The sequence below is a fragment of the Bacillus sp. MM09(2025) genome, assembly GCF_050496725.1.
Classification (GTDB): Bacteria; Bacillota; Bacilli; order Bacillales; family Bacillaceae; genus Bacillus; species Bacillus pumilus.
On sequence record NZ_JBNWEN010000001.1, the window covers coordinates 576,716 to 634,386 of the forward strand.

The 57,671-nt window shown below is 42.5% G+C and carries 51 protein-coding genes and 1 pseudogene (2 of these 52 running past the window's edge); 16 read left to right on the top strand and 36 right to left on the bottom strand.

Annotated features, from left to right (window positions below):
* From ACQYAC_RS03015 to ACQYAC_RS03080, 14 genes are all read right to left on the bottom strand, one after another.
* Positions 1-1,218: the 5' portion of a glycoside hydrolase family 43 protein gene (locus ACQYAC_RS03015; protein ID WP_429942684.1), read on the bottom strand. Its footprint begins 318 nt before the window's first position; the window shows 1,218 of its 1,536 coding nt (coding positions 1-1,218); its start codon is at positions 1,216-1,218; its stop codon lies beyond the left edge, outside the window.
* A 221-nt stretch (positions 1,219-1,439) separates the two neighbouring features.
* The gene (locus tag ACQYAC_RS03020; protein WP_429942685.1) at positions 1,440-2,900 is read right to left on the bottom strand and encodes a CoA-acylating methylmalonate-semialdehyde dehydrogenase; all 1,461 of its coding nucleotides are present in this window, start codon (positions 2,898-2,900) and stop codon (positions 1,440-1,442) included.
* Between the two features lie 345 nt (positions 2,901-3,245).
* Positions 3,246-4,577 carry an alpha-glucosidase/alpha-galactosidase gene (locus ACQYAC_RS03025; protein ID WP_429942686.1) on the bottom strand — a complete coding sequence of 444 codons (1,332 nt, stop codon included), beginning with the start codon at positions 4,575-4,577 and terminating at the stop codon, positions 3,246-3,248.
* A 34-nt stretch (positions 4,578-4,611) separates the two neighbouring features.
* Positions 4,612-5,442: a carbohydrate ABC transporter permease gene (locus ACQYAC_RS03030; protein WP_429942687.1), complete on the bottom strand. Its 831-nt coding sequence runs from the start codon at positions 5,440-5,442 to the stop codon at positions 4,612-4,614.
* Positions 5,442-6,374 carry a carbohydrate ABC transporter permease gene (locus ACQYAC_RS03035; RefSeq protein WP_061408030.1) on the bottom strand — a complete coding sequence of 311 codons (933 nt, stop codon included), beginning with the start codon at positions 6,372-6,374 and terminating at the stop codon, positions 5,442-5,444. The genes ACQYAC_RS03030 and ACQYAC_RS03035 overlap by 1 nt, the downstream gene beginning before the upstream one ends.
* A 30-nt stretch (positions 6,375-6,404) precedes the next feature.
* On the bottom strand, positions 6,405-7,658 hold the full coding sequence (locus tag ACQYAC_RS03040; RefSeq protein ID WP_429942688.1) for an ABC transporter substrate-binding protein: 1,254 nt from the start codon (positions 7,656-7,658) through the stop codon (positions 6,405-6,407).
* Positions 7,659-7,876: 218 nt separating this feature from the next.
* Positions 7,877-8,917: a LacI family DNA-binding transcriptional regulator gene (locus ACQYAC_RS03045; RefSeq protein ID WP_169056614.1), complete on the bottom strand. Its 1,041-nt coding sequence runs from the start codon at positions 8,915-8,917 to the stop codon at positions 7,877-7,879.
* Between the two features lie 178 nt (positions 8,918-9,095).
* On the bottom strand, positions 9,096-9,791 hold the full coding sequence (gene alsE / locus ACQYAC_RS03050; protein ID WP_429942689.1) for a D-allulose 6-phosphate 3-epimerase: 696 nt from the start codon (positions 9,789-9,791) through the stop codon (positions 9,096-9,098).
* 17 nt (positions 9,792-9,808) lie between these two features.
* A complete protein-coding gene (locus ACQYAC_RS03055; protein ID WP_180310710.1) occupies positions 9,809-11,071 on the bottom strand; it encodes a PTS ascorbate transporter subunit IIC in 1,263 nt (420 codons plus the stop codon).
* Positions 11,072-11,097: 26 nt separating this feature from the next.
* Positions 11,098-11,364, bottom strand: a complete 267-nt coding sequence (locus tag ACQYAC_RS03060) for a PTS sugar transporter subunit IIB (RefSeq protein WP_058015619.1) — start codon at positions 11,362-11,364, stop codon at positions 11,098-11,100.
* A gap of 13 nt (positions 11,365-11,377) precedes the next feature.
* Positions 11,378-13,450: a BglG family transcription antiterminator gene (locus ACQYAC_RS03065; protein WP_429942782.1), complete on the bottom strand. Its 2,073-nt coding sequence runs from the start codon at positions 13,448-13,450 to the stop codon at positions 11,378-11,380.
* Positions 13,451-14,096: 646 nt separating this feature from the next.
* Positions 14,097-14,552 carry a hypothetical protein gene (locus tag ACQYAC_RS03070; RefSeq protein WP_429942690.1) on the bottom strand — a complete coding sequence of 152 codons (456 nt, stop codon included), beginning with the start codon at positions 14,550-14,552 and terminating at the stop codon, positions 14,097-14,099.
* 15 nt (positions 14,553-14,567) lie between these two features.
* A complete protein-coding gene (locus ACQYAC_RS03075) occupies positions 14,568-16,163 on the bottom strand; it encodes a T7SS effector LXG polymorphic toxin (RefSeq protein WP_429942783.1) in 1,596 nt (531 codons plus the stop codon).
* Between the two features lie 323 nt (positions 16,164-16,486).
* Positions 16,487-16,906 (bottom strand): MarR family winged helix-turn-helix transcriptional regulator, encoded by a 420-nt coding sequence (locus tag ACQYAC_RS03080; RefSeq protein WP_058015696.1) that lies wholly within the window; start codon positions 16,904-16,906, stop codon positions 16,487-16,489.
* A 169-nt stretch (positions 16,907-17,075) separates the two neighbouring features.
* On the opposite strand from ACQYAC_RS03080, the gene ACQYAC_RS03085 reads away from it, so the two are divergent.
* Entirely contained in the window at positions 17,076-18,596 is a 1,521-nt protein-coding gene (locus ACQYAC_RS03085) for an MDR family MFS transporter (RefSeq protein ID WP_429942691.1), read from the top strand.
* A 39-nt stretch (positions 18,597-18,635) separates the two neighbouring features.
* Here ACQYAC_RS03085 and ACQYAC_RS03090 read toward each other — a convergent pair whose 3' ends face one another.
* The 5 genes from ACQYAC_RS03090 to ACQYAC_RS03110 all read right to left on the bottom strand — a co-directional run bounded on the left by ACQYAC_RS03090 (position 18,636) and on the right by ACQYAC_RS03110 (position 23,231).
* Positions 18,636-19,505, bottom strand: coding sequence for a class II fructose-bisphosphate aldolase (locus tag ACQYAC_RS03090; RefSeq protein ID WP_429942692.1), 870 nt, complete (start codon positions 19,503-19,505; stop codon positions 18,636-18,638).
* 2 nt (positions 19,506-19,507) lie between these two features.
* The gene (locus ACQYAC_RS03095) at positions 19,508-19,966 is read right to left on the bottom strand and encodes a PTS sugar transporter subunit IIA (protein ID WP_012010167.1); all 459 of its coding nucleotides are present in this window, start codon (positions 19,964-19,966) and stop codon (positions 19,508-19,510) included.
* Between the two features lie 15 nt (positions 19,967-19,981).
* Positions 19,982-21,397: a PTS fructose transporter subunit IIC gene (locus tag ACQYAC_RS03100; RefSeq protein WP_058015608.1), complete on the bottom strand. Its 1,416-nt coding sequence runs from the start codon at positions 21,395-21,397 to the stop codon at positions 19,982-19,984.
* Positions 21,398-21,409: 12 nt separating this feature from the next.
* Complete coding sequence (pfkB, locus tag ACQYAC_RS03105; RefSeq protein WP_050944847.1) at positions 21,410-22,324, bottom strand: 1-phosphofructokinase; 915 nt, start codon at positions 22,322-22,324, stop codon at positions 21,410-21,412.
* A gap of 130 nt (positions 22,325-22,454) precedes the next feature.
* Positions 22,455-23,231 carry a MurR/RpiR family transcriptional regulator gene (locus ACQYAC_RS03110; RefSeq protein ID WP_429942693.1) on the bottom strand — a complete coding sequence of 259 codons (777 nt, stop codon included), beginning with the start codon at positions 23,229-23,231 and terminating at the stop codon, positions 22,455-22,457.
* Between the two features lie 158 nt (positions 23,232-23,389).
* Between ACQYAC_RS03110 and ACQYAC_RS03115 the strand changes: the two genes are divergently transcribed.
* Complete coding sequence (locus ACQYAC_RS03115) at positions 23,390-24,796, top strand: phospholipase D-like domain-containing protein (protein WP_429942694.1); 1,407 nt, start codon at positions 23,390-23,392, stop codon at positions 24,794-24,796.
* A 10-nt stretch (positions 24,797-24,806) separates the two neighbouring features.
* Here the strand turns inward: ACQYAC_RS03115 and ACQYAC_RS03120 are convergent, their stop codons facing one another.
* From ACQYAC_RS03120 to ACQYAC_RS03130, 3 genes are read right to left on the bottom strand one after another with little or no spacing between them, the layout of a single operon-like run.
* Entirely contained in the window at positions 24,807-25,292 is a 486-nt protein-coding gene (locus ACQYAC_RS03120; RefSeq protein WP_061408069.1) for a DMT family transporter, read from the bottom strand.
* A 21-nt stretch (positions 25,293-25,313) separates the two neighbouring features.
* Positions 25,314-25,994, bottom strand: coding sequence for a Crp/Fnr family transcriptional regulator (locus ACQYAC_RS03125; protein ID WP_058015603.1), 681 nt, complete (start codon positions 25,992-25,994; stop codon positions 25,314-25,316).
* 13 nt (positions 25,995-26,007) lie between these two features.
* Entirely contained in the window at positions 26,008-26,433 is a 426-nt protein-coding gene (locus ACQYAC_RS03130) for a DMT family transporter (RefSeq protein ID WP_410583322.1), read from the bottom strand.
* A gap of 211 nt (positions 26,434-26,644) precedes the next feature.
* Between ACQYAC_RS03130 and ACQYAC_RS03135 the strand changes: the two genes are divergently transcribed.
* The 3 genes from ACQYAC_RS03135 (at position 26,645) to cysI (ending at position 31,862) form a co-directional block, all read left to right on the top strand.
* A complete protein-coding gene (locus ACQYAC_RS03135) occupies positions 26,645-28,072 on the top strand; it encodes an aldehyde dehydrogenase family protein (RefSeq protein ID WP_429942695.1) in 1,428 nt (475 codons plus the stop codon).
* Between the two features lie 213 nt (positions 28,073-28,285).
* Positions 28,286-30,106, top strand: coding sequence for an assimilatory sulfite reductase (NADPH) flavoprotein subunit (locus tag ACQYAC_RS03140; RefSeq protein WP_429942696.1), 1,821 nt, complete (start codon positions 28,286-28,288; stop codon positions 30,104-30,106).
* A 37-nt stretch (positions 30,107-30,143) separates the two neighbouring features.
* Positions 30,144-31,862 (top strand): assimilatory sulfite reductase (NADPH) hemoprotein subunit, encoded by a 1,719-nt coding sequence (cysI, locus tag ACQYAC_RS03145; RefSeq protein ID WP_339165774.1) that lies wholly within the window; start codon positions 30,144-30,146, stop codon positions 31,860-31,862.
* 27 nt (positions 31,863-31,889) lie between these two features.
* Here cysI and ACQYAC_RS03150 read toward each other — a convergent pair whose 3' ends face one another.
* From ACQYAC_RS03150 to ACQYAC_RS03195, 10 genes are all read right to left on the bottom strand, one after another.
* Positions 31,890-33,824 carry an AMP-binding protein gene (locus tag ACQYAC_RS03150; protein ID WP_429942697.1) on the bottom strand — a complete coding sequence of 645 codons (1,935 nt, stop codon included), beginning with the start codon at positions 33,822-33,824 and terminating at the stop codon, positions 31,890-31,892.
* A 13-nt stretch (positions 33,825-33,837) separates the two neighbouring features.
* On the bottom strand, positions 33,838-35,361 hold the full coding sequence (locus tag ACQYAC_RS03155) for an acyl-CoA carboxylase subunit beta (RefSeq protein WP_410583314.1): 1,524 nt from the start codon (positions 35,359-35,361) through the stop codon (positions 33,838-33,840).
* Between the two features lie 18 nt (positions 35,362-35,379).
* A complete protein-coding gene (locus ACQYAC_RS03160) occupies positions 35,380-36,162 on the bottom strand; it encodes an enoyl-CoA hydratase (protein WP_429942698.1) in 783 nt (260 codons plus the stop codon).
* A gap of 15 nt (positions 36,163-36,177) precedes the next feature.
* Complete coding sequence (locus ACQYAC_RS03165; RefSeq protein ID WP_061408091.1) at positions 36,178-37,083, bottom strand: hydroxymethylglutaryl-CoA lyase; 906 nt, start codon at positions 37,081-37,083, stop codon at positions 36,178-36,180.
* Between the two features lie 12 nt (positions 37,084-37,095).
* Entirely contained in the window at positions 37,096-37,311 is a 216-nt protein-coding gene (locus ACQYAC_RS03170) for an acetyl-CoA carboxylase biotin carboxyl carrier protein subunit (RefSeq protein ID WP_058015595.1), read from the bottom strand.
* Positions 37,308-38,657, bottom strand: a complete 1,350-nt coding sequence (locus tag ACQYAC_RS03175; protein ID WP_429942699.1) for an acetyl-CoA carboxylase biotin carboxylase subunit — start codon at positions 38,655-38,657, stop codon at positions 37,308-37,310. Before ACQYAC_RS03175 ends, ACQYAC_RS03170 begins: the two co-directional genes overlap by 4 nt.
* Before the next feature lie 8 nt (positions 38,658-38,665).
* Positions 38,666-40,303: an AMP-binding protein gene (locus ACQYAC_RS03180; RefSeq protein ID WP_429942700.1), complete on the bottom strand. Its 1,638-nt coding sequence runs from the start codon at positions 40,301-40,303 to the stop codon at positions 38,666-38,668.
* Positions 40,304-40,344: 41 nt separating this feature from the next.
* The gene (locus tag ACQYAC_RS03185) at positions 40,345-41,487 is read right to left on the bottom strand and encodes an acyl-CoA dehydrogenase family protein (RefSeq protein ID WP_429942701.1); all 1,143 of its coding nucleotides are present in this window, start codon (positions 41,485-41,487) and stop codon (positions 40,345-40,347) included.
* Between the two features lie 165 nt (positions 41,488-41,652).
* Positions 41,653-43,098 (bottom strand): glycoside hydrolase family 10 protein, encoded by a 1,446-nt coding sequence (locus tag ACQYAC_RS03190; RefSeq protein WP_429942784.1) that lies wholly within the window; start codon positions 43,096-43,098, stop codon positions 41,653-41,655.
* A 111-nt stretch (positions 43,099-43,209) separates the two neighbouring features.
* Positions 43,210-44,097, bottom strand: coding sequence for a tyrosine-protein phosphatase (locus ACQYAC_RS03195; protein WP_323641843.1), 888 nt, complete (start codon positions 44,095-44,097; stop codon positions 43,210-43,212).
* Between the two features lie 90 nt (positions 44,098-44,187).
* Between ACQYAC_RS03195 and ACQYAC_RS03200 the strand changes: the two genes are divergently transcribed.
* Together ACQYAC_RS03200 and ACQYAC_RS03205 are read left to right on the top strand one after the other, a co-directional pair.
* Positions 44,188-44,940, top strand: a complete 753-nt coding sequence (locus tag ACQYAC_RS03200; protein WP_169056639.1) for a DeoR/GlpR family DNA-binding transcription regulator — start codon at positions 44,188-44,190, stop codon at positions 44,938-44,940.
* A 121-nt stretch (positions 44,941-45,061) separates the two neighbouring features.
* A complete protein-coding gene (locus tag ACQYAC_RS03205) occupies positions 45,062-45,451 on the top strand; it encodes a tautomerase family protein (RefSeq protein WP_429942702.1) in 390 nt (129 codons plus the stop codon).
* Positions 45,452-45,459: 8 nt separating this feature from the next.
* Here the strand turns inward: ACQYAC_RS03205 and ACQYAC_RS03210 are convergent, their stop codons facing one another.
* Entirely contained in the window at positions 45,460-46,038 is a 579-nt protein-coding gene (locus ACQYAC_RS03210; protein ID WP_429942703.1) for a branched-chain amino acid aminotransferase, read from the bottom strand.
* 125 nt (positions 46,039-46,163) lie between these two features.
* Here ACQYAC_RS03210 and ACQYAC_RS03215 point away from each other — a divergent pair, with 125 nt between their 5' ends.
* From ACQYAC_RS03215 to ACQYAC_RS03240, 6 genes are all read left to right on the top strand, one after another.
* The gene (locus ACQYAC_RS03215; protein ID WP_429942704.1) at positions 46,164-47,297 is read left to right on the top strand and encodes a CdaR family transcriptional regulator; all 1,134 of its coding nucleotides are present in this window, start codon (positions 46,164-46,166) and stop codon (positions 47,295-47,297) included.
* 77 nt (positions 47,298-47,374) lie between these two features.
* The gene (glcD, locus tag ACQYAC_RS03220) at positions 47,375-48,784 is read left to right on the top strand and encodes a glycolate oxidase subunit GlcD (protein WP_429942705.1); all 1,410 of its coding nucleotides are present in this window, start codon (positions 47,375-47,377) and stop codon (positions 48,782-48,784) included.
* Positions 48,781-50,121, top strand: a complete 1,341-nt coding sequence (locus ACQYAC_RS03225; protein ID WP_058015586.1) for a (Fe-S)-binding protein — start codon at positions 48,781-48,783, stop codon at positions 50,119-50,121. The genes glcD and ACQYAC_RS03225 overlap by 4 nt, the downstream gene beginning before the upstream one ends.
* Positions 50,122-50,199: 78 nt before the next feature.
* The gene (locus ACQYAC_RS03230) at positions 50,200-51,687 is read left to right on the top strand and encodes a spore germination protein (RefSeq protein WP_058015585.1); all 1,488 of its coding nucleotides are present in this window, start codon (positions 50,200-50,202) and stop codon (positions 51,685-51,687) included.
* A 12-nt stretch (positions 51,688-51,699) separates the two neighbouring features.
* Complete coding sequence (locus tag ACQYAC_RS03235) at positions 51,700-52,800, top strand: GerAB/ArcD/ProY family transporter (protein ID WP_061408125.1); 1,101 nt, start codon at positions 51,700-51,702, stop codon at positions 52,798-52,800.
* Positions 52,797-53,897 (top strand): Ger(x)C family spore germination protein, encoded by a 1,101-nt coding sequence (locus tag ACQYAC_RS03240; RefSeq protein ID WP_058015694.1) that lies wholly within the window; start codon positions 52,797-52,799, stop codon positions 53,895-53,897. Before ACQYAC_RS03235 ends, ACQYAC_RS03240 begins: the two co-directional genes overlap by 4 nt.
* Positions 53,898-53,941: 44 nt before the next feature.
* Here ACQYAC_RS03240 and ACQYAC_RS03245 read toward each other — a convergent pair whose 3' ends face one another.
* Positions 53,942-54,172: an excisionase family DNA-binding protein gene (locus tag ACQYAC_RS03245; protein WP_008346618.1), complete on the bottom strand. Its 231-nt coding sequence runs from the start codon at positions 54,170-54,172 to the stop codon at positions 53,942-53,944.
* 341 nt (positions 54,173-54,513) lie between these two features.
* Between ACQYAC_RS03245 and ACQYAC_RS03250 the strand changes: the two are divergent.
* Both ACQYAC_RS03250 and ACQYAC_RS03255 read left to right on the top strand, forming a co-directional pair.
* A pseudogene (locus ACQYAC_RS03250) lies at positions 54,514-55,175 on the top strand (UTP--glucose-1-phosphate uridylyltransferase); the annotation flags it as partial.
* Positions 55,176-55,228: 53 nt separating this feature from the next.
* Positions 55,229-55,831, top strand: coding sequence for a DedA family protein (locus tag ACQYAC_RS03255; protein ID WP_058015583.1), 603 nt, complete (start codon positions 55,229-55,231; stop codon positions 55,829-55,831).
* Between the two features lie 39 nt (positions 55,832-55,870).
* On the opposite strand, the gene ACQYAC_RS03260 is transcribed toward ACQYAC_RS03255, so the two are convergent.
* Positions 55,871-56,692 (bottom strand): uroporphyrinogen-III synthase, encoded by an 822-nt coding sequence (locus ACQYAC_RS03260; protein WP_268498320.1) that lies wholly within the window; start codon positions 56,690-56,692, stop codon positions 55,871-55,873.
* A 143-nt stretch (positions 56,693-56,835) separates the two neighbouring features.
* Between ACQYAC_RS03260 and ACQYAC_RS03265 the strand changes: the two genes are divergently transcribed.
* Positions 56,836-57,456 carry an acetate uptake transporter gene (locus tag ACQYAC_RS03265; protein ID WP_180310684.1) on the top strand — a complete coding sequence of 207 codons (621 nt, stop codon included), beginning with the start codon at positions 56,836-56,838 and terminating at the stop codon, positions 57,454-57,456.
* A gap of 39 nt (positions 57,457-57,495) precedes the next feature.
* Here ACQYAC_RS03265 and ACQYAC_RS03270 read toward each other — a convergent pair whose 3' ends face one another.
* On the bottom strand, positions 57,496-57,671 hold the 3' end of the coding sequence (locus tag ACQYAC_RS03270) for an LLM class flavin-dependent oxidoreductase (RefSeq protein WP_268498321.1). Its footprint extends 844 nt past the window's final position; 176 of the gene's 1,020 nt are visible here — the last part of the coding sequence; its start codon lies beyond the right edge, outside the window; its stop codon occupies positions 57,496-57,498.

The following is a 57,671-nucleotide window of genomic DNA, read 5'->3' on the forward strand; positions in this document are numbered from 1 at the left end:
CCCACCAGGTGCTGAGGAGGCCTCTGTTAAAATGCGTCCATTCCAAGCGAACGTTTCAGCTTCTACCCGCTGATAAGGATTTAGGTTGGAAAGCTGTTTAACGCCTTCAAAATTGGCTGCGACCTCTCGAAGGGAGCCGTCAGCATTATGCACAAGCTTATTAATGTGTGGAGATCTGTAGCCTTTCCCTGCTCCGTATAAGGCAGAGCTCACCGTTTGTGTGTGATACACGACATACCACTCGTTTTTAAAATTAAACACAGCATGATGGTTGTTACCGCCGCCACCGAAAAATGAACCCGGATTTTTCAAGAAGTGTCCTTTATACGTAAAGGGACCCATAGGACTTGAGCTCGTCATATAACCGATCTCGCCTGGTGGTTTATCTGCTGGGTGGGAGCCGCCAAAATTGATGCAATAGGAATAGTAATAGGTACCGTTATACTTATGCATTCCCGAATCTTCAAACATAAAAGGGGCATCAATGGTTGATGCACTGCCGACCACACTTGTCATGTCAGGCCCTAGCTTCAGAACTCTTGCTGTTTTAGGATTGGCCCATTGTCCCTGCGTTGGATTTGAACCGCCTGGAACGCCTCCTCCGGCATATAAATAACCGGTCCCGTCATCATCTACAAATACGGCTGGATCAAACAGCCATACAACACCGGACATCCCTGGTGTATTTGGCGTGACGAGCGCTTTTCCGATAGGATCTTTCCAAGGACCAATCGGGCTGTCCGCTGTCAAGACGCCAATCCCTCCGCCGCTGTTAGCAAAATAGAGGAAAAATTTATCCTTCCCATTGATCTTCTTCACCGCAGCGGCTGGAGCCCAAGAAGCGCCTGCCCATTTGGCAATCCCTTTCCCGCCATTCGCCCCATTGGCACCTGCTACTGGAATCGCTCCGTGATCTGTCCAGTTCACCATATCCGCGGAAGAGATGACAAAAACCCTATTCAAATTTGCAAAAGAATTGTCCTTAATCGTTCCATTGCTGTGATACTCATAGTCATCGCTCGACATATAAATGTACACTCTTCCGTTATAGGTGAGCGCAAACGGATCCGCCCCCAGGTGATGGTCTATGAGCGGATTTGCATTTCCTACTCGTTTTGCAATGGGGGTACTTGCTGCACTCGCATCATATACAGGTACACAGCTTAGTACCAAAGCAAGAATCAATAAACCTAAACCGCACTTCATCCTCTTTCTCATCGTGTCATTTTCCTCCTGTTTTCATCTTCCTAATATTGGGGTTTACGCCCAATTTCAAATTATGTTGATAGACGCTGATGAAGAATGAATACAAAGGATGATTTCTTGGGCGAATCGCTGCTAAAACAACGATGAAAACCCTTACTTTTTGACTAGAAGACAACAAAAAATGCAGTTCTCCTTTTGGAACTGCATTTTCTTAGCTTATTCATGATTGTTGATCATATATAACGCGCGGTCACCATTTTTTTTCTTGTATAAAACTCCACCCCATCTGTTCCATTGGCGTGCAAGTCCCCGTAGAAAGAATCCTTCCAGCCGGAAAACGGGAAAAATGCCATTGGTGCGGGAACACCGATATTGACGCCGAGCATCCCTGCTTCGATGTTTTCGCGAAATTCTCTGATGCTTGATGCACTGTCTGTGTACAGGCAGGCACCGTTTGCAAATTTTGATTGATTGGACAGGTCGATCGCTTCTGTCAGTGAAGAGACACGAACAATTGATAAGACTGGGGCGAAAATCTCGTCCTGCCAAATTTTCATTTGATTTGTCACATGGTCAAAGATCGTTGGTCCAACGAAATACCCTTTTCCATTTGTTTCGTGATCTTTTCTGCCATCTCGAATGAGACTTGCGCCTTCTTCAATCCCTGACTGAATGTATTGAAGCGTTCGCTCCTTATGTTCCTCTCGAATGACTGGACCAAGAAAGACCTCTTCATTTATTCCGTTTCCAATGACGAGCTCGTTCGATTCATCAACTAATTTTTGAATGAGCTCATCTCCCACTTCTTCTTCCACAGCGACAACGGCCGCGGCCATGCAGCGCTCTCCTGCTGATCCAAAGGCAGCACCAATGATTTGTTTTGTTGCCGCGTCTAAATCTGCATCTTTGAGGACAATGGAGTGATTTTTTGCTCCTGCAAGTGCTTGGACACGTTTGCCATGCTCTGTGCCTTTTTTATAGACGTATTCTGCGACTGGTTGAGAGCCGACAAACGAAATGGCTTTGACCTTTTGGTGTTCAAGCAGACCATTGACAACATCGTGAGCCCCATTGACAATGTTGAGAACACCTTTTGGAAGACCTGCTTCTTCAAATAGTTCGGCTAAACGTGCGGCAAGAATCGGCGTGCGCTCTGAAGGTTTTAAAACAAACGTATTTCCGCAGGCAATGGCAAGCGGAAACATCCAGCAAGGGACCATCATCGGAAAGTTAAATGGTGTAATCCCCCCGATGACGCCTATTGGATAGCGGTACATGCCAGATTCGAGTCCAGATGCGATATCTGGTAATTGTTTTCCCATCATTAAGGTTGGTGCACCAGCGGCAAATTCGACACATTCAATTCCTCGCTGCACTTCTCCTTTTGCTTCTGTTATGCTTTTTCCGTTTTCAAGCGTGACGAGTTCAGCCAGTTCATCCCATTTTTCAACGAGTAACTGCTGATATTTAAATAAAATGCGCGCGCGGCGGGGAACGGGAGTTTTCGACCAAGTGGTAAATGCTTCTTGTGCTGCCTGTACCGCACGTTCGACATCTTTTTTTGTTGAAAGCGGTACTTCTGCGATGATCTCACCAGTAGCTGGGTTATATACTGCCTCTGTTTGACTAGTTTCTGCCTCAATCCATTGTCCGCCAATATAATTTTTCAACATTTGTACATCTGTTTTGGTCATGTTCCCTCTCTCCTTTTTATGAAAAAATGTCATGCTTATAGGATGTGTTTGGTTGTCATTGTCTCATCAAATGGGCGCCCATCAGTATACACTCTTTGTCAAATATTATTGTCGTTTTGGTTTACGTTGTGATAAAAGCTTGCTCTAACGTGTGAAAGGTTGCCGCCCATCCCTTTGGTTGTGAGAAATGATTCCCGAATGCGATTCATTCATGGTGATTTTTTGGTTAACTCTTGATTAACTTTAGAAAAATCATAATATTAAAAACGCTTTCAGTCAATCCTCTTTTTGCAGCATAAAAAAACCTGATGCGCGTTGCATCAGGTAGAGGCTGGTTTATTTCTGTTAGTTGGTTGATGCGGTATATTGATTCGGTTCTGAAAAATGCGGGAGCATCTCACCATGTGCTTCAATGAGTTCATCGCATAATTTGATGATGTCATCAATCGATAGTTCAGCGCTTGTGTGTGGATCAAGTAATGCCGCTTGATAAATGTGCTCTTTTTTGCCGCTAATTGCTGCTTCAATTGTCATGAGCTGTGAGCTGATATTGGTCCGGTTGAGCCCAGCCAGTTGTTCAGGGATCTCTCCGACATAGCATGGCATGATGCCGCTCCGATCTGCAACACACGGCACTTCGACACACGCTTTTTCAGGCAGGTTGTGAATGAGACCGCCTGTGTTCAGCACATTCCCGGCAAATTTAAAGGGAACGTTCGTTTCAATCGCTTCAATGATACGAGAACCATATTCTTTTGAGCGAGTATGTGTGATCTGTGTATTGCCCACAAGGTCATGCTTCATGGTATTCCAGTTGTTGATTTGCTCCTCGCAGCGTCTCGGGTATTCATCAAGTGGAATATTAAATTGACCGATCAATTCTGGATAGCGCGATTTGATAAAATAAGGGTGGTATTCGGCGTTGTGTTCTGAGGACTCAGTGACATAGTAGCCGAATTTATCCATCAACTCAAAACGTACCATATCATGATGCCGTGATTTCTGCTTTTCTTTGGCTCTTCTTTTGATGTCTGGGTACAAATCTTTTCCATCCCGTTTCACTTCTAATAACCACGCCATATGATTGATGCCAGCAATTTTTTCTTCAATGCCTTCATGATCCATTTCAAGTGATTCAAATAGATCCTTTGTACACACTTGCACGCTATGACAAAGACCTACCGTTTGAACCGTTGTATAGCGCAGCATCGCACCTGTCAGTGTGGCCATTGGATTTGTGTAATTTAACAATAAAGCATTTGGGCAAACCTCTTCCATCTCCTTTGCAAAATCAAGCATCACAGGAATTGTTCGAAGGAAGCGGAAGATGCCGCCGATGCCAACCGTATCTGCAATCGTTTGTCTTAACCCATATTTTTTTGGAATCTCAAAATCAATCACGGTGCTTGGCCGGTAGCCTCCAACCTGGATGGCATTGATTACATATTTTGCGTCCATTAAGGCTTCCTTTCGGTTGTGATAGGACTTAATGGTCACATGTGCACCGTAGTTCTCTTTTAAATGGCGGAGCATCGTTTCTGATTCTTTCAGCCGCTTATGGTCGATATCATATAAAGCGAATTCAAAACCGCTTAGTGCAGGGACGAACAAACAATCTCCTAATATATTTTTAGCAAATACGGTACTCCCTGCACCGATAAATGTAATTTTAGACATAGACGACTCTCCTTTTAACATCAAATATATGGAACTACCCTTTGACAGAGCCTTGTGAAAGCCCTGCGATAAAATATTTTTGCAACAGTAAAAACATTGTCACCATTGGCAGCATCGCAATGAGCGCAGCGGCACCAACGAGCTGGAGCTGATGTTGATTTTGACCAAAAAAATGGGATAGGGCGACTGTGAGTGTATGCATCTCTTTATCTTGCAAAAAGAAGATGGCAAATTGATAGTCGTTCCAAATATACACACAGGCAATGATTAAAACAGAAGCGGTAATAGGTTTCAGAAGTGGAAAAACGACGGTGAAAAAAACTCTAAATGTCCCCGCTCCATCAATACGGGCTGCTTCTTCAAGCTCCTTTGGAATGGTCGACCGGATAAAGCCTGCGTATAAGAAAATGGTTAGCGGTAAAAAAGCAGCGACATTATTTAAAATAGCGATTTGATAGGTGTTCATCATCCCGATCTGAACGACCATTTTATAGAGCGGGACAAGGGCTGTGAGTGGTGGAATGACCATAATGGCGATGAATAAAACATAAACTGCTTTATTCAGTTTTGTGTTTCTTCTTGCGAGCGGATAGGCTGCAAGAGAGCCAAGAAAGATAAGGCATACAGCAGAGCTGAACGTAATGATCACGGTATTCAAAAAGGATTGACCAAGCTGAGCCTCTGTCCATGCCGTGCGAAAGTTTTCAAGATGGAGCACTTTTGGAAACAGCCATTTTGAACTGAAATCTCCTATCCTCTTTAATGATGTCGTCACCAAGATATAAAATGGAATGAGATGAAACAATGTCACCAAAAGGGCGAGGAAGGAGTACCATCTCTTCTTACGTTTAAAAGCATTTTCCATCACACCTCGGTCTCCTTTCGTTTGAAATACATCAGCGCTGCGACACTAATGACAAGGATGATGACCGCCATGAAAACCCCTTGCGTTGCTGCATAGCCTGCATCCTGACGTTTGAAATACAGATCATACATAAAGGTCGACATTGATTGTGAGGAATCTCCCGGTCCGCCGCCAGTAAGCGCCACAATGACATCAAAGAGCTTGAGCCCGCCAATGACATTCAGCACAACATTAATGGTAATAGACGGTATAAGGAGTGGCAATGTGATTCGCCTGAATTGCTGGAGGCTGGATGCGCCGTCTAATTGTGCGGCTTCATAATAATCCTTAGGAATGCTTTGCAGTCCTGCTAAATAAATGATCATCGCAATCCCGACGAATTGATAGGTGTTGACGAGCACAATGATCCATGTGTTTAATTGCGGATTGCCGAGCGCATTCATTTGATCAAATCCAAAAAGCGCCACCACATCGTTTAAGGCACCGCCTTGGTAAGCAAACACAAAATACCAAATATAGCCCATCGCAATCGGACTAATCATGACAGGTAAATAGACAACTGTTCTTGTGATCGCTCTCATCTTTAAGCTTTGATTTAATAAAAGAGCATATCCAAGTCCAATGATATTTTGTAAGATGGTGCTCCCGATTCCGTATAGAAGCGTATTTTTAACAACAAGCCATGTCGCTGGGTCCTGAAGCAGACGTTTATATTGATCAAGCCCAATCCATTCATAAGTTTGTGAAAACCCATTCCAATTCGTAAAGGATAGCTGAATGCCGTTCAAAAAAGGATAAATGATAAAGGTACTGACAACGAGAACAGCAGGCAAGTACATCCACCAAAGGGATGAATTTTGGCTTTTTTTCATTTTCTGCTTCGGTAAAGAGGTGAATGCGGCTGGCTGCTGAGTTTTTGTGATGTCATTCATTGGCTTCACTCCTGTTTCAGCATGCGCCTGCTATTGTTTTTTCAGACGCTTATATTCCTCTTCCATCTTCTTCGATAATTGTTCTGGTGTGATGGAGCCTGCTAATAATTCTTGACCCGATGTTGCCATGACTGCCCACATGCCGCTTGGTAAGTATTTTCGATCGAAATACGGTTCAATCTTCACCTCTTCGTATTGATCGTAAAACGTAGAATAATAGTTTTTTGCTTTTACTTGCTTTAAGGCTGCTTCAGATGAGGTGCCTTCTGCGATTTTTTTCGCATTTTCAGGCTTTGCGAGAAAATCGATGAATTGTTTTGCTTCTTTTAGATGTTTGGAGTCTTTCCATGCAGCGACCGTAAACCGTTCTCCTCCAATCCAGCTTTGTTTATCTCCTTCATGAATAGATGGAACTGGCATCGTGCCGACTTTGGTCGATGGATTGAGTTCAGACGCTTCAGGTCCTAAAGAGCCTCCGACAAAGGTGAAGGCTATTTTGTTTTGTGCCATCAGTTCAGGTGCTTGAGATAGTTTTGCTGTGAGGACATCTTTGTTTAAAAGATCTTGATCTTTCAAGTCCTTTATGAACTGTGCAAGCGGTGTATAGAGAGACCAATCAAATGATCCGTTCTCAAGTTCTTTTCCGTAGTGATGGTTTGGACCGGTGATCAATAAAGGTGTGGCGAGTTCATCAAAGACTTGGGCGATATTTGAGTTGTCTCCTCCTGGTATCCAGAGCGGCACAACCTCTCCTTTGCTCTTTTCCTTCACTGTCAGCAAAGCCGATTGGAATTCATCAAGTGTTCTAGGTACCTCAATGTCATAGTCCTTTAATAGATTGGCATTAAAGCTAAGCCCGTCTTTTGCTTGATTCAGCGGATATGCGTATACTTTGCCATCTTGATCTTTTAAAATTTGATCGAGTGAAGGATCAAGTTGTTTCACCCAATTCATCTCTTTTAGATCAGCGACATACTCGCTATAGCGAAGTTTGGCCCAGCCGTGTGTGTCAAACAGATCCGGCATATCGTTTGCCCCCATTTTGACACGAATCGTATCTTCATAGCTGTTGCCTGGGAAGTTGGCATCGATTCGAAGATGTGGATGCTCTTTTTCAAACTCACGAATCACTTCTTCAAATGCTTTTCTTTCCCCGCTGTTGCTCATCGTCGAAAAGAGAGTTAAGGTGACCTTTCCGTTTGCTTCAGACGTACCGTTGCTGCAAGCAGACAAAAAAATGGTCAAGACAAAGGCCGCAGTGAGCAGCATGATTTTTTTATTCATGGTTTCCTCCTTTTGATCACTGAAAATTCAGACGATAATCGGTAGAATTCATGCAGTTGCGGAAACAAAAGAAGTCCATTATACTGGAATTCTATTCTTTTCAAAGAGATAAGAGAGCATCCAGGTAGGCTGCCTTGTTCTTCGCATGATCTGGCCATCATGCGAAGCAGCTTGCTTTCTGCTTTTTTGTCTCTTTTTTGTTTGCTGAAATCTCGGGTTCACCCCCTTTCATGGATGAGGCATGTGCTGCCTCTTTCGATGAGTTTTGTTGGCACGACGACTTTTAGAGGAAGCTTTCTGCCGTTTATTCTCTCAAGCAAAAGCTTCAAACCGACTTGCCCCATTTCTTCTGTATATACTTTGACGGTTGTAAGTGGCGGGCTTGAAAATGAAGCTGCTTCAATGTCATTAAACCCAACAATGGATACATCTAAAGGAACACGTAGACCGGCTTCATTGAGCGCGCGCATTGCGCCAATCGCCATTGAATCACTTCCGATAAAAAAGGCTTGTGGCAGATTTCCTTTTGTTATGGCTTGCTTCATGAGCGAATAGCCTTCTTGCATGGAGTATTCCCCAATATGGATGTCATCCAGATGAAGACCACCTGCTTCTTGCATTCTCTTCATAAACGTCGTTTGTCTTTCGTCCTCAATCACAGCATTCCCTTCGAAATAATGCTCACGCTCCTTTCCGCCAATATAGCCTAGATGTGTATAGCCAAGCGATTGCAAATGGCGAATTGCTCGATCTGCCGCTCTGACAAAATCAACATGTACACAATCATACAAATCCTCATCCGCATAATGATTGATAAAAACAATGTGTTCCATTCGATTAGTCATTTTTTCAACCGTATCAGGACTGATTCGTCCAATGACGATCAAACCGTCAATATCTTTTAGCATCGCGCCTTTATCCATGCTTCTCAGGCGAAAGGTATGGAGGGTGGACAGCCCTTGTTTGGCATATTCTTTTTCAATTCCTTTTCGAATCGATGAAAAAAAGGGATCATTTAATTCTTCGTCAATGGATTGAGCGACTACGATACCGATGACTGGGGATTCAGATGGGCTTTTTTCCTCTGCTTGATCGGCTTTTCTTGCTCTCACGGGGGTATAGTTTAACTTCTTGGCAATGTCGAGGATGTTTTGTCTTGTTGCGTGAGAAACGGCAAGGGTTTGATCGCCATTTAACACACGGGATACAGTAGAAACGGACACTTTTGCATCATGAGCAATATCTTTGAGTGTGGTCATAGGCAAACTCCTCTTGGTTTTTGACTAAATATTTACTAAAGATATTTGAAGGATACCACGTTGGTAAAGCGCTTTCAAGTGTGGATTTGTGATTTTTTATTTTATTTTTGAGTATGTTTTGGTTGGATGCAAAGGTTTAGTAAAGTTGCGTAAAAAAAGAGGATTGTTTCATCCTCTTTTACTCACGTGATTCAATTGAGGCTGTTTCTTTTGAAAACAATTGCTTCATTGTCTCCCAAGCCGTGTCGAGTTGCTGGTGAAGGCCGAATAAACCTGAGTTTCCGATAATATAGATCTCGTTTCCCGCCTCAGCAAGCTGCCGGAACGTGTGCTCATTACAAGAGCCGTCTACTTCAATTGAAAATGAGTATCCTCTCTTCTCTTTTACCGCTTTCACCTGTTTAATTTTCTGAAGCATTTCTTTAATAAAAGGCTGACCTGCAAAGCCTGGATCAATCGTCATGATCGTCACTCGGTCTATTAAATGTAGATAGGAATCTAATGCTTCAATTGGTGTGGCCGGATTTAAGACAAATCCGACCTCACAGTCTCTTTGATGAATATGCCGAATGATCCTAAAAACGTCTCTTTGCACAACCTCTGGGTGTAAGCAGATCATGCTTGCCCCTGCATCAATGCAGGCATCGATTAAAAATTCTTGGGGAGATTGTGCCATAAGATGCACATCAATGGGTCGATCTGTTAGTTTTCGAAGCTGTTCTATGAAAAAGGGTGATAAGGTGATATTTTTCACGTAATGACCATCCATGACATCGACATGATATCGATCTGCCCTTGTGTTGAGAATATGAATATGTTCGCGGAAGTGCGTTAAATCCATACACATCAGTGAAGGTGAAAAAATGGCTGTCATTCTCAGAAGCCTCCTTTTTACAGTTGAAATAAAAGCTTGATCAATCCAATTAAGATTCCGATGATACCAAAGTCTGTATCTCCAAAAGTTGTCCCTTCAAAACCAAGGGTTCCTAACACAGGTAATAAACAAGCGGGTAAAAAGGAAAGAAGCAATCCATTCACAAAGGCCCCAGCAACAGCCCCTCTCACGCCTCCAGTTGCATTACCATACACTCCTGCTGTAGCGCCGCAAAAAAAGTGCGGGACAAGACCAGGAACGATGACAGTTAAACCAAACAAAGGTAAAAGAAAAATAGATACAATGCCTCCTGCAAAACTGCATAAAAAACCGATAATGACTGCATTTGGAGCAAATGGAAAAACGGTTGGTGCATCAAGTGCCGGTTTTGCCCCTTTCACAAAACGATCGGCAATTCCTTTGAAAGCAGGCACAATTTCACCGATTGCCATCCGTACCCCGGCTAAAATAATGTACACACCAGCAGCAAAGGTTATCGCCTGAATGAGAATGAAGACAGCGAAGTTCGTGCCCCCACTCATTTGTTCTATAAAGGGAATCCCAGCAAACGGTGCAATCGCAAAGAACAGCAAAGCCATCGTGATTGAAATGGCCACAGATGTATCTCGTAGAAAGCCGAGTGATTTAGGCACTTGAATGGTTTCTGTTGATCTCTCTGGACGACCGATCCATTTTCCAATCATTCCCGCTGTAAAATAACCGAAGGTACTGAAGTGTCCAAGCGCAAGATCATCGCTTCCAGTGACTTTCCTTGTGAATGGCTGAAGAATAGCGGGTGCAATGACCATAGCGGTTCCTAATATAATCGAACCGGTGGTGACAAGAAACGCTCCTTTCATTCCACCTGTCGAGAGAACGACTGCGAGCATTGCAGCCATATACAAGGTATGGTGTCCTGTTAAAAAAACGTATTTAAAGGGCGTGAATTTTGCCAATAACAAATTGACCAGCATGCCAAAAATCATAATGAGAGCTGTCTGTGTTCCGAATTCCTTTTGAGCAATGGCTGCCATGGCATCTGTATTTGGCACAACTCCTTGAATGTGAAATGCTGCTTCAAACATTTTTCGGAAAACTCCAAGTGAATCAGACACGACCGTTGCGCCTGCTCCTAATATTACAAAACCCATGGTTGTTTTTAAGGTGCCTGACACGGTATCTGCGGCTGATTTTTTCTGCAAAAGTAAACCGGCCAGCGCAAACAAACCGATGAGAATTGCCGGTGTACCCAATATATCGTTCATGATCAGTTCCATCATGATGTGAATCCCCCCTTTTTCGTGGCTTATATGTGTTTGCGAAGGACGTCTTTAATGGCTTCCTGGTCTAACAAGTTATTTAATCCAGCGACCTTTCTTGTGCCGTCATCCAGCTGATCGATAATGTCTGTTGCTCCGATATATAGATCAGCTTGTTCATTTTTACTTGTGCTGAGATCGGTATGGTCCACTTCAGCTGCAAGTCCTAACTCTTCTAATGCTTTTTTGACATTCATTTCCACGATAAAGCTGCTTCCTAATCCGTTTCCGCACACAACAAGAATTTTTTTCAATCTCTTTTTCCTCCTATCGTTGTGAAAATTGATCAATTAGTTTTTGCACCGATGCTAATTCCTTTGCTTCAACCAGTTGTTTCCTTCGCTTTTCATCACTTAACAGCATAGTCAGCTGTTTGAGTGCTTTTAGGTGGGTCATACTGTCAATGGCTGCTAGCACGATGATGAGACGAACCTGTTTTTTTTCATCCTTAGAGAAAAAAACGGGCCGTTCGAATGACATGAGTGACATACTTAATTCGTTCACGCCGTCCTCTGGTCTGGCATGTGGAATGGCTACTTGTGGTGCAATCACAATATAAGGTCCATTTTGGTCAACGGACTGAATCATTGCATCCACATAACCTTTCTGAATGGCATTTTGATCGAGTAAAGGCTGCGCTGCTTTTGTGATGGCCTCTTGCCATGTTTCTGCTGTTTGTTGGAGATGAATGGTTTTTTCTGTTAATAAATCGTTTAACACTGGTTTCCACCCTTTCTGATGGGATACATATGCGGGATGAAGCAGCTCTTTAAGATCACGAAGCAGTGCTTTTTCATTTTGTACGATGGTATGCTCTTGAATGATGTTGAATAAAGCGTTCACATTGTTCTTATCAAACATGGTTTCGGCACTTTCTCCATATTGAAGCAAGGTTTTTTTCTCATAGGCAGTAAGGATGGGATGAACGAGATGAACTGGCTTTCCTTTAAACGAAATAGGTGTTGTTGACACAACAAAGTCGACATCAATCGATGACAGTTGTTCATAAGAGCGCTTTGATAATAGATCACGTACTTCGATATAACCGATTAATTCGATAAGCTGTGTTTTCAGCATGTGACTTGTGCCAATTCCTTCGCCGCAAACAATGTATACAGAACACCGCACAATTGGCGAAATCCCTTCTCTTCTCATCCAACCACCAAAATGCATCGCCACGTAAGCAATTTCATGCTCACTTATCTTGGAGCAGGTCGCCTTTTCTAAATGACATACGACCTTTTGAGTGATATCAAACACCTCTGGCTGTGTTTTTTTAATAGATTCTGTTAATTCATTGTTGATATCAATGTGATAGATGAGTCTGTAATAGGCAGGGATGAGATGCATGGTTAAGTTTTGCTCTAAGGCTTCGTACTCTTGAAAGGAGATACATGCATACCGCTGAAAATCAAAAATCATTTGTCTGGCAATGGTGCGAATGAGATGCTCTTCTGGCTTTTGACTTGATGGAAGCTTTTGTTTCTTGGCGCTGAGCCATAGAGTGCTAAGAAAATAGATTTCATCATCATGAACTTGAAGACCCGTTTCTTTTTGAATTCGTGCCATGAAACGAATAGCCGCCAAGCATTCATCAGTTTCCTGCAATGTACGCTTTTCTTCGTTTGAAAGGTGTATAGCACGTCCTAGCTTCATCCGCTTAAAGTAGAAAAAGAGATCCAAAGACAGCTGATCCAGCATGTCATCAGCAAACTCGAGCTGAAGCTCTTGTTCTGACTGCTCGAGGAGATATTTTAACCTGTTATTTGAAATAGGCCCCTTTAACCAAAGAGATGGAAAAGCTTTTTCATTTTTTATCATGGTGCGAATGGAATGAATATAAGGTTTCAGAGCCAATCGAATCGCTCTTTCTTCTCCTGAAATTAAATAGCCGAAGGCTGCCTGATAGTGAAGCGTGAGCTGCTGCTTTGAAAGTGCTTCTTTTAGCTGTTTCATATCTTCAAGCAATGTATTCCGGCTCACTTTGGTGAGCTTCATAAAATCATCAATTTTTAGACATTTCTCACTGCATGCAATAGATAAGAGCAGAATAGCCCTTCTTTCCATTACACATGGTTCATAATCATCACCAACGAGAATGCTGTTCGCTTTTTGAATAATGACTTCTTTTTCATGTGGGTGTAAGTAGTAGCCAAGTTGATCTTTTCGCTGAACGCCACTAAGCTGATGTGTGTCCAGCCAGCTATTCATGCGTTTGATTTCAGAGTAGACAGTTCGAGTAGAGACATTCAGTCGATTCTGTAAATCTTCAATTGATAAATAAGATGTCGTGTGAATCAGCATTGATAGTAAAGTCGTGCCTCTTTTGGTTAAGTGCAGTTGGAATTCCTCCCTTCTTCTCTTTGGTTATAAGTCTAATCAACTCACATGCGTCAAAGAAGTCCAAATGTTTTCAGTAAATGCTGTGCAGGTTTTTGGGTGTTTTTTTGTTATAAGAAAAAGCACACTCGTATGAGTGTGCTTTGAGACTTGTATACAAGGAGTCATTTGTCTTCTGAAACGTGATAGAAAACCTTTGTAATGAGGTCATAGATGTACTGGAAAATCTTTCGAATGCTCCTTTTTAATCTTTCACAATGATTTTAGCACCCTTGATTTACACATAAAAACTTGAAAGGCATTAGCCAAACAAGGTTCATTTTGTTGCTTCATTTTAACTGCTCCTAGACAGCAGACATTCTTTGCTAGCTTCATGGAGAAACTCATCAATCTAATGCTTCCTCTGGTGAATCAATTTCCTGATGAAATGTCACACCTGAAAATCTTCTAACTCCTCTAAATAACTGTGGCTCTCATTTATTGAATCACCACTACAATGTATTATAATTAAAATCACCAATTATATTAGACAAGTGAAACCTTGATTCCATTAAAATCAAAGTAGTGGTGATGGTTATTCAAAATCATTGTTAAATGCGGGTTTTCAGATTGTGGCTGCTACTTAATCAATTAACCTGGATTATAATTAAATCGCGCAGTTTCCAATATGCAGTTCAAAATGTTTTTCTTCTGAAAATATCTGAGCGATTTTACCAGTTGCTTTATCTGCTACAATGATGTTGTGATTCTCTGAGGATAGCCAAATCTCTTCAATTGCCTTATCGAAATCTAGAGCTTTTACATTTGCCCAAACAGGAAAAGGGTCATTTACAACTAAAATAAACCATTCTCTTTTCTCTATCAGAAAATCTAGTGAATTTTTTAACCAAGCCATAACAGATACTTTGTCTGTAATTGTTAAAATATCAGAAGGTGTAGAGTCTATTTGACGAAATTGTTTTAATACTGCTTCACATAATTTTAGCCATTGAGAAGCATCATCTTCAAAATCAATTACCTCAATATAAGCTAATTGTTGTATTTTCTTTTTAGCATTCATAAAAGCTATTTTCTTTTGTATTTTTTCATTTTGATATACCATATTTTTCATTCCTCATTATTCATTGTAATAGATATGGTGATCACCATTTGGTCCATAAATATTTGAATACCTTTCTTTTTTAAAATCATAATTAAATGGGTCGGCACCCTCTTTCGGTTTCCCTGCGTGAGTGTGTAATTTTCCGTCATTAGTATGTTGTACTATAACTCTTTTTCCTTTTGGGGTATCAAATTCATAGTACCGCCCATGATGAGTTTGGTTAGAACTGTACTCATAATTACGATGTTCTTGTCCCTTCTTAAAAACATTATCTCCTACTTGCCATTGACGAGTAGGCTGTTGTGATCTAGGTATTTCCCCTAAATCCTTAGCGTGCCGCAAAGCCCTTTTTCGATTAAGTCCTTCTTGACTTTGAGCGTTTAACCCCGTCTTCCCTTGAAACCCTTTCACCCCAAACGGCAAAAGCATTCCAAGCGCCGCATTCATACTCGCCTCCTGCTGTTCTTTCGAGATCTTATTCCCGAACATATCTCTACCAGTAATTGCTTCGCTGAAGCCGTTGGTGGCGGTGAGGCCATATAAACCTTTTTGAGATGTTTTTAAGGCGTCAAAAGACTTTTGTGACGTCTTGTAAATGTCCACTGCCCTGACTGCAGCTGATGTAGCTTGGGTCGTTTTATAGACAGCCTTTCCGCCTTTGAAAATGCGTCCTGCCCAGCCGACGATTGGAATATATCCTGCGGCTGCCATGCCGCCTGCGGCGACGCGCTGTCCTGCGGTAAGTTCTTCGCCTGTGATCGGGTCGACGCCTGTTGCGGCGCGTTTTGCATCGTTCACGCCAGTCAGTTCATTCACGATATTCCCGCCATAATCGAGTGCTTTTTCATACCAAGGACGGTTGGCGAGCGCTTCTTGTTCCTTTGCGATCTCACGGGCTTCTTCTTGTTCTTTTTTGATTTTCAGATATTCAGAAGTTTGCTTTTCAATATCGCTTTTTGCTTTGTAGATTTCGCTATTTTGATACGCTTTCTTGTCAAAATTCATTGGAGAAATCGCTTTTCCATCATTTGTGGCATTCATCATTTCTGTGTACAATGCCCTTGTAGCTTGCTGCTCCGTTTCTGACAAAGCATATTCATTTTTTATATTTTGATCAAGCTCTCTTAGGTCTTTCACTGTCTTTTTTCGCTCGTCTTCCGCATCTGCAATCTTTTCATCAAAGGTTTGGCTATCAAATACTTCTAGAGAAATGAGGTCGTCGATGTCTTGAAAAATCGTTTTAAGTGCCTTTTTTTGATCCTTTACAATGCTTTTGGCATTTTTGATGCCCATATGTACAGCGTTGTCTAAAAAGTGTTCTTCTACAAAGGTATCGCCGCCAAAGTTTGTATCATCAAGTGTCCCAGAAACACCTTCATGGAACGCTTTTTGTTTATCTATGAAGCTGATAAACATGTCCACATTTCCGGCGAGCTCTTTGTAGAAACTTTTAATGTTATCGGCACCTTTTCCCGTGAAATCATCACCGAGATCTGCCATGCCTTGAAGTGTCTTTTTTAAATTGATCATTTGTTCGCGGAGTTCCAGGTAGTGTTTTGCTCTTGCGTCCATGGCACTTTCAAGTGCTTTTGCATCAAGTATCTTCCCCAGAAGAATTCACTCCTTCCTATTCATTGACAAGGTCAATTTTACCAACACAAAGTTTGTCATTAAATAGGAATATAGATACAAAAACAGTACTTAATATGTAAATGATCCGTGTTTTATTAGATTTAGCCTCGCCATCGTCAGTAATCATTAAGACACGATTTTTAAAACATCTTTTAATTAAAATCATTTGAGATGTTCCATTGTAAACAAGTGTTATAGAGCACTTCCATGGTAAGGAAGAGGGCACTAATTGAGCCAATTATAATCCGCGCTACCTTTTTTAAACAACTAATAGTAAAACACACCCTTCACATTGTGCTCTCTTACGACTTAGACTTAAGCAATTGCAGCTCTTGGTCCATAATATCTGCTGCTTCGGTAATAAATTGAATGATTAAGTCTAATTCTTCTCGTTTGTATTCGTTTGTGAGTTGTTTGGTTGATGCTGATAAGGATTGGAAGAGTTCTTTTACCTGTGATTTTCCTGCTGTTAATGGAACGATGATAACTCTTCGTTTGTCTTTTGGGTCCTTTTCTCTTTTTGCGTAGCCCGCTTTTTCAAGGCGGTCAATCAGAGCTGTGACTGCACCTGAGCTAAGACCTGTTTTTTCACTTAATTCTCCTGCTGTGAGAGGACCGAGTTCGTTTAACAAATCGGCTGATTTCAGGTCTGTTGGGAAAAGGCCAAGCGATTGTGCGGCCGCTTGGTGGAATAAAACCGTTCGTGTGGCGAGGCGCCTCATTGTATGGATGATCAGGTCTGCTCTGTCTTCTGCGACGTTCTTTATTGACAACTTGTTCTCCTCCCTTTAAAATAAATTATCTTGATCATCAAGATAAATGTTCTCTTACTTTATATTTAAGTTGATCATAGCAAAAATAAGGAGAGAACGTAAGCAGGAGGTAAATGAAATGAATCATGTGGATAAAGGCAAGGCATCCACTCGCTTTGTTGTCATCGGTTTGCTGTTAGGAATTTTTATGGCGGCGATGGACAATACCATTGTTGCAACAGCAATGGGAAGCATCGTAGCAGATTTGGGCAGTTTTGATAAATTTGCTTGGGTGACGGCTTCTTACATGGTGGCAGTAATGGCTGGAATGCCGATTTACGGAAAGCTTTCTGATATGTATGGTCGAAAGCGTTTTTTTCTGTTTGGACTTATTTTCTTTTTAATTGGATCAGCGCTGTGCGGTATCGCACAAACGATGGATCAGCTCATTATTTACCGAGCCATTCAAGGGCTTGGAGGCGGTGCCCTTCTTCCAATCGCGTTTACAATCATCTTTGACATCTTCCCGCCTGAAAAGCGCGGAAAAATGTCCGGTATGTTTGGTGCAGTGTTTGGTTTATCGAGTGTACTAGGACCACTCTTAGGAGCTATTATCACAGATTCAATCGGCTGGCACTGGGTTTTCTATATTAACGTGCCAATTGGTATTGTTAGTGTGTTCTTGATTGCCAGATACTACCGGGAATCGCTAGAACATCGCAAGCAAAAAATTGACTGGTCAGGTGCTATCACACTTGTCGTGGCGGTTGTGAGCTTGATGTTCGCACTTGAGCTTGGCGGTAAATCTTATGCGTGGGATTCAGTGCAAATCCTCACCCTTTTTGCCGTGTTTCTTGTGTTTGGTACCATCTTCTTTATTGTTGAGCGAAAAGCGGAGGAACCGATTATTTCATTTTGGATGTTTAAAAATCGTTTATTTGCGACATCTCAAATTTTGGCGTTTTTATATGGCGGAACATTTATTATTCTTGCTGTCTTCATTCCTATTTTCGTTCAGGCGGTGTACGGTGAATCAGCGACAAGTGCAGGGTTCATTTTAACACCGATGATGATAGGGTCTGTCATTGGCAGTATGATTGGCGGAACGATGCAGACGAAAGTGCCTTTCAGACGTCTTATGACGATCTCTGTTATTTCATTTTTCGCGGGGATGCTGCTTCTTGCCAATATGTCACCAGATACAGCTAGAATTTGGCTCACAATCTTTATGATGATATCAGGCTTTGGTGTCGGCTTCAGCTTCTCCCTTCTGCCGTCAGCTTCAATGAATGATCTAGCCCCTCGTTATCGAGGCAGTGCAAACTCGACCAATTCATTTATGAGATCACTTGGGATGACACTTGGTGTCACGATTTTTGGGACGATTCAAACCAATGTCCTATCGAATCGCTTAGCAGAAGCCTTTAGCGGAATGAAAGGAGCCTCTTCTCAAATAGGCGATCCACAAGCCATTTTTCAAGAAGGTGCCCGCTCACAAATTCCGCCTGATATTTTAAATAAAGTCATTGATGCGATGTCACAAAGTATTACGTACGTATTTTTGATTGCGTTGTTTCCTATTGCTCTTGCAGCGATTACGGTCCTGTTCATGGGAAATGCACGTGTACGCACATCAAATGAAATGAAAGAAAACGAATAATGTGAAAAAGCAGAGCTTAAGCGGCTCTGCTTTTTTGTTTCACTGATATAGAGGATGGGCTTTGCCCTCACTGCCAACGATACGTATTTTCGATGTGACCATATCTTTTGCTGCTTGTTTCGCTTTTTGTAAATACATCCGTGGATCTAAGCTTTCCGGTTCGTTTGAGAAATGATCACGAATGGCTTCAGAGTACGCATTTTTTAATTCAGTTGAGACATTGACCTTTGCCATACCAAGTGCCACACATCGTCTGACGTCTTCATCCGGAACAGCGGAACCTCCGTGCAGCACAAGGGGAACATCGACCAGCGATGCAATTTGTTCAATGCGGTCAAAGTCAATATCCGGTACCCCTTTATAAATGCCGTGTGCAGTACCAATTGCAGGTGCTAAAGTTGGTACCCCAGTTTCTTCTACAAATTGACGGCATTCTGATGGAATGGCTTTTTCAGCATCCTTTTCATCGACAACGATATCATCCTCTACGCCGCCCACCTTGCCTAGTTCAGCTTCAACGTTCACCCCTACTTTTAATGCGAGGTCCACCACTTCTTTTGTGCGGCGAACATTTTCTTCATATGAATGCATCGATGCATCGATCATGACGGATGTATATCCCGCTCGAATACAGGTGAGAATCACATCAAAGTCCGTACAGTGATCGAGGTGCAGACCGATCGGGATTTGATATTGATCAGCCGCCGCTTTGACTGTATCTGCAATCGCTTTTGCTCCAAGAGATTGAACGGTTCCAACCGTTGTTTGCAAAATGACAGGTGATTTTAATTCTGCCGCCGTTTCGAGCACCCAATAAATACTGTCAAAGGAATGTACATTGAATGCAACGATTCCGTATTTATCTTTTTTCGCAGTCTCAAGCATTGGTGTTGTGGATAGTAAAGGCATGATCAAACATCCTCTCTCGTTAAAATATCTGTTTCTAATACAGTCAGCATGTCTTCATTTGTTCTTGTTTCCAGCAGCTTTTGTCGTTTCGCTTCATCCATTAATCCTCGTGAAAGGGCAGAAAGTGCCTTTAGATGAGTGGTCCCTGCTTCACTTTTGGGGATTAGTAAGGATAAGAAGAAAAAGCAAGGTTTCCCATCAAAAGCGTCCCATTCAATGCCTGTTTCTGTGCGGACGATCACGAGTGCTGGTTTTGTGATGGCGTCTGTTTGTGTATGCGGAATGGCAAATCCATCTTGAAATCCAGTTGTGCTCAGTGCTTCTCTTTCAGCTAAGCCTTTTTTCACATCCTCTGGTGATGTACAAATACCTGCTTTGTAGGCAATATCAGCAATGGCTGCGAAAACGCCAGCCTGTGACGACGCGGTTTCATGAAGATTCATATAAATATGTTCCATTATTTCTCTTCCTCCCTATTAAACTGCGGGTTTGTCTATTTTTTTACGATACAGTCCGTATAGAATGGCACCTACAAGTGATCCGATCAGTATGGATAGTACCCACTGGAATGCGCCTGTGACGACTGGAAGGACAAGGAATCCGCCATGCGGAGCTGGAACCTGTACGCCAAAGAGATACGTCAATATAGCAGAGATGGCGGAGCCAAACATGATAATTGGCAGGACAACGATCGGGTTTTTAGCCGCAAATGGGATGGCCCCTTCTGTTATATGTGTCGCTCCTAGAATATAGTTGATGGCCCCTGCATTTCGTTCCTGCGGTGTGAAATGTTTTCGGAAAATCGTTGTGGCAATCGCAATGATAAGCGGTGGTGTGATACATGCTGCTGACACACCTGCCATGAAGTAAAGGTTACCTTCTGCAAGTAAAGCCGTTCCTGTGACATAGGCTGCTTTGTTAAAAGGTCCTCCCATATCAAATCCACACATCGCTCCAACAATTAAACCTAAGAGCAGCGGATTCGTGGATTGAACAGCTGAGAGAAAATCCATTAATGAATTATTTAGACCTGTGATTGGAACTAATAGTGGTGTCATCACAGCCCCAATTAAGAATATACCGATGACAGGATAGATGAAGATTGATTTTAATCCGTCAAGTGATGCAGGTAATTTTTGAAGCAGGAATTGAAGGAGTACGATGATATACCCTGCTGCAAAACCTGCGATAATACCACCTAAGAATCCGGCGCCTCCATCGTTTGCAAGCAGGCCGCCGATAAATCCGACAACCATCCCTGGGCGTTTCGCGATTGAATCAGCGATAAATGCTGCTAAAATAGGCACCATTAAGCTAAAGCCTAGTCCGCCAATGTTTTTCAAGTAGGCAGCAAACGGATGATATGTTTCATGCTGAGGATCAGCTGAGTAAATACCGAATAGAAAAGATAAAGCAATTAAGACCCCGCCTCCAACAACAAATGGAAGCATGTGTGATACACCGTTCATTAAATGTTTGTAGATGGTGTGTATCCACTTATTCGCCGACTTTTGTTGAGCTGGTGAAGGAGCAGATGTTTTTTCTGTTCCAGAAGTTCTTCCTTTCACTTGATGAACGGGTGCTTCTCCATTCATAATGCCTTGAATCAGTTCATTTGGCGTGCGGATACCCTTCGCTACAGGCACTTCAATCAGTGGTTTGCCGTGAAAACGATCTGTATTCACATCTTTGTCAGCTGCGACAATGACCCCATCGGCCTCCAAAATGTCTTGATCGGTTAAAGCGTTTTCAATTCCTACTTGACCGTGCGTTTCAACTTTGATATCGACCCCTAGTTGCTCAGCAGCTATTTTTAATGCTTCAGCTGCCATAAATGTATGTGCAATGCCAGTTGGACAGCCAGTTGCAGCGACAATTTTTTTACGGCTCATGTGTATTCCCCCTTATATCTTGTCAATGTGTACTTGATCAATTAATGAATGAATGTCATGTAAATCACTTAAGCCTTTAGAAAATGCAGTAGATGCGCCTGTTGCAATGCCGTAACGTAAGCATTCTTCAGGTGAATGACCTTCAAGCTGTTTACTAAGAAAGGCTGCGAGCATCGCATCTCCAGAGCAAGCTGTGTTTACCACAGTACCTGTCGGTGCGTTTCCTTTTAAAACGGCGTCTTTTGTAATGAACAAAGCCCCTTCTCCCCCGCGGGAAATAAGCACTTGCTCTGCACCCATCTCAATGAGCTTTTCTCCTGATTGAATGAGTTCTTTTTCTGACATAGGATGTGTTTTGCCGAAAAAAGCAGCGATTTCTTCTTCATTCGGTTTTAATAAATACGGCTTGTATTGAAGTGTCTCAAGAACTGCTGCGGAGCTTGTGTCTAAAATAAACTTGACGTTGTGCTGATGACAAATAGCTGCTACTTCTGAAAAAATGCTGGCTGGTACGCCCTTTGGCAGGCTGCCTGACATGATCAGGATGTCCCCCTGCGGGATGGCCGCTATTTTTTCACGAAAGGCGTGAAGCGCTTTTTCTTCAATCGCAGGTCCCTGGTTCACGAGCTTGTATTCTTCAGTCGTATTAATAAAAACATTAATGCGTGTAATTCCTTCAACTGAGATAAAATCGGTTTGAATGGAAAGGTCCTTTAAGGATTGTTCAATATAAGAGCCTGAAAACCCAGCAATAAATCCTAATGCAGTGCTGGTGAATCCATATTTCTTTAACATAATGGAGACATTGACTCCCTTGCCATTCGGCTGATAATCTTCATCTTCCGTGCGGTTGACTGCATTTGCCTTCATTTCTTTTAATGCAATATATAGGTCAATAGCAGGATTTAAGGTGCAGGTATAAATCAATTGGTTTCACCTTCTTTCTTTTCTCTAAAGAAAGTATCTCATACGCAGGAGTGAAAATGTTTTCAGATTGTGTAAAGGTTTTCATGATAAAAAGCCTTCTAGATCAAAGTCTCGAAGGCTTCTTTATTGATTATTTCATTCGAATCACATAGGCATCTAGTAAAATGCGGGCGATGACATGAAGAGACAAGCGCGATCTGACCTCATAATCTGGGAAGAAGGATTGTTCGCCTTTATATCCGACTAGAGTCATATCTGATATTTTACTTAATGTAGAATCTATTCTCGTTGTGACGGTAATCGTCGTGACTTGCTTCATGCTAAGATTTTGACACGCTTCAACGAGCTCTGCTGTTTCGCCATTCAATGAAACAAAGATTGCAAGTTCGTTTTTACCGATATCCCGTGACTTCAGCCGAATGATATTCGGGTCGTCATGTACTTCACATGTTTTTCCGATGAGCTGTAATTTGATGGTCATTTCTTTGGCAATCATCTCTGAGAAGCCTCTGCCGAAAATATAAATTTTGTCCGCATTATGTATTTTTTGAACGGCATCTTCAATTTGCCCAATACTTTGCAGCTGGATCGTCTTTAAAACCTCTTCTTCATTTTTCCGAATCGCTAGTTTGATGTCTTCATCAATGTTTTTGAGCTGATCACTTGCATCGGTCATTTTCTTTTCTTGTTTCAATCGATATTTAAAGGATGTATAGCCGTTGTAGCCAATTTTTTTCATCAGCCTGACAATTGTGGCTGTCGACACATTGGCTCTTTCACTTAATGTGACGATGGATAAGGTGGAGATATCCTCTAAATGTTGGTGAATATAGTTGAGTAAATAACGTTCTGTTTCACTTAACATTTGATACACTTCGGTTGGAATGTTAAATAGTGGTTCATTCATTTTGATTCCCCCTTACTCATTTCATACTATAATTAAATGCCCAATAAAAACAAGCTGATTCTTTTGTCATATATTTTGTCGAAAGCCAAAATGAGTGAAATTTCATTTTTGACATACACTAAGGAAAAGTTGTGTCTGTGTGAAAGGAGCTGATCATAATGCTTCATCTTTTGTTTTATCTCATCCTTATTTATGTCGTCTATGTATTTTTGACCGCATTTGTTTTGTTTTATTTACCTGTTCGAAAAACATGCAAAGAACATTGCATTTATAAAGCCTCTTCTATCTCAGGAGACGATCAGGGGACAAATCAAGTCATGCTTCTTGACGACGGCTTTGAATCTGGTCAGGTGAGGATCCAAATGATTCGTGAGGCAAAGAAGATGATCCGCCTCAGTTACTACTCCATTCAAAAGGGAAAAACAGCAGAATGGGTACTAGGTGCTTTAATTGAAGCAGCTGATCGAGGTGTGAAAGTGCAGCTGTTGTTAGATGGTATCTGTCACAGTTTGCGCGGGCCGCTGAAGCATTTGCGCTATGCGGTAGCAAATCACCCGAACATGTCGATTCGTTTTTATGAACCCTTTCGTTTGTTCAAGCCATGGACGTGGCATAATCGGCTACACGATAAGCTGATCCTAGCAGATGGCCGAGTGGCTGTGATGGGCGGGAGAAATATCGGTGATAAATACTTTGCAGATCAGCCGCCGAAAGACTTTGCTTTTGACCGTGATGTACTGCTCTATAACGCGAAAAAGGGAAAAGTGTTAGATGAAATGGAACAATATTTCGTTTATTTATGGAATCATGATTTTACGAAAAGAACAAAAGATGTGTTTTCCAAGGCAAAAGCGAAAAAAGGGTTAAAGCTAAGAAAACAGCTGCTCAGATCCTATCATGAAGCAGTGCGCACGAAAGAACCTTTTGTGATGTCCTCATTTGATTGGGCAGCAGATACCACTTCTGTGAAACAGATTGCCTTTTTCACAAATCCTGTGGAACGCTTTAATAAGCGACCACTTGTGCTGAAAAAACTGAACGATCTTGCGCACCGGGCAAAGCGTTCTGTGCTCATACAGACGCCTTATATCATTCCAACACGCCCAATGAAATCCGGACTCACCCCCTTACCTAGTGAGATTCAGACGACAGTGGTGACGAATTCTCTTACGGCGACGCCAAATCCATTAGCCTTTGCTGGGTATTTAAGTACAAAAAAGGAATTGATGAAAACAGGCGTTCATTTGTATGAATACGAAGGTCCATATTCGATTCATGCGAAATCAATGGTGATTGATGATTACTTGAGTATTATCGGGACATATAACTTAGATGCGAGGTCTAGTTTTTTAAATACAGAGTCCATTTTGGTTATTGACAGTGCCCCGTTTGCGTTATCACTTACGCAAGCAATTGAACGAAAAATCGCCTACAGTTATCTCGTTGCTAAAGATCGAACTGTCTACCAGACGAGCGCTTATGGACAGAAAAAAAAGCCTTTGATGAAAAGGCTCCTTTTAAATGGATTATCCGCGATAACAGTTTTATGGCGGCGATTGATATAAAGTAGGGCAGCTACTCTTGTGGCAGCCCTTTTTCTTGCGATTGATCTTTTTCTGCAGACTCCAATTTGGTCAATTTAAACACCAAGATCCCTGCCACAATCACAATAACACCTAAAAGTTTTGTCAAAGAGAATTCTACTTTTTCTAAGCCAAGCCAGCCAAGCGAATCAAACAAAAGCGCGCAGCCAAGCTGTGACGTGAGGACAATCGAGATGCCATAAGTCGGTCCAAGCCGTTTGATACTTTGAACAAGACAAATGACCACTCCTACCCCAATGGCCCCACTGATCCAGTACCACGCTTCCATATGTCTTAATCGAAACATGCCAGTTCCCTCTAGTAAGAGCCCCATCAGGAGTGAAGCAATAAAGCCCATTCCAAGAACGAGGGTGGTAGTTGACCAAGAGCCTGTCTGCTCATTGACCTTACTGTTAAAAATGGTTTGTAAGCTGACGAGTGCGCCAGCCGTGATGGCTAATACTATTCCTATGATCATATATAAATCCCTTCATTTCCTCTATTCATAAATGTTGTGCTCTGCTATTTCTAGGAGCCCTTTCCGGTCACAAATCGTAATTTTTCCTCTCTGTCTTTCTATCAGTCCTTTTTCACAGAATTGCTGAATGACTCGGTTAATGTGACGGTAGCTTGTACCGATTAAGCTTGCCGCATCAGTGAGACGAAGGGCGCTTGCGCTGTCATCATCTGTGACAACAGACAATAAGTAGCTTGCAAGCCTGACCTCTACAGGATATAACAGGTGGAAACTCAAATCGTTTGATTTTGTATAAAATTTGTTTGTGATCCCTTTTAGCAGAAAGGTTAACATGCGCGGGTCATCCTTCGCATGGCGCATGAGCGCTTGATGAGAAACCCTTAACATATGTACTTCTGTGACCGCTTCGACTGTATTGACCATATCCGTCTGCTGAACGTATTCGATATCTCCAATCGCTTCAAGGGGATGTTTAAAGCTAAGAATAAAGGTTTTCCCTTCCTTTGTGGTCGTGAAAATCTTTAATTTTCCTTTCACTAACAAGTACAGGTACTCCCTCTTATCCCCTTTTGAACAAACGAGCTCCCCTTGCTCATAGCGCCACAAACTTACGTGTGATATGAGCTTTTGATGAAAGACACTTTCTAATTGATGTGCCTTCATATATGAGGTAAAAAGAGATTCATCATGAAGCTCCTCCATCTGACGCCCTCCTTTATAGTTTTAAAATGATCACCCCTGTGACCATCAATAAAATTCCTGCGTAATGAGGCCATTTCATTTTCTTTTTCTGAACACCAAACCATCCTTTTGCATCGATTGCAAAGGTAAAAGCAAGCTGTGCAATGAGTAACGCTGCGATAGTGAGTGTCACACCGATGATTTGAATCGCGGTGACTTCATTAAAAATAATAATCGCTGCAAATGCGCCTCCTATTAAATAAAGTGGCTGCACCTTTTGATATTCCCTGAAGTGCCCGTCTCGTACGACGAGTAAAATGACGAGCGAGATGATAAAGCCGGTCAGCTGAGTGATGGTGGCTGCCTGCCATGTACCAATATCCTGGCTGATTCTTGCATTGGCTACGCCTTGTAGTGTAATACAAGCGCCTCCTAATAAAGCGAAAATAACACCTTTCATTCGTTCAAAAGCTCCTTCTTTTTTCAGTCTAGTTCCATTAAATGATACATGCCCGCAGGTTGAAAAGGACATATGTCCCACTTTGCGTATTATATCAGAAACTTTTTCTTTTGCAGTTTGTTCGTTTTAGATTTTTCACAGTGGGTACAGTTTTATATCAGCTGAAAACAGAATATTGAATGAATCACATATAAAAAGGAGACATGTCAGAATGAGAAATCAAGAGAAACATTTTATTAACGGAGAATGGGTTGCATCAACAGGAAGCGAAACGACAGAGGTCATCAACCCTGCGACAGAGGAAGTCATTGGCACCATTAGCTTAGGAACAAAAGAAGATTTAGATAAGGCAGTGAAAGCAGCTCGTGCCGCCTTCCCTTCTTTCTCTAAAACATCTCGAAATGAACGAGTAAGGATGCTGGAAAACATTGTGCGCGGCTACGAAAAACGCAAAGATGAACTTGTAGAAGTGATGACACAAGAGCTCGGTGCACCGCTGAAAGTATCCGAAGAAGTTCATTACAAAATGGGCTATGAACATTTTTCTAAAGCAGCGGAAGCCCTTAAATCTTATACATTTACAGAGGACCGCGGCGGACATACCATTATAAAAGAAGCAATTGGCGTCAGCGGATTGATAACACCGTGGAACTTCCCAACGAATCAAACATCTCTTAAAATCGCAGGTGCCATTGCGGCAGGCTCACCAGTTGTCTTAAAGCCAGCGGAAATTACACCATTTGCTGCGATGATTCTTGCAGAAATTATTGATGAAGCAGGCGTACCGAAAGGAGTTTTCAACTTAGTAAACGGAACGGGTGACGTGATTGGTGACGGCATTAGCTCACATCCTGATATTGACTTTGTTTCATTTACTGGATCAGGTGCTGTTGGCTCTAAAATTATGGAAAACGCAGCGGACAATGTGAAGAAAGTCGCTCTTGAGCTTGGCGGGAAATCCCCTCTTATCGTCTTAGATGATGCAGATGTGGATGTGGCTGCTGAAACTGCCATTCAGCATATTGCGATGAATACAGGGCAAGTGTGTTCTGCAGCTACGCGTGTGCTTGTACCAGAATCAATGAAAGACAAGTTTGAAAAAGCGCTGCTGAATGCCCTGCCGAAGTTTACAGTTGGTGATCCAAGAGAAGATCATGCTACAGGCCCGCTTGTATCTAAAAAGCAGTGGGATACCGTGCAATCTTATATTGAAAAAGGAATCGAAGAAGGTGCTACCCTTCTTGCTGGGGGAGCTGGAAAGCCGGACGGAATCGATAAAGGATATTTCGCCAAGCATACCATTTTCACCAATGTGAAAAATGACATGACCATTGCACAAGAAGAAATCTTTGGACCGGTCATGAGTGTCATTACGTATCAGAATCTTGATCATGCCCTTGAGATCGCCAATGATACAGTGTATGGCCTTGCCGGGTATGTTGTTGGAAAAGATGAAAAAACATTAAAATATGTCGCTGAGCATATTCGCGCTGGTCAAATCACCATTAACAATGCCGAAACAGATTATTTTGCCCCATTTGGCGGCTTTAAGCAATCAGGTATCGGAAGAGAATGGGGAGACTTCGGCATCGAGGAATATTTAGAAGTGAAAGCTGTGATGGGACTTCCAACGGCGTAATTTAGATAGATAAAAGGAAAACGGATGACCGTTTTCCTTTTTTTATGTCTTCTCCCCTATTCGCATATGCTTTGTCATTAGAAATCTTAATCATGACAATCAATATTATATATTTTACTTAATGGCAAACTTTCGGTAAAGTTCAAATTGAACCTATATATATAATTCCTATCGAATTAATCTATGTTTATATTCCTTGTGAGGTGGATATCGTTGCAACTTCATGTATTGAACAGTCCTTTTAGTCAGCAGCAGGCAGAGCTACTCAATCAGCTGCTTCCGACTTTAACAGATCAACAAAAAATTTGGCTTACCGGTTATTTATCAGCACAAGCTGCGCTAGCCGGATCAGAAACAGCTACTCAAGCCCTATCTCCTTCTGCCGCAGCACCTGCGCAGCCTGTCAGTAAAGATGTGACCGTGCTTTACGGGTCGCAAACAGGCAATTCCGAAGGGTTAGCGAAAAAGACAGCACAGCATCTTGAAGAGAAAGGCTTTCAAGTGACGCTCTCTTCTATGTCAGATTTTAAACCAAATAATCTGAAAAAAATACACAATTTACTGATGATCGTCAGCACACATGGCGAGGGAGATCCGCCTGACAATGCCCTTTCTTTCCATGAATATGTCCATGGTAGACGTGCGCCAAAGCTCGATCATTTAAGCTTTTCTGTTCTATCACTTGGCGACAGCTCCTATGAATTCTTCTGTCAGACTGGAAAAGAATTTGATGAGCGCTTCAAAGAACTTGGCGGAACGCGCCTGACAGATCGAGTGGATTGTGACCTTGATTATGATGAGCCGTTTTCTGAATGGCTTCAAGGGGTGACATCGTCACTTAGCGAAGGTGAAGCCGCAGCTTTCACGCAAGAATCAGCAGGAGCAAACAGCCTAACAGCAGCTACTGAATACTCAAGAACGAATCCTTTTTATGCGGAAGTTCTTGAAAATATCAATCTAAATGGCCGTGGCTCTAATAAAGAAACCCGCCATTTGGAGCTTTCACTTGAAGGGTCAGGACTTGTTTATGAACCGGGTGACAGCCTTGGAATTTATCCAACAAATGATCCTGCGCTTGTTGATGAACTGATTACGACATGCGGATGGAATGCAGAAGAAGCCGTAACTGTTCATAAAAACGGTGAGACTCTTCCTTTAAAAGAAGCACTTACCTCACATTTTGAGATTACAGTTTTAACAAAACCCCTTCTTCAAAAGTTGGCGGACTTGACGAAAAATGAAGCCCTCCATGCCCTTTTAAAAGAAGGAAATGAAGAAAAATTAAAAGCGTATATAGCAGGAAGAGATTTAGTCGATGCTGCGCGCGATTTTGCTCCTTTTGAAGGAACAGCCGCAGACTTCACTGCGATTTTAAGAAAAATTCCGGCTCGCCTTTATTCGATTGCAAGCAGCCTGAAAGCGAATGAAGAAGAAGTTCACTTGACGATCGGTGCTGTGAGATATGATGCGCACGGGAGAGAACGTCAAGGTGTCTGCTCCATTCTATGTGCAGAGCGCTTACAACCAGGTGATACGCTGCCTGTTTATATTCAGCACAATCAAAACTTTAAGCTTCCTGAAAACCCTGATGCACCGATCATTATGGTGGGACCAGGCACAGGTATCGCCCCTTTCCGTTCGTTTATGCAGGAACGAGAAGAAATCGGTGCAAGCGGAAAATCGTGGTTATTCTTCGGTGACCAGCACTTTGTGACGGATTTCTTATATCAAACCGAATGGCAAAAGTGGCTAAAAGATAGCGTCTTAACGAAAATGGATGTAGCTTTTTCAAGAGATTCAGAGGAAAAAGTATATGTTCAGCATCAAATGAAGAAGCAAAGTAAAGAATTATTCGAATGGCTGGAGCAAGGTGCCTATGTATATGTTTGCGGAGATGAAAAGCATATGGCGCATGATGTTCATCATACCCTTCTATCGATTATCCAAGAAGAAGGTGCGATGAGCAAAGAGAAAGCAGAAAGCTATCTAGCTAACTTGCAGCAGCAAAAACGCTATCAGCGCGACGTATATTAATGGACTTGATGCTTGAAAGAAAGGAGCTTTTACTTACATGGTGAAGACAGCATTAACAGCGCCGGATGGACCTCCGAGCGACGTAGAAGAAATCAAAGAAAAAAGTGATTATTTACGGGGTACGTTAAAAGAAGTAATGCTTGATCCGATTTCAGCGGGAATTCCTGATGATGACAACCGTCTGATGAAACATCACGGCAGTTATTTACAAGATGATCGAGACCTCAGAAATGAACGGCAGAAACAAAAACTTGAGCCAGCCTATCAATTTATGCTGCGCGTACGCCTGCCTGGCGGAATCGCCACATCTAAGCAGTGGCTTGTGATGGATGAGCTTGCTCACAAATACGGAAACGGTACGTTAAAGCTGACTACTCGTGAAACCTTTCAGCTTCACGGTATTTTAAAATGGAATATGAAAAAAACCATTCAAGACATTCATTCTACTATGCTTGATACAATTGCTGCTTGCGGCGACGTGAACCGGAATGTCATGTGTACATCAAACCCCTATCAATCAGAAGTGCACCATGATGTATACGAGCTGGCGAAAAAATTAAGTGATGACCTGCTCCCGCAAACAAGAGCTTATCACGAAATTTGGCTTGATGAGGAAAAGGTTGCGGCAACGCCAGATACGGAAGTTGAACCGATGTATGGTCCGCTTTATTTGCCAAGGAAATTCAAAATTGGTGTGGCGGTCCCTCCTGCTAACGATATTGATGTCTTTTCGCAGGATTTAGGCTTTATTGCCATCATCGAAAATGAGCAATTGATTGGCTTTAATGTCGCAATTGGCGGCGGAATGGGTATGACTCATGGTGATACAGCGACCTATCCTCAGCTTGCAAAAGTGATTGGCTTTTGTACACCGGAACAGGTTGTAGAGATTGCGAAACAAGTGATTACCATTCAGCGTGACTACGGAAACCGTTCCGTGCGAAAAAATGCCCGCTTTAAATATACGGTGGACCGCCTTGGTCTTGAAAATGTAAAAGAAGAGCTTGAGCGCCGCCTTGGGTTTACTCTGTTAGAGGCAAAGGATTATCACTTTGATCATAACGGTGACCGTTATGGCTGGGTAAAAGGCATTAATGGCAGATGGCATTATACGATGTTTGTGGAAGGCGGACGCATCACAGATTATGATGATTATCCACTGATGACAGGCATCCGTGAAATTGCCAAGGTGCATACGGGTGACTTCCGTTTAACCGCCAATCAGAATTTAATCATTGGGAATGTGACAACTCATAAAAAGAAACAAATCGAACAGCTGATTCAGAAGTTTGGTTTATCAGACGGCCAGCAGCACTCCGCCCTGCGCCGCAGCTCAATGGCTTGTGTATCTTTGCCAACATGCGGTTTAGCGATGGCAGAAGCAGAGCGCTACCTTCCACGCTTGATTGACAAAATTGAAGAGATCGTCGAAGAAAACGGCTTAAGTGATAAAGAAATCACGATTCGTATGACTGGTTGTCCAAATGGATGTGCCCGTCATGCGCTAGGTGAAATTGGCTTTATCGGGAAATCACCTGGCAAATACAACATGTATCTTGGCGCTGCGTTTGATGGCAGCAGATTAAGTAAGCTATACCGTGAAAATGTTGGTGAGGAAGACATTTTAAACGAACTTGGCTCTCTTCTTCCCCGCTATGCAAAAGAACGAGAAGACGAAGAACATTTCGGTGATTTTGTCGTTCGAGCAGGTATTGTCAAAGAAACAACAGATGGCACGAATTTTCATGTGCAATAAAAAAAGACAGGAGCCTTCCTGTCTTTTTTACTTTTTCTGTTTCTTATTCAAGTATTCGGTCAGGCTTTTATATACATCTGGGTTGTCTAATGAAGAAAGGTCGGGTGAAGTCTGCTCTTCATACGCCGCTTTTAGTAAACGGCGAACAATTTTTCCATTCCTTGTTTTTGGTAAAGCTGAAATGAGATGAACTTCTTTTGGCTTGAGCGCTTTTCCGGCATGTGAACCAACATGTGCTGAAAGCTCTTGAATGAGGGCTGCTTCTTCAAAAGCATGCGGACTGGTCACGATAAAACATACGAGCGCCTCCCCTTTCACCTCATCCTTTACCCCAATGACAGCGGCCTCATGCACGGCAGGATGTCTAACAAGGATGGATTCAATTTCAGCTGGACCAATGCGTTTACCTGCTGTATTAATGACATCATCCGATCTGCCTGTGATGTGGAATTCACCGTCCTCTGTTTGCATAACCCAATCTCCGTGTGTCCATACGCCTTCAAATCGTTTGAAATACATGTCTTCATAACGCTCCGGTTCGTTCCAAAAACCACATGTCATGCCGACCCATGGCTTTTTCACCACAAGCTCTCCTACTTCATTCATCACGCTTTGCCCAGCTTCATTGTATACATCTGCCGCCATTCCTAAGATCGCTGCATTAAAGAGAATCGGTTTGATTGGTCGAAGCAGCGTACTGCCTACAATACCCCCAGAAACCTCGGTTCCTCCTGAATAATTTAAGATCGGAATGTTCCTTTGACCAATGGTGTTAAATAACCATTGCCACGGCGTTTCATTCCACGGCTCTCCAGTAGAAATAATGGCTTTGACATGCGGCAGTTCGACCCCATCAATCGTTTGCTGCATCGCAGAACGAATAAATGTGGGTGAAAGTCCAAAATGAGTGACTTTCTGCTGATGAATAAACGACCAGAGCTGCTGTTCATCTGGATAATCGGGAGCGCCGTCATATAAAACGATGGCAGCTCCATTGATTAAGCCGCCAAAGACGAGGAATGGCCCCATCATCCAGCCCATATCAGTCAGCCAAAAAAGCCGGTCTCCTTTTGCAACATCCATACATAGACCCGCATCAAAAGCCGCTTTTATCGGAAAGCCCGCGTGTGTATGAACGGCTCCCTTTGGCGTACCAGTTGTGCCTGATGTATACAAGATCATAAGCGGGTCTTCATTATTCACATAGGTCGTGCCGGCTATCGGCTGTTCTTTTAACAACTCATTCAACCGGACATCGTCTTGATATCCGGTATTAGCGGAAGTGTGCACAATCACTTTTTGTACTGTTGTTGTTTTGTTGATGGCATCAGCGACACATTCTCGCATGTTGATCGTCTTCCCTCGGCGCATCATTTCGTTCCCTGTGACGACAATGGATGCGCCTGACGCGCGAATGCGTACAGCAAGAGGCTCACTTCCATAGCCTGAGAAGACTGGGCTAAAAATGACACCAATCTTTGCAAAGGCAAGCATGACAGCGACCGTTTCTGGAAGCATCGGCATATATACGATCGCTACATCCCCTTTTCGAAGCCCTTCTTTCAAAAAGCCAGCTGCAAGACGGCACACTTTCTCTTGAAGTTCAAGAAATGACCATTTCTTTTCTTCACCGGCTTCATTGCTCCAAATGATGGCGGGTCGATGCTTCGTCTCTTCTTTTTCTGCCCATTTGTCCACGGCCGTTTCGGTGATGTTTAATGTGCCGCCCTGATACCATTTCGGCCACATGAATGAGTGCTGACCTAATGCTGCTTCATATGGCTTTTTCCATTGAATGCCGACCGCCTTTTCGGCTTCTCTCCAAAACCAGTCAGTGCGATCAATACTGGCTTGATAGAATGAGTGGTACGTAGAAAAACCAAGAGATTTCATCCACTGATGCAAACGTGTTTTTTGAATCTGCTTTTCTTCCGGTATCCATTCTGGTTTCAGGTTGATCATAAAGACGCCCCCTTTAGACCGGATAGACCGGATGTTTTCGTTTAGTAAATATCATTTCTTTCGATGTATAAGCTAGTAATCGATGACAAAGTTCCGTTCTTAGACGGTCAAACGGGATGACGCCATCGACAATCATTTCAGAGGCAAGCTCATAGATATTCATATCTTCTTGGTATTCCTTCCGTTTCTCTTGTATAAATGCCGCTCTCTCTTCGGGTGGGAGTTCTGCAATTTTATTTGCGTAGACGGCATTTACAGCGGCTTCTGGACCCATCACAGCTATTTGCGCCGATGGAAGAGCAAGGCAGCAGTCCGGCTCAAATGCTGGGCCTGCCATTGCATATAGTCCTGCCCCGTATGCTTTACGGACGATGACGGATATTTTCGGAACGGTCGCTTCTGACATAGCTGAGATCATTTTCGCTCCATGACGAATAATGCCGGCTTGTTCTACTTTTGTCCCAATCATAAACCCCGGTATGTCCGCAAGAAAGAGCAGCGGGATATGAAAGGCATCACATAACTGAATAAACTTGGCGGCTTTATCAGCTGAGTCGTGGAATAAGACGCCGCCTTTTACCCTTGGCTGATTGGCAATCAGACCGACAGGCTGCCCGTTCATTCTGCCAAAGCCGGTAATTAACTCTGCGGCAAACAGCTTTTTGATTTCAAAAAATGACCCTTCATCAATGAGTAAATCAATGAGTTGATACATATCAAATGGGGTATTCTGGCCTTTTGGGATTAAGTCTTGGATGGTGGTTTCAGATGGTTTAGGTGCTTTTGCTGCTGTCGTTTTTGGTTTTTCTGTATAGTTGGCAGGCATATAGGTTAAATAATCACGTGCAATTTGAATAGCCTCTTCCTCTGTTTTGGCTAATATATCTCCGCATCCAGACGTGCTGCAATGCATTTTCGCACCGCCCATTTCCTCAAGTGATACTTTTTCACCGATCACCATTTCAGCCATTCGTGGTGAACCTAGATACATGGATGCATTTCCTTCGACCATGACGACAATGTCACAAAAAGCAGGGATATACGCACCGCCGGCTGCAGATGGACCGAAGAGTAAACATATTTGCGGGATACGTCCAGACAGCTTGACTTGGTTATAAAAAATGCGCCCTGCTCCTCTTCTGCCTGGGAACATTGCAATCTGATCGGTGATTCTTGCACCCGCAGAATCGACTAGATACAGCATAGGACAATTGAGCTTCTCGGCCGTTTCTTGAATTCGAATGATTTTTTCTACTGTTTTGACGCCCCACGATCCTGCTTTAACCGTAGAGTCATTTGCCATGACGCAAACAGTCATGCCATTCATACGCCCGGTTCCTGTGACGACACCATCTGCTGGTAAGTGTTCATCTTTGCATTCTGCAAACATGGCATCTTCAATGAAAGAATCCTCATCTAAGAGCAAATGAAGCCGATCACGGACAAATAATTTTCCTTTTTCTTTGTTTTTTTGATGATAGCGTTCTGCCCCGCCCTTTTCAATTCGATGTTTCTTTAATTCATATTCCTCGATCATAACCATTCCCCTTTCTTGCTACTTCCCTCTGTAATGAGGCGTTCGTTTGTCTTGAAAAGCCTTGAGACCTTCCAGTCGATCTTCTGTATGAATAAGCCGCATATAGGCTTCGTATTCTTTCATCAGACCAGTTTGCAAATTGTGATCAAGGCTGGATTGAATGGCTTGTTTTGCTTCTTTTAAAGCAATCGGTCCATTCTTGGTGATTTGTTTTGCGAGTGAGATGGCATCATTCATCAGTGAATCGGCTGTAGAGATGCGTTCAATCAGCCCAATTTGAACGGCTTCTTCTGCTCGTAAAGAGCTGCCTGTAAAGATCATTTCTTTCGCTTTCCCGGGTCCGATCAGGCGCGGGAGTCTTTGTGTGCCCCCTGCTCCTGGAAGGATAGCTAGTCCTGTTTCCGGCAGGCCGAGTGCTGCACCCGCTCTTGCGATGCGGAGATCACAGGCGAGCGCGAGCTCAAGACCTCCGCCAAGTGCGTGTCCGTTCATAGCGGCAATGACAGGGACAGGCAAGGATTCAATGTCTGTAAAGGTTTGCTGAATGATGAAGACGGCTGCTTTGGCTTCTTGTTCTGTCATCAATCGCCGTTCTTTTAAGTCTGCTCCTGCGCAAAAAGCTTTAGCGCCAGCTCCTGTAATGAGCAAACAGCGGATATTTTCATCATGTTTGATTTCTTGAATCGTTTGATTGATTTCCTCTAGCATAGCAGCTGATAGAGCATTGGCTTGTGCTGGTCTGTTTAAGGTCATGATGCCAATGTGATCATCTTGTATTGAAAAATCGACCAATGATGTCATGTGATTCACCCTTTATCAAGTAGTGTGAGACTGAAAAGCGCGTAAACAGTGACTTGGCAGGGTTCGATCCACTTTTGCTTCAATCCATTCAGCCGCTTTGATCAAGCGAGGGAGGTCGACATTTGTATCGATCCCAAGTTTGTGAAGCATGTGCACCACGTCTTCTGTCGCGACGTTTCCGCTAGAGCCAGGTGCATAAGGACAGCCCCCAAGCCCCCCGCTAGAGGCATCAAAAATGGTGATGCCTGCTTTTAATGCCGTATAAATATTGGCAAGGCCCATTCCTTTCGTATCATGAAAATGAAGAGCGATTTTATCAGCAGGAAAGCGTTCAAGTAAAAGGTCTAATCGTCTTTCTACTTGTAGCGGATGGGCTTCTCCAATGGTATCTCCGAGTGATATTTCATCAATGCCGTAGGACAGCAAGTGTTCCGTTAATCGCAGTACTTGGTCCATCGGCACTTGTTTTTCATAAGGACAGCCAAACACGGTAGAAATATATGCCCGAGTTTGCCGTCCTTCTGCTTTTAAATCGGCTGTCATTTGTTTCATCACAGGCAGTGTTTCTTGTATAGATCGATTCATATTCTTTTTGTTGTGTGTCTCACTCGCTGAGATAAACATAGCCCCTACCTCAAGGTTTGCTTCAAAAAAATGAGCTAATCCTTTTTCATTTGGGATGAGTGCGGCATAGGTGATATCATCTTTTTTGTTTAATGATTGAGCTAATTCTTTGGCATCTTTTAAGGATGGTACCCATTTCGGATGGACAAATGAGGTGACCTCAATATAGGGAAGACGGGCTTCTTCGAGTAAATGGATCCATGTTCGCTTCTCCATTGTGTCCAGCCAAACAGATTCATTTTGCAGGCCATCGCGCGGGCCGACCTCTCTAATGAGCACGTTTTTTGGTAATGCCATGCTGCTTCCCCCCTATTCTGTCAGCTCCAAGAGCACCTCACCCTCGTCAACAAATTCACCTTCCGCTTTATACACTTTACTGATTACACCTCTTTCTTCTGCGACAATGGGAATCTCCATTTTCATTGATTCTAAGATGGCGACTTCCTGTCCTTTTTGCACTTCATCGCCCTGTTTTACAAGAAGCTTCCATAAGTTTCCGGCCATTTGTATCGTGACGGTTTTCATGAACGGTTTTCCTCCCTTTTTTTCATCAGATAATCGGTTGTAATGCTCCCCTGTAAAAAGGCAGTAGATCCGGCCATTTCTTTTAAGAGCGGCAGATTGGTTTTGATCCCTTCTATTTCATATGCGTGTAATGCCGTTTTTAATCGTTCTATTGCAAGGTTCCGTGCATCACCATACACAATCATTTTCGCAATCATCGGATCGTAAAATGGGGTAATGACACTGCCGCTCGTTACGCTTGACTCATGCCGGATATATGGGGCGTCAGGTGTAGAAAGTCGAGTGATCGTACCTGGTGACGGATAAAATGTCACAGGGTCTTCAGCGTATATTCTGACTTCAATGGCATGCCCGATTTGATGAATGTCCTCCTGGCTGAAGGACAGGGGCTCTAATGCTGCAACTTTCAGCTGCTCCTCGACAAGATCAATACCTGTAATTTCTTCTGTGACAGGGTGCTCTACTTGCAATCTCGTGTTCATTTCTAAGAAATAAAATTGCTGGTTTTGATCGACTAAACATTCAATTGTGCCCGCATTTTCATACCCAATCGCTTTGGCAGCTTTGATGGCCATTTGCCCCATTTGCTGTCTCACGGTGTCATCAAGACAGACGGCAGGTGCTTCTTCAATAATTTTCTGATGTCTTCTTTGGAGTGAACAATCTCTTTCAAATAAGTGAACGCCGTGGCCGAACGAATCAAAAAGTACTTGAATTTCTATGTGCCGTGCGTGTTCAATCACCTTTTCCATGTATAAAGTACCGTCATGAAAGAAGCTTTGTGCCCTTTTTTGATTTCCTTCAAATGCTCTATACAGTTCTTCATCGTTGCGGACGAGCTGCATACCAATCCCGCCGCCGCCGCTCGATGCCTTTAGCATAACGGGATAGCCGAGTGACTGTGCTCTACTAACCCCTTCGTCTGCATCATGAAGTGGGGCTGAAACACCTGGAACGATTGGAATGCCCGCTTGTTCCATCGTTTTTCTCGCTTCAATTTTATTCCCCATCTGCTGAATCACTTGTGCAGATGGTCCAATAAAGACAATGCCCTCGCTTTGGCAGCGCTTAGCAAATGCTGCATTCTCTGATAAAAGACCATAACCTGGGTGGATGGCATCTGTATTTGTTTGTTTGGCAATACTGATGATTGCTTCCATGTTTAAGTAGCTTTCAGATACTCTAGCGCCACCGATATAATAGGCGCTGTCTGCTTCTTGCACATGAAGTGCATGCTGATCAGCCTCTGAATAAACAGCAACAGTTTTTATTCCGAGTCGTTTACATGTCCGAATAATTCTACGGGCAATTTCGCCTCGATTGGCGACCAATACTTGTTCAAACATCGCTGACTTCACTCCTTTATTAGATCAAGCGCCTGCTCTTTCAAGCGGAATTTCTGAATTTTGCCTGAGGCGGTCATTGGGTACTCATCTGTAATGAAAAAATATTTCGGGATTTTGTAGCGTGCCATTTGCGACTGACAATAGCTCGTTAATGTCTCAATTGAGATCGACTTCCCTTGTTTCAGCCGAATGAATGCGGCTGCTTCCTCGCCATATGTCTCGTCAGGAATACCAACGACCTGTGCGTCAAGAATGGCAGGGTGAGTGTATAGGACATCCTCAATCTCTTTTGGGTATACATTCTCTCCGCCTCTGATGATCATATCTTTGAGCCGGCCTGTGATTTTTACATAGCCTTCGTGATCCATCTCAGCTAAATCCCCTGTATGAAGCCATCCGTCCTCATCAATGACTTCATTTGTTGCTTCTTCGTTTTTATAATAGCCTTTCATGACATGGTAACCTCTTGTGCAAAGCTCCCCTTGCTGTCCTCTTGGCACTTCTTTTGACGTTCCTGGCAAGGTAATTTTTACTTCAATGTGAGGAAGCGCACGTCCGACCGTTTGAACTCGTCGTTCAAACGAATCATCGGTTCTTGTTTGGGTAATGACAGGTGAGCTTTCGGTCTGACCATAGGCAATTGTAAGTTCTCTAAGCCCCATTTTTTCAATCACTGCTTTCATGACATGGGACGGGCAGAGTGAACCGGCCATAATTCCCGTTCGTAATGTAGACAGATCATAAGAGTGGAAATTTGGATGATCGAGCTCTGCGATGAACATGGTCGGCACACCGTGAAGGACAGTGCATTTTTCTGTTTCAACTGTTTGCAGGACTCGTTCTGGATGAAAAGATTCAAGTGGGATGATCGTTCCCCCTTTTGTGAGACAAGCAAGTACACCAAGAACGGAGCCGAAGCAATGAAAGAATGGCACAGGGATACACATACGGTCTTGTTCTGTTAATTTCATACAATCTGCGATTTGACCGGCATTACAGACAATATTCGTATGACTGAGCATCACTCCTTTTGGATAGCCTGTTGTGCCTGAGGTATATTGCATATTAATGACGTCATCAGGCGTGAGCTCATCCATTCGCTTCTCCCACTCTTGATCCTCGGTTCTTTTCGCAGCAATTTGTATACTATCCCAGCTGCGCATACCGGTTGGGACATGCTGACCGATATAGACGCAGCTTTTCAAATAAGGGAATGATGAGGAGGTGATCACATCTTGATGAGCGGTTTGAAGCTCTGGAATCAGCTCTTTAAGCATGTTGACATAGGACGTTTCTTTAAATCCGTCTACAATAAACAACATTTTACTGTCAGAATGCTTGAGTAAATATGCGAGTTCCTGTGATTGAAAATTGGTATTCACGGTGACAAGAACAGCACCAATGGAGGCGCAGGCGAATTGCAGAATGAGCCATTCAGGTACATTTGGTGCCATGATGGCGATATGATCTCCCTTTTGAATCCCTAATGCCATGAGACCTTTACCTGTTTCCTTGACCTCGTGATAAAACGCTTCATATGAATAACGTAAAGAACGTTCTGGGTAAACAATGGCTTCATGTGCTGGGTGCTGTTCTTTTTTCTCTCTTAATAGGGAGCCGATCGTTTGCGGGTAAATTGACATCATGCTTTCCTCCCTCATGAATAGTAAGCGTTTTCATTAAGGTATTACGCTAACAGCTGTCTTGCGATCACGAGACGCTGAATTTCAGAGGTTCCTTCTCCGATTTCCATCAGCTTGGCATCTCTCACCAGCCGTTCAACACCGCATTCTTTCATATAGCCTGTTCCGCCATGAATTTGGACCGCATCAAGACTTGCTTTAGTCGCCATTTCTGAAGCAAAAAGTTTGGCATAGGCCGCTTCTTTTGTAAATGGTTTGCCTTGATCTTTCAGCCAAGCAGCTTTCCAGACCATTTGTCTTGCAAGCTCTATTTGCATCGCCATATCCGCCAGCTTAAACTGAATGGCCTGGAAGGATGAGAGCGTCTGCCCAAATTGCTTTCTTTCTTTTGCATAGGAAAGTGAAGCATCAAGTGCAGCTTGCGCAATTCCGACAGATAAGGCAGCAATGGAAATTCGTCCGCCGTCCAATGTATATAAAAATTGCTTGAATCCTTTCGACTTATCTCCTAATATGTGATGAGCCGGTACACGCACTTCGTCTAATATGATCTCAGCCGTATCTGAACCGCGAACCCCCATTTTGTCATATGGGTTTGTAATTGAAAGTCCCTTTTGCCCTTTCTCTACAATAAAAGCAGAGATGATCGGACGTCCGTTTTTATCATGATCCGTCACAGCGGTGACAATAATTGTTCTGGCAAAATTGGCATTTGTGATCCAGCACTTCTCCCCGCTGATCACATATTCTTGTCCGTCTTTGATGGCTTTTGTTTTTGTTCCTTTTGCATCTGATCCGGCGTTTGGCTCTGTTAATCCGAAGGAACCGAGTGCTGTTCCAGAAGCTAACGGAACAAGATGGTCCATCTTTTGCTCTTCCGTACCGAAGTAATAAAGGGGACTTGCGCCTAAGGAAACCGCTGCGGCATAACTAAGCCCTGTACTCGCACACTGCTTTCCAATTTCCTCGACTGCTAGTGCATACGAGATCGTATCTCCTCCCGATCCTCCATATTTCTCTGGAAAGGGTATACCCATAAAACCGAGCTCCCCCATTTTCTGAAATGTTTTCTCTGGAAAAATCGCCTGTTCATCAATCGTTTGAGCGTGTGGTGCAATTTCTGTTTTTGCAAATTCTTTGACCATCTGACGGATCATTTGCTGCTCTTTCGTTAATTCAAAATCCATTGTGCTTCCCCCTTTGGCGCTTTTCTATCATATTTATTAATCAAGTAGCTGCTTCATGCCAAGCTTGATTGAATTCAGAAAATTAAAATAAGAATAGTAGAAAAATAGAGAAAGCAAAAAAGCATAAATCGAGGAAAATCCCCATTTATGCTTTACTATGTTATTTTATTGTTTTGTAGAAGGCTTACTTTCATGGTGAAGACGATTGAGAGCCGTCACTTTGTAAGTATAGCTCTTCTTTTGATTTGCTGAAAGGTCTTTGACATGTGTAAAGGAGCCTGTTTCTTTTACGGCCGCTTGCACAAATTCATACGTCCCTTTATTTGATAATCGATAGACTGCATAATAGGATGCGGCAGAGCTCCGGTCATTTTGAATCTGTAAAACTGCGCCATCCTCTGTCTTTTTCACAGATTGGATGATTGGTTTTTTAGGAGCCTTTTGATGAAGCCATGGCATCTCTGGAATGAGGGCTGGTTTGCTATAGGTTTCTTCTATTAATCGTTTCTTTACATTCAAGGGATTTCGATTGATATCCTTCAGACTAAAATGCATGCTTCCCTGGACGAGCTGTGACTGCCTGTTCAGCTTGATCTGGCGGAAATACTCTTCGGGATCAGACCAAGCAGGATCACTGTTTTGATTGATTTTATAAGTCGCTTGACCAATGTACAAGTGAACAGGCTGCCCCTTCACCTCATTTGACCACCATTTCGTCAGTACATCATAGGCAGCGGGCTGAAAGCCGATACTCCAATAAATTTGCGGGGTGATATAATCAATATGGTGCTGCTGTATCCATTTTCTTGTATCAGCATATAAATCATCATAATTGGTCATACCTGCTGTTGTACTCGAGCCAGTCGGGTCGTCTTTGATATTACGCCATACCCCGAATGGACTAATACCAAATTTCACATATGGCTTTTCTTTCTTAATGGTGTCATTAATCTGCTTCACTAATTGGTTCACATTATCTCTTCGCCAATCTTCTATATGTGTAAATGCTTTTTTCCCATATGTTTCATACGTTTCTTGATCTGGAAATGGCACACCCGCTATTTTATTTGGGTAAAAATAATCATCCATATGCACCGCATCAATATCGTAGTTTTTCACCACTTCCTCTATGCCGTCAACAATGAAGTCCTGAGCATCAGGAATGCCTGGATTAAAGTACAGCTGATTTCCGTAGGCGATGGTCCAATCTGGGTGCGCTCTTGCAGGATGATCGGCTGATAATCGGTTGAGATCGGTATGATTCATTGTGATTCGATAAGGGTTAAACCAAGCATGAAATTCAAGGCCTCGTTTATGTGCTTCTTCTACCATAAATTCAAGCGGGTCATACCCAGGGTCTTTCCCTTGCGTACCAGTCAAATATTCAGACCAAGGCCCGAATTTCGACGGATAAAAGGCATCTGCTGTTGGTTTAATTTGCATGATGATGGCATTCATATTCATCGCCTTGATCTCGTCTAACAGTTGAATGAACTCTTGCTTCTGCTCTTCGGCGGACAGTCCTTTCTTTGAAGGCCAATCTAGGTTATACACTGATGCGACCCACACGGCACGCATCTCTCTTGTGCTCTCAAGCTTCCCTTTTGGCATTGAACGAGCTAGACTGCTAGAAGGAATCAATAAGAATACACACATAAAAACCAATATCAGAACCGTCATACTCATCTTTTTCAGCATGTTTTGCATCACCTCATATCAAGTTTATTCTGCGTTTTGTGATGGAATGCCAGCAGATGGTGTAAGCAAGATGTTTTTCATTTCTATCAGCTGAGCTTTGGGAACCCCGCAGGCTTCTAGTAAATACTGCTCTGCACTTCCGTATGTATCTATCATCTCTTTCAGTACATCCTCAAGATAATCTTGCTGCACACCAAGCAGCGGTTGAACTTGTTCTTTTGACACCCGGTATAAACTCATCATGCGAACAAATCGTTCTTGCCTTTTCACTAGTATTCGCACGCCTTCGTTGGAACGCATGTATTCATTTAAAACGGTATACACCGGCACACCTGCTGCTAATTGTATAAGAGCAGATAAAAAGCCTGTGCGGTCCTTTCCGCTTGTACAGTGAAGCATAAGCGGATAATTTTTTTCATCGGACAGTAATGTAAACAATTGCTGAATTTCTTCTTTTCGCTCATTGAGCATGCTTTGATATAAATCTTTCATGATCGGCGTAAAGGATAGAGACTTTCCTTCTGCTACCAGCATTCGAAACATGGCCCATTTGCTAGGCATCATGCTGTCAGGCTGCATAGGGATATGAACAATTTTATCGTGTTCCATGATCTTTGGTGGGTGTGATTTTCTTTCTGAGCTTGTACGCAGGTCACAAATCGTTTGAATTCCAAGTGTCGAGAAGGTCAATATGTCTTGTTTAGTGAGACGGGATAAATCGGCAGATCGATACAACATTCCTTGTTTAATCACCATCTGATCGGTTGTTTGAAGGCCCCCTATCTCTCTAAAATTTGCAAGCTTTGAAAACTGTATGTTGTGCTGATTCATGGAAGTGAAAATCCTTTCTGTCCTCTTTTCTCTATCATACGCTCTTATGAAAAATGAGAAAAGATAAGAGAAAAAGATCATTCGATTCTCCCATGTTGATCCGTGACATCTTTTACGTGGAATTATTGTTATAATAAAATCAGCATATTCGTATTGATTGGAGATTATAGCATGATAAAAACAAAACGTATTCAGCAAATAAAAGAGTATGTATTTGACCGGGAATCTGCCTCTCTTGATGAGCTTGTGGCGCATTTTGGCGTCTCAAAAAACACAATACGCCGAGATGTACAATCATTGGTAGAATCCGGCGTGCTAAAGAAAGTCTATGGCGGTGTGGCTGTGAATCACTCCACATTAGTGGTGTATCAGGAGCGAAAGACTCGTCAGCTGAGTAAAAAACAACTCATCGGACAGACTGCCGCCGCATTTGTTGAACATGGTGATATGATTTTTGTTGATTCTGGTACAACGACGCTGGAGATGCTTCCTTATTTGACGGAGAAACAGATCACCGTTGTGACAAATAACGTGGATTTCATTACACAGGCTATGCCTTATGAACACCTCACCATCTTTTCGACCGGCGGTATGCTAGAGCGAAAAACAAATTCCTTCGTTGGTTATCAAAGTGTTGAGCGTCTAAAAGCATACAATGTCAATAAAGCATTTATTGCGTCAACGGGTTTATCCATTGATCACGGCGTGACGAATTCCTCCCCGCTTGAGACTGATATTAAAAAGACACTCGTTGAAAAAAACGCCAAAACCTTCTTATTAGTCGATGATAGTAAGTTTGATCATTATGCCTTGACCACGTTTTGTGACTTAAAAGATATCGACATCGTGGTGACCAACGAGCAGCCAAATGAAGATTACCTTCAATATGGAAAAGAGCATGATGTAAAGTTTGTCACGCCTTAGTCCAAAGCGAAAAAGCCAAACGTCAGTGTTTTGGCTTTTTTCTTATGCACAAACGAGTGAAACAGCGAAGTGTTGGTTACATTATGACCGTACATTTAACACATATTGGGAGGTAGACGTGATGCCATTGTTACGATTTGACCTGATAGAAGGCCGTTCTAAAGAGGATTTAAAAAAACTGCTAGACACTTGCCATGACGCAATGGTGGATGCCTTTGGTGTACCTGAACGAGATCGCTATCAAATTGTACATCAACACCGCGCTGAAGAGATGATCATTGAAGACACTGGGCTTGGTTACCCGAGAACAAAGGATCTGGTTGTCATTAGTGTTGTCAGTAAACAGCGGACGAAAGAGCAAAAGGAAAAGTTTTATGCACAAATCGCAGAACGTGTAGAAAAAGAATGCGGGGTTGCCAAAACGGATGTGATGATCTCCATTGTGGAAAATGGAGACGCCGATTGGAGCTTCGGGATGGGTGAGGCTCAATTCATAAAAGGATTGCTCTAAAAAACGGCTCAGGGATTTGAGCCGTTTTTTGATTCATTCTTTTCAAGCTGCATCAGCAATCGGAATAAAAAGCGGTACATTGACGTGATGACACCAATAAGAGGCGTATCTTCCTCGATGTCATCAAGCTCAAGAAGGGGCAGATTCACATCAAATAAGCCGTCTTGACCATTAAATTGGAGCTGAGCACCATGTAAGGCAGAGAATATGTCTTTTAGCTGTCCTGTCTCTTTTTTCTGACGTTTGAATCCGAATAATACTGTATACGTTTGGAATACTTCATCCCATTCAATGGCCAGTCCATCGACTTCCACCACTTCAAACCACTTCGACTCAATATAAATGAATTCTTTTTGTTGTTTTTTTACATATGTAAGAGGGGTATTCAAAAAGGACGCTTTTTCCGTTTGAATCATTTCCTCCGATTCCTTGTCCACTCGTTCTATATAAACATCAGCAAAGCGTGCTTCTTCTGTCATTTTTGCCCCTTCTAGCGGCCAATTTTGACGTGCGGCTTCGTTATATTCAAAGTCTGTGAGCGCCTGCCCTTCTTTCAATAAATCTTGTAATCGATTTTGCAGTGACATGACTGTGTCTCCTTTCATCTACTTCCTATGCGTTGTTTATTTTAGCATAACATATGAAAAGAAAGATATGCCTGAGCATATGATGGTATGATAGTGTAAAAAGAAACATCTCGGAGGGGACCGTTTTGCTCACAATGACACTGGCAGAAAAAATCGTAGATGAGGTCAAAAAGGTACTGACGGAAGAAATCATCATCACACAAACAAACGGTACCATTATTGCTGCAACAGATCCAGCACGCATTGGTCAATTTCATGAAGGCGCATATGTCACGTCCTTAGAAGGGCAGAAACGAATTCTCACAAAGGATGATGTGCTGCATATGAAAGGCGTTAAAGCCGGTATCAATCTGCCTATTTATTTTAAGCAAGAAGTCATTGGTGTGATTGGAATGACAGGCGATCCAAGGCATGTCTCCCCTTTTGGCGACATTTTACGTAAAATGACGGAGCTGCTCATTCAAGAGCATGAATTTTTTCAAGAAACGGAAACAGATGAAAGGCAGCTTGAAGCCTTTGTGTTCGACTGGCTCCATCTGCCAGAGACAGCTGTTGATATGACCGAGAAGGCAAAGCAGCTTGGTCTTGATGTCAACAAGAAGCGTGTGGTTGTACTCATTGATTGCCAAGATGAATCGTTTATGAAGCAGGATCAATACAAACTGATGAAGGACAAATTGCACCTGACCAATCAGGAAATTATTGTGCGCTGGGGGCATGCCCGTTTTTTGCTCATGCTGCAAACCACACCAGATGGTCGTGCTACATGGCACAAGCGCCTGTTCCATATCCATGCTGCGCTCGCAGCGCTTTCACCATCGAGGGTTTTCATTGGCGCGGGAAAACCAGCAGCTTCTCATGTCATGAAGCAGTCTTTTCATCAAGCTTTTCGCGCTTTAAAATTGGCGCATGCTGAAACACCGATTGTGTTTGATGAAGATTTGACACTTGAACTTTTTATGGAGGAAATCAGTCAGGAAACAAAAGATGCGTTTCTTGATCGAACGATTACATCCCTTTTCCCCTATCCTGAACTAGTGAAAACATTGCGGGTACTCATAGCTTCAGATTACTCTTTGAAACATACAGCGGAAGCCATGCATGTCCATATTAATACACTTCATTACAGATTAAAACGGATTCAGGATTTAACGACACTTGATCCAAAGCGCATGCAAGATGCGATGCTTTTTTATTTGGCCTTGCTCCTTTTAGATCATGATACAAAAAAAACTATAAAACAGCCTGATATTTTGTAGAATCGTCCATAGGCATGTGACGGTTCTTTTTTTATACTGGTAGAAACGAGACGTTAAATGAGCGGGAGTGATTGTATATGCTGGATTCAGAATTTTCAAATCAATTAAAAGAGATTGTTGGGGCGTCGTATGTCCAAGACAGCAAGGCAGATCGTCTTGCCTATTCTTATGATGCGACACCAAATTTTCAGCAGATGCCAGATGCCATCGTGTCACCTCGCACGGCGGAGGAAGTGCAGCAAATTGTTAAACTCTGCGCCACTCACAAGGTGCCGATCGTCCCAAGAGGTTCAGGGACGAATCTTTGTGCAGGAACATGTCCTACCCAAGGCGGGTTGGTGATTCTCTTTACTAGAATGAACCAACTTTTAGAAATAGACGAAGAAAATCTAACCGCAACGGTGCAGCCGGGCTTGATTACGCAGGAGTTCATTCATCAAGTAGAGGAAAAAGGTCTCTTCTACCCGCCTGACCCAAGCTCTATGAAAATTTCCACATTAGGCGGCAATATTAACGAAAACTCAGGGGGCCTGCGGGGGTTAAAGTATGGAGTGACAAGAGATTATGTCCTTGGGCTTGAAGTGGTTCTGCCAAATGGTGACATTATCAAAACAGGCGGAAAGCTTGCAAAGGATGTCGCTGGATATGATATGACTCGATTGTTTGTTGGTTCAGAAGGAACGCTCGGGATTGTCACAGAAGCGGTGCTGAAGCTCCTGCCGCTTCCAGAAACGAAACAAACGATGCTTTGTTTATACGAAAGCCTGGAAGAAGCTGCGACTTCTGTCTCGGCCATCATTGCTGAGCGTATCATTCCTGCCACATTAGAATTTATGGATCAGCCGACCCTTGAAGTCGTTGAAGATTTTGCAAACATTGGCCTGCCTACTGACGTTCAAGCCGTGTTATTAATTGAACAGGACGGCAACCCCGAAGCTGTTTCTCGTGATATCCAAAAAATCGCAGAAGTCTGTGAGCAGCGCGGGGCTAAAAGCGTGAAGATCGCACATTCAGAAGATGAGGCAAGTGCGCTTTTAACAGCGAGACGCTCTGCTTTATCTGCTCTCGCTCGATTAAGCCCTACAACGATTTTAGAAGATGCGACCGTTCCCCGGTCTGAAATTGCCAATATGGTTCGTGCAATTGAAGACATTGCCCGAGAATACGAGGTGAACATTTGTACCTTTGGTCATGCAGGTGATGGGAATTTACACCCCACTTGTGCTACAGATGCAAGAAATGAAGAAGAAATGACACGTGTAGAAGCTGCCTTTCAGGCCATTTTTGAAAAAGCCGTTGCACTCGGCGGCACCATCACAGGCGAACATGGCGTTGGTCTCATGAAAGCCCCCTATTTGGAGCTGAAGGTCAAAAAAGAAGGAATCGCTGCAATGAAAGCGATCAAACAGGCGCTTGACCCGGCAAATATCATGAACCCAGATAAAGTGTTTGGAAAAGCCTCAAGAAAGCGGGTGGTGGTCTCATGAGTTCTTCTTCTAAGCAAAAAGAGATCCAGCAGCAGTTTCAGGAGCAAATGGATGAAAAGGAGCTGCTTAATTGCATGCGCTGCGGCTTCTGCCTCCCTTCCTGCCCTACCTATATTGAATCTGGACAACAAGAAACGCACTCTCCCCGGGGCCGAATTGCATTAATGAAAGCTGTAAGAGATGGCGTCATTGAACCAGATGAAGATGTTGAACATTCACTTAATCTTTGTCTCGGCTGCCGTGCATGTGAACCTGTTTGTCCTTCTGGCGTCAAGTATGGACAGCTGCTAGAAGATGCAAGAGACATTATTCAACAGCACAAAAAACAATCGCTTCCTGTCAAATTGATGAGACGAGTTGTGTTTAAAGGTCTCTTCCCTTCACAAAGTCGTATGCGGCAAGCTGCTAGCTTTCTTCGATTTTATCAAACATCTGGTCTGCAAACGGCTGCCCGCAAGACGCGCATACTGAAGGTGCTTCCCTCCCATTTACAGCTGATGGAACAAGCGCTTCCAAAGGTGCCGCCTCAAAAGAAAAAACGTTTGAATGAATATAAAGCCATTGGTAAGACAAAAAAACGGGTGGCGTTTTTTACTGGCTGTTTAATGGATACGGTTTTCTCAAGCACAAACGAAGCGACCATTCATCTTTTGCAGCTAGCAGGCTGTGATGTCGTCGTTCCTGCTATACAAACATGCTGCGGAGCGCTTCACGGTCATAGCGGAGAAAAAGACCAAGCAAAACAGTTAGCCAAGCGGAATATTGAAGCATTCGAGGATACAGATGCCGATGCTATTATCATGAATGCGGGCGGCTGTGGTGCCTTTTTAACTGATTACGGCCATTTGCTTCAGGATGATCTAGATTTCCAAAAAAGAAGTAAAGCCTTCTCACAGAAAATAACCGATATATCAAGCATTCTTGTGGAGCTGGAGTTTCACCGCAGCATGCCACTTGCGCTGCCAGCGCAAGTGATCACCTATCAAGATTCCTGTCATTTACGAAATGGTATGAATGTACAACAAGCGCCGAGGGTGCTCATGAAAGCCATTCAAGGAGTAACGTTTAAGGAAATGAAAGATGCCGGCCGCTGCTGTGGATCAGCAGGAATCTACAATATCTTGCAGCCCGATATGTCGATGCAGATTTTAGATCATAAAATGGCAGAAGCCAACCACACAGCAGCGGCTGCCATTGTTACGTCGAATCCAGGTTGTCAATTACAAATGGCAGCAGGCGTCAAAAAGGCAGGACATACGCCCAGCATGAGAGCAATTCATCTGGCTGACTTTTTATTAGAAGCCGTTCAATATGGAAAAAAAGCGTCCAGCTCATGAAGCTGAACGCTTTTTTTATGCATATCTTCAGACGATTGGTTGGATAATAGAGGCAAATCGCGAAAGGAGATGGTTCAAGTGCTGAAGAAAAATAAACCTCATCAGAAAGACCCGAATTCAGTATTTGAAGCATTATCTCGTTCCTCTGATTTTATTAATGAATTATCAAGCTCCGGAGGTTTTCTTTATCGAATTTCTTTTTTTCGACCTTTAATTAATGGCAATTTACTTCATGAACAAATCTTGCCTTTTATTCAACAATTGCATTTGACACCCACTCTTGAAGAGCTGAAAGAACACATCCCAATTGAACAAGCTGTGATTACAAGTGACCTTCAAAAAGTGGAAGAAGCTCTTCATCGTGGCAGTATTGCTGTTCGAATTGAGACAGACTGGGGCAAAACGCTCCTTTTACCGATTGAAGAAAAGAAAGGTAGACAAGTGAGTCAACCTGAGATTGAATTCGGGATTATCAGTGCGCAGGAAGCCTTTGTGGAAGGGCTGGATACAAACTTAAACTTGCTCAGACGCAGACTGCCAACCCCTGGCCTTAAAGTAGTTGAACACACAGTGGGAACCCTTTCTCAAACGAAAGTAGCCGTTGTATACATAGAGGATATCGCCAACCCGCAGAACATTGAAACCGTTCTTCAGCGGATTAAAGATGTTGATTATGACCAAATTCTAGATTCAAATTATCTTGCGCAAATGCTTTATGATGTGTCCAATACAATCTTTCCATTATTTTTAAATACAGAAAGGCCAGACAGGGTTTCTTCAGGTTTAACAGAAGGAAAAATAGCCATTATGGTTGACGGTTCGCCTCATACCCTGCTTGCACCTACAATATTACTCGAGTATTTTTCTACAATGGAAGACTATAACATGTCTTGGATCGCAGCATCCTCCTTTCGACTGTTACGCATTTTTGCTGTGATATTTTCTATTTTTGCAACCCCCTTGTATGTTGCCATTTTAACGTTTCATTATGAACTGATTCCTAAGGACTTATTAGAAACGATTGTAGCATCACGCTATCTCGTTCCCTTTCCGCCAATTATTGAGGCATTATTTTTAGAGATATCCATTGAGCTGCTTAGGGAAGCCGGGTCTCGCCTTCCAGCAAAAGTCGGACAGACACTCGGGATTGTTGGAGGTATTGTGATCGGACAGGCAGCAGTTGCAGCGGGATTAACAAGTAATATTCTGCTTATTATTGTCGCATTATCAGCTCTTGCCTCTTTTGTCACACCGATTTATAAAATGGGGACGACCATTCGTCTCTTACGCTTCCCATTTCTTTTTGCCGCACAAGCGTGGGGAGCGCTCGGAATTGCGCTCATGGGAGCTTTTCTTCTTACCCACTTAATGAAATTAACGTCTATTGGCCGTCCTTACTTAGAACCTATCTTTCCACTTCGATTGGCCGATTTAAAGGGCAGTTTGATTCGACCTCAGCTCCGATTTTTGAATAAACGCCCAGAGAACTTACGCCCGCCAAATGAAACGATACACCACCAAAAGCCGAAGCAAGGCCGCAAGGGGAAAAATGATTTTTATGAATAAGGAAGTGAAGGCATGAGTTCTTCTTCTGTAAAAGAAAAATTTCAAGTATCCCCTTTTTTTGTATTTTTTCTTGTCAATGCCAATCAAGTAGGTGTTGGTATTTTAAATTTCCAGACGAATCTTGTCCGGACGATTAATAATGATGGGTGGATTGCCATTTTAATTGCTGGTGCAAGTGTCAATTTAATGATTTTCCTTATTTACTTTTTGTTTAAAAAAGCACCTACTGACGAATTTAGTGACATTACGCAATCTGTGTTTGGTAAATGGCTCGGACAATTCATCAACATTCTCTACATTTTGTATTTTTCTTCATTGTCTTTGATTGTGCTTATTCATTATATGGATGTGATCCATGTTTGGCTGTTTAAAGAAATTCCCGGCCTCTTATTTGCATCAGTGCTTCTCATCCTTGTCTATTACATTCATACGGGCGGATTTAGAACAATCGCTGGTTGGGCATTCTTTAGCATTATCCTAACGTACTGGATGACCTTTATCTGCTTTTATGTCATGAAATATAGTCACATCCGGTTTATGTTCCCAATGTTTGATCATTCATTTTCACAACTCATGGTGGGGGTCAAAGATGCCTCTTTATCCATGTTTGGTTTTGGAACACTGCTTGTCTATTATCCCTTTATTAAAAAAGCACAAACGTCGCAAAAATTTGCACATATGGGGGCATTGCTGACCACATGCCTCAATTTGCTTGTATTTCTCGTTTCTATAGCGTACTACTCAAGTGCTCAGCTCAAACTAACGAAATGGCCGACATTGACATTTACCAGCATTGTCAAACTTCCGTTTATCCAGCGCTTTGAATTTATTGAAGTGTCGCTATGGCTTTTGCTCATCGTTCCAAATATCGCCATTCCATTATGGGCCGCCAGCAGAATGGCAAAACAAGTGTTTCAGACGAGCCAGCGCATCACGTTAATTGTTCTCAGCCTTCTCATTCTCGGCATGTTTTCATTTTTTATCGGAGCTACCTCTTTTGAGACATTTAATAAATGGGTGGAGTATAGCGGGTACATCCTCATCTATGGATTGATTGGATGTATGATCATTGGGCTGCTGCTGAAAAAAAGGTGGGTGAAAAAACGAGCATGAAACATTCTATTCTGATGTGTCTCATGTTATTTAGTCTTTTTTTAACGAGCTGTGCAGAGCCTCGTCTCTTAGATGAATTAAGTATCTCGCAGGCGGCGGGATTTGACTTATTGGAAGATGGAGAAATGAAGGGCTTCTTTGTTTTCCCTGTTTTTAAAAGCGAAGAGCAAGGAAGCTATCAAATTGTAAGTGCTAAGTCAAATACCATTAGTAATATTCAGTTTCTTGTTTCAGAAAAATCGCCTTTCCCCGTTGTCATGGGACAAGTACTCGTGATTTTAATAAGTGAAAAGCTGGCGAAAGAAGTGGGTATGATTGATTTGATGAATTACATCTATCGTGATCCGATCATTGGGTCAAGGCAAGTATTTGCCATAGTAGACGGAGAAGTTGAAGATTTATTGCATACAAAAATGAATCAAACTAACTTAAATATAGGTGTATATCTTTCAGATTTGCTCGCCCAAAACATGCGAAACGGCAATCAACCTGTCACCAATCAGCATATTTTTATGAATCAGATGATGGCAAAAGGCGTTGATGCTTACCTCCCTTACATTAAAAATACAAGCAACTCTATTAAAGTGTCAGGTGTCGCCCTTTTTGATCAAGAAAAAATGGTTGGGCATATTCCAGGGGAAGATACGTTTACGTTTAAAGCGATGATTGAAAATCATATAAACGGGATTTATGAGTTTCGATTTAATGACAAAAAGAAAACACATGTCGTCATTGAAAATATTAAATCACATGTGTCTTATCATATGAAACCAACAGAAAACCTTACAAAAAAGCCTCATATCACCATTGATATCAAACTGAAAGGTGAATTAAAAGAATTCATGAAATCGAAAAAAATCGATACGCCGTCTATTTTAAAGCATGTCGAAAAAGAAGTTGAGGAGCGTGTAGCTCAGCAAGGAAGAGAACTTGTTCAATCCTTTAAAAATCAAAAAATTGATCCGCTTGGACTTGGTTTGAGATATCGCTCTAAAGATAAAGCCATGACACCAGAAAAATGGCAAAAACTCTACCCTGATGCAGATGTTCAAGTGAATTGTCATATGAACATTGTCCAAACTGGTGTCAGCCAATAAAAAAGACTGTATGAAAAGGCTCTCCCTTCTCATACAGTCTTTTTTTAATCTTCATCTTTTACGTCCGGGTCCTCCGGAATCGGTTCATTTAAGATGTCTTGAATGAGCTCTTTATATTGTTCTAGCTGTTTCATATGTGTTTGAAACTGCCCTTGATAAATGAGATATGATTCCCCGTCAAATACGTAGCGAATCTTTTTTTGCTGAATTAATTTTTCAACATATGCTTCAGATACTTCTAGGTATTCAGCTGTTTCTCCAATTGTTAAATACATGAATGTGCACCACCGTTCGTTTCATCTTACAAATTATATCACGAGGTGATGATCCTTCACATGACAAAGAGAAACTTTCGGTCCTATGCTGCATTTTTCGTTGTAGGCGCAAGCAATATGCTGATTGACTTTCTGTTCTTCTTTTTTAACTGCCTGCTTTGTCCCCTCTTTTCTCGCACAGTGCGAAATTGGACGTTCCAAGTAAAAAAGAAAACTGACAGGTGCGAATGAGCCGCAGTCAACGGAGCAGCGTCTCTTCTCACCTATATTGTCTTATATGTCATGCATCTAGCAGGTTTCTCATGATTCTTAAGTAAAGCGATTGGCCCCTTTCTTGGCATGAAGATCACTTTGACCGTTCGATTGAACTAGAACATCATTTGCTCGAAAAAGGGAAAAAGAACAGCTGGCTGAAATCAAACATATTGCGGATATGGCCAATATTCAATCTCTTCGTCTTGGGCATGCGGTATTATGTGCACGTCATTTTACTGGCAACGATCCTTTTGCGGTTCTTTTAGGTGATGATGTTATGGTGTCAGAAAGACCCGCACTCTCTCAGCTCATGGAAGTCTTTGAAGACAAACAAATAGAGGTCATTGGCGTCCAGCAAGTGGATCGTCTAGATGTCAGCAAATATGGTATGATAAGACCAGCTAGAATAGACGGTCTAGTGTTTGAAGTCACAGACTTAGTGGAAAAGCCAGCTATTCATGATGCTCCTTCCGATTTAGCCATAATGGGCAGGGACCTTTTAACACCTATATTACTAGGAATCGAGAGAGGTGCCGGAAACGAAATCCAGCTGACAGATGCGCTGAAAATCATTGCACATGAATCACCCATTTATGCAAAACAACTAGATGGGATAAGATTTGACGTTGGTGATAAGCTCGGTTCATTTAAGGCAACGGCTGAAATCGGATTGATACGTCATGATATGCGGCCAGCCATGCTAGCATATATGCAAAGCATACTCATGAGAGAAGCAAAACAAGCATAGGCTCTTATAAGGATGCTTGAAGAAAATTCGTATTTAAAGGCAGAGTGAAATGAATGGGAACCTTGTTTAATGAAATTTTAACCTGGCTGACAAGCCTTGGTTACGCAGGTGTTGCACTTGGACTGATGATTGAAATTATTCCGAGTGAAATTGTACTTGCCTACGGCGGATATATGGTGTCAACAGGAAGCATTGGTTTTGTTGGAGCCGTCATCGCTGGGGTCATTGGAGGAACGCTGGCCCAGTGCTTTATTTACTGGATCGGCCTTTACGGCGGCAGACCTTTTTTAACAAAGTATGGGAAGTATTTATTCATCCATGAGCATCATATTGCCACGGCAGAACGCTGGTTTGACCGATATGGAACAGGCGTCGTATTTACAGCCCGGTTTATCCCAGTCGTGCGCCATGCGATCTCGATTCCAGCTGGTATTGCAAAGATGCCATTTCTCAAATTTGTTCTTCTGACCGGATTAGCCGCCATCCCTTGGTCTATCCTTTTTATTTACCTCGGTATGCAGCTTGGAACAAAATGGGACCACATTCAAAGTGTCGCTCATACGTATACAACACCAATTATGGCGATTGCCATTGTCCTGATTGTGCTATATTTCGTTTTGAAAAAAATTCGCACGAATCGAAAACGGACAATCTAACGAAAACGCCTTTCACTCATCATGTGAAAGGCGTTTTTTCTATGAGTGTGTCGATTGTTTTTTCATATACTGAGATAATTCTATAATCATTGCACCCATTCTCTCAAATTCAGGGGCAAGAATTCGGCTGACTCCCTCTTCTTTTAAAGCTTCAGCTGTGACTTTTCCGACAGCAACAGCTAATACATGCTGCTCGAATAGATGTTGCAGCTCTTCTTTTTTGCCCCATTCTTCTGCTAGTTTGAAAAAGGATTGAACCTGAACAGCAGTTGTAAAGCAGACGGCATGGACCTTCCCTTCTTTCATTTCATGAAGCAAAGTGTCAGCCGCCTCTGGTTCAGGGGGCGTGTGCTGATACGGCATGAGCTGCAAAACGTCTGCTCCCTTCTTATGTAAAAAGTCGATGAGAGCTGGTGCATTTTCGCCGTGAAGCTGCACCATGACACGTTTACCTTGCAGCTCTTTGTCTTCTAACTTTGAAATAAGGTCACGAACGGTTCCGTCTTCATCAGACACATCGGGCTGAATTCCGTGTTTTTTTAGAGCCGCGAACGTTTTGTATCCTCTTGAAGCAATATGAGCATTTGATAAATTATTCATAAATTCTTCTCCAAGTTGCAATTCTTCTGCACTTTCAATTAATGTATCTGTACCAATACCCGTTGTTAAAATCACCCAGTCAGCTCCCTTCTTTACAAAGGTTTCTATGCCTGGCTTTAACTCCTCTTTGGCTAAAAATACAGTGCCCTGAAGAGAACGAATAACAGCTTGTCCTCCTTGCTTTTCAACAAGTGTACTCATTTCTTCTGTTTTTCTTGTGCCGCATATGGCAATGGTTTTTCCAGCTAAGCCTTTACTCATTCTAATCCCTCTTTTTCTATCACATGTATTATGTATTAAATATAGATTTATTTGGAAGACGTTGCAAGTGTCTACTAAAAAAGAGCTTGACGTTTCTATCGAATTCGAGTATCTTTTGTAAGTGCAAATTGTAGGAGGTCATTATGGAAAAACAAAATGTTCAAGCAATTCGATTATCAATTGCAGACCCAACACCACTTGGTTTGTTTGGTTTAGCAATGGTGACGCTTGTTGCGTCTTCACAAAAACTAGGAATCACAGATGGCACATCCCTTATTTTACCTTGGGCTATCTTCCTTGGAGGAATCGCGCAACTCATCGCGTCCATACAAGATTCAAAGCATCATAATATTTTTGGAGCCACTGCCTTCGGCGCATTCGGTCTTTTTTGGATGGGCGTTGGAACGACTTGGATCATTCAAGCTGGCGTTTTTGGGAAAACGCTTGCGGAAGCTGCGGACCCAAAACAACTAGGTTTTGCTTTTATTGGTTATTTGATTTTCAGCTTATTTATGACGATCGGTGCAATGGAAACACATAAAGTATTGTTTTTGATTTTCGTCTTTATTGATTTCTTATTCATCGGCCTTTCCCTTAGCTCGTTTGGTGTGATGTATGATGTAACTCATACGATTGCTGGTATTGCAGAATTAATTATTTCTCTTCTTTCATTTTATGGTTCTGCAGCTGTTGTACTCAATACACATTTCGGTCGTACAGTACTGCCAGTAGGACAACCATTTCGCGTGTTTACTAAAGCATAAATAAAAAAGAACTGCTCTTTGCAGTTCTTTTTTAAATTCTTATTTTTCTTGTTCCTCCTGAAATATCTCTGCAATGATTTCATAAGAACGCATTCTTTCTTGATGGTCAAACATATCAGAATTAATCATGACTTCATCTGCTTGAGTCGCCTCAATAAAGGCTGCTAACTCTTTTTTCACCTTTTGTTTATCCCCGATCATCGTCGAACTTAATT

Excerpts from the sequence above, each read along its gene's own strand:
- ACQYAC_RS03020 (WP_429942685.1), bottom strand. The coding sequence starts at position 2,900 with ATGACCAAAACAGATGTACAAATGTTGAAAAATTATATTGGCGGACAA.
- ACQYAC_RS03025 (WP_429942686.1), bottom strand. The coding sequence starts at position 4,577 with ATGTCTAAAATTACATTTATCGGTGCAGGGAGTACCGTATTTGCTAAA.
- ACQYAC_RS03030 (WP_429942687.1), bottom strand. The coding sequence starts at position 5,442 with ATGGAAAATGCTTTTAAACGTAAGAAGAGATGGTACTCCTTCCTCGCC.
- ACQYAC_RS03035 (WP_061408030.1), bottom strand. The coding sequence starts at position 6,374 with ATGAATGACATCACAAAAACTCAGCAGCCAGCCGCATTCACCTCTTTA.
- ACQYAC_RS03040 (WP_429942688.1), bottom strand. The coding sequence starts at position 7,658 with ATGAATAAAAAAATCATGCTGCTCACTGCGGCCTTTGTCTTGACCATT.
- ACQYAC_RS03045 (WP_169056614.1), bottom strand. The coding sequence starts at position 8,917 with ATGACCACACTCAAAGATATTGCTCATGATGCAAAAGTGTCCGTTTCT.
- alsE (WP_429942689.1), bottom strand. The coding sequence starts at position 9,791 with ATGACAGCCATTTTTTCACCTTCACTGATGTGTATGGATTTAACGCAC.
- ACQYAC_RS03055 (WP_180310710.1), bottom strand. The coding sequence starts at position 11,071 with ATGATGGAACTGATCATGAACGATATATTGGGTACACCGGCAATTCTC.
- ACQYAC_RS03070 (WP_429942690.1), bottom strand. The coding sequence starts at position 14,552 with ATGGTATATCAAAATGAAAAAATACAAAAGAAAATAGCTTTTATGAAT.
- ACQYAC_RS03080 (WP_058015696.1), bottom strand. The coding sequence starts at position 16,906 with ATGAGGCGCCTCGCCACACGAACGGTTTTATTCCACCAAGCGGCCGCA.
- ACQYAC_RS03085 (WP_429942691.1), top strand. The coding sequence starts at position 17,076 with ATGAATCATGTGGATAAAGGCAAGGCATCCACTCGCTTTGTTGTCATC.
- ACQYAC_RS03090 (WP_429942692.1), bottom strand. The coding sequence starts at position 19,505 with ATGCCTTTACTATCCACAACACCAATGCTTGAGACTGCGAAAAAAGAT.
- ACQYAC_RS03100 (WP_058015608.1), bottom strand. The coding sequence starts at position 21,397 with ATGAGCCGTAAAAAAATTGTCGCTGCAACTGGCTGTCCAACTGGCATT.
- ACQYAC_RS03110 (WP_429942693.1), bottom strand. The coding sequence starts at position 23,231 with ATGAATGAACCACTATTTAACATTCCAACCGAAGTGTATCAAATGTTA.
- ACQYAC_RS03115 (WP_429942694.1), top strand. The coding sequence starts at position 23,390 with ATGCTTCATCTTTTGTTTTATCTCATCCTTATTTATGTCGTCTATGTA.
- ACQYAC_RS03120 (WP_061408069.1), bottom strand. The coding sequence starts at position 25,292 with ATGATCATAGGAATAGTATTAGCCATCACGGCTGGCGCACTCGTCAGC.
- ACQYAC_RS03125 (WP_058015603.1), bottom strand. The coding sequence starts at position 25,994 with ATGGAGGAGCTTCATGATGAATCTCTTTTTACCTCATATATGAAGGCA.
- ACQYAC_RS03130 (WP_410583322.1), bottom strand. The coding sequence starts at position 26,433 with ATGAAAGGTGTTATTTTCGCTTTATTAGGAGGCGCTTGTATTACACTA.
- ACQYAC_RS03135 (WP_429942695.1), top strand. The coding sequence starts at position 26,645 with ATGAGAAATCAAGAGAAACATTTTATTAACGGAGAATGGGTTGCATCA.
- cysI (WP_339165774.1), top strand. The coding sequence starts at position 30,144 with ATGGTGAAGACAGCATTAACAGCGCCGGATGGACCTCCGAGCGACGTA.
- ACQYAC_RS03150 (WP_429942697.1), bottom strand. The coding sequence starts at position 33,824 with ATGATCAACCTGAAACCAGAATGGATACCGGAAGAAAAGCAGATTCAA.
- ACQYAC_RS03155 (WP_410583314.1), bottom strand. The coding sequence starts at position 35,361 with ATGATCGAGGAATATGAATTAAAGAAACATCGAATTGAAAAGGGCGGG.
- ACQYAC_RS03160 (WP_429942698.1), bottom strand. The coding sequence starts at position 36,162 with ATGACATCATTGGTCGATTTTTCAATACAAGATGATCACATTGGCATC.
- ACQYAC_RS03165 (WP_061408091.1), bottom strand. The coding sequence starts at position 37,083 with ATGGCATTACCAAAAAACGTGCTCATTAGAGAGGTCGGCCCGCGCGAT.
- ACQYAC_RS03170 (WP_058015595.1), bottom strand. The coding sequence starts at position 37,311 with ATGAAAACCGTCACGATACAAATGGCCGGAAACTTATGGAAGCTTCTT.
- ACQYAC_RS03175 (WP_429942699.1), bottom strand. The coding sequence starts at position 38,657 with ATGTTTGAACAAGTATTGGTCGCCAATCGAGGCGAAATTGCCCGTAGA.
- ACQYAC_RS03180 (WP_429942700.1), bottom strand. The coding sequence starts at position 40,303 with ATGATGTCAATTTACCCGCAAACGATCGGCTCCCTATTAAGAGAGAAA.
- ACQYAC_RS03185 (WP_429942701.1), bottom strand. The coding sequence starts at position 41,487 with ATGGATTTTGAATTAACGAAAGAGCAGCAAATGATCCGTCAGATGGTC.
- ACQYAC_RS03190 (WP_429942784.1), bottom strand. The coding sequence starts at position 43,098 with ATGCCAAAAGGGAAGCTTGAGAGCACAAGAGAGATGCGTGCCGTGTGG.
- ACQYAC_RS03195 (WP_323641843.1), bottom strand. The coding sequence starts at position 44,097 with ATGATCTTTTTCTCTTATCTTTTCTCATTTTTCATAAGAGCGTATGAT.
- ACQYAC_RS03200 (WP_169056639.1), top strand. The coding sequence starts at position 44,188 with ATGATAAAAACAAAACGTATTCAGCAAATAAAAGAGTATGTATTTGAC.
- ACQYAC_RS03205 (WP_429942702.1), top strand. The coding sequence starts at position 45,062 with ATGCCATTGTTACGATTTGACCTGATAGAAGGCCGTTCTAAAGAGGAT.
- ACQYAC_RS03210 (WP_429942703.1), bottom strand. The coding sequence starts at position 46,038 with ATGTCACTGCAAAATCGATTACAAGATTTATTGAAAGAAGGGCAGGCG.
- glcD (WP_429942705.1), top strand. The coding sequence starts at position 47,375 with ATGCTGGATTCAGAATTTTCAAATCAATTAAAAGAGATTGTTGGGGCG.
- ACQYAC_RS03225 (WP_058015586.1), top strand. The coding sequence starts at position 48,781 with ATGAGTTCTTCTTCTAAGCAAAAAGAGATCCAGCAGCAGTTTCAGGAG.
- ACQYAC_RS03235 (WP_061408125.1), top strand. The coding sequence starts at position 51,700 with ATGAGTTCTTCTTCTGTAAAAGAAAAATTTCAAGTATCCCCTTTTTTT.
- ACQYAC_RS03240 (WP_058015694.1), top strand. The coding sequence starts at position 52,797 with ATGAAACATTCTATTCTGATGTGTCTCATGTTATTTAGTCTTTTTTTA.
- ACQYAC_RS03245 (WP_008346618.1), bottom strand. The coding sequence starts at position 54,172 with ATGTATTTAACAATTGGAGAAACAGCTGAATACCTAGAAGTATCTGAA.
- ACQYAC_RS03255 (WP_058015583.1), top strand. The coding sequence starts at position 55,229 with ATGGGAACCTTGTTTAATGAAATTTTAACCTGGCTGACAAGCCTTGGT.
- ACQYAC_RS03260 (WP_268498320.1), bottom strand. The coding sequence starts at position 56,692 with ATGAGTAAAGGCTTAGCTGGAAAAACCATTGCCATATGCGGCACAAGA.
- ACQYAC_RS03265 (WP_180310684.1), top strand. The coding sequence starts at position 56,836 with ATGGAAAAACAAAATGTTCAAGCAATTCGATTATCAATTGCAGACCCA.